The organism is Peribacillus sp. TE19612, assembly GCF_056279465.1.
In genome coordinates, this window is record NZ_JBWCCL010000008.1 from 227,528 (window position 1) to 275,561 (window position 48,034).

Below are 48,034 nucleotides of genomic sequence, written 5' to 3' on the forward strand. Positions count from 1 at the left end.
CCTACTTGTTCTATTCAATATAGTCCAGATCATCTAAGCTTGACAGTTAATAAGAAGAAAAGCAACTATTTTACGGAATTAATCATTTTTAGTAAACGACTCAGTTTGTTTTTATTGAGGCCCCGCCTGTACCGTAGGACGGAATTCTTCACATCAAGGACGAAAAAAGGGAACGAACGGCCGAAATGATCCTCGGAAGGTAGACCGATACGAAAAAACACCTCCGCTAGAAGGGAAGCTAGGGAGGTGTTTGATATATAGGTAAATCTGTTAATTCACACCGACAGCTGTAAAGGCATTTTTGACAGCCGTGACTTCTGCACTGCTTGAACCGTATAAATCAGAGGCCGATTGTATGACGGCCGCTCTGGCTTGTGAAAAAGTAGACGACGAAGTTAAATATGTTGTGTTTGCCCGATAAAAGATGGCTCCTAGTTTATCGATGCCGATTCCGGAAACACTCACGCCATGGTGGGTTCCGCCTGCAGAGATTAAATAAGCTGCCTTATTAATGATTCCGCTGTTCGTGTGGACTCCGCCATTATCACCCGTTCCTGTATAACGGTTCGAATAATGGTCAGGGTCCCCATTCAATGTTGGATTAGCCATCGAGCGGAGTGCATCACCGGAAATGTTAGGTGTGTAAATATCTTCCCCGACCAAATAATCGGCTTTGGCACTTTGATTCTTAAATTCTACGACAGTGCCAAAAATATCAGATATCGCTTCATTCAAAGCACCGGATTCATATTGATAGGTAAGGTTCGATTCCGAGGAAGTGACGGCATGCGTCAATTCATGCGCAACGACATCGAGCCCGCCGGACAATGGGATGAACGTCGTGCCATCTCCATCACCGTAAACCATTTGGGTGCCATCCCAGAAAGCATTATTGTATCTTGAGCCATAATGGACGGTTGATTTCAGGATGGTTCCATTACCATCATAGGAGTTCCGGCCAAATGTGGATTTGTAATAATCATAGGTTTTACCCGCATAATAATGGGCATCCACCGCAGCTTTATCGGCAGAAGCAGTAAAAGCATTTGTTGTGTTGGAAAAGAGTGTACCAGGCAATCTTGAACGGTTATTGGCGTTATACGTGTAGATGCCTTTACCGCGTGTATTGTCTTGTAAGTAGTATTGACCGTTGGATAAGGTAGTGTTCAGCGACACCGTATTGTTTAAGACGCCAGTGCCCGTTCCGACGGAGTTGGTCCCCGTCACTTCATCCAATGTATTATATTTATTCAGGATTTTACCCGTTTTGACTGAAATGAAATAATTATGATTTCCTGGTTCCGGACTTAAGAATTTCAAATTGACTTTATATACATAATCGGCCTTGCCTTCATTTGCGTATACATATAGGTCAGATTCAGGTGATTGTTCGTAGGCAGGTGTGAACCCCAGATCGGCTTCAGCTATTTTGATAGCTTCGGATTCACTGATGCCTTTTTTAGCCTTTTTCCCTAATTTCGTGTTTAGATTGGCTTCAACCGTACCGGACACGACGGTCAATACACCTTTAGCGTCAATCAATACAGCTTGTGTGGAATTCCATACTGGTACGCCTTTATAGGTTTGTTGCAATTTAAGGACGGTATTGCCCAGTTCATCCTTGCTTTCTTTCTCGATCGTGAAGGAGTCCTTCGCCTTTTGCTTTTCTAGCTTGTAAGACTTTTTGTTTTCATCAAAAAAGGTAAGGATGATATCTTCTGCCGTTTGCTTTGAGGGGTCCGTAAGCTTCCCAGACTTGTATTCTAGCGAATCCCTATGCTTATTGTACTTTTCAACACTTAACACATTTTTTGCCGCTAAAGCTTCTTGATGGGGAATAGCAGAAAATAATAGACCGATTGATAGTGCAGTTCCTAAAAATACCTTACCTTTCATAACACTCAACTCCTTCATGAGAATACCTCATTTTTACATCGTTTCATAATTATTATCAAATGGAGAAAACTCGCAAAAAATATGACATTTAAAGGAATAAAATGGAGAAAAATGGATTTTAATAGAAATATTCTTTGAATATATTCTTTTAGTAATATTTGGAATGTATTTAAATTAAACCATATGAATAAATGTGCAAAAAAACATGGCATAATGTGCAAAAAAACATGGCGTAAAGTGCAAAGAAATTTGTCTATTGAAGGCATTTTTTTTGATAATGTGTTGAATATTGCGCTTTGTAAATTTGGCATGAAAATTGCATATATTCAGAAAAGGAATTCGAATTGTAAATTAGGTCTATTTGAGAGTCTATGAAATAGGAAAATTTATTAAATGATTTCCCCATATATGAAAGCGCTTATATAGAAAGGGATGAAAAATTATGATACCAAAACAAGAAAATGACATCTTGCATCCTCCAAAGCAAGAAGAACAAGGGTTAAAGCGCGGTTTGAAATCCCGCCATTTAACGATGATTTCCATTGGCGGGGCTATTGGTACCGGGCTGTTCCTCAGCAGCGGGGCAGCCATTCATACAGCTGGGCCAGGCGGGGCATTACTTGCTTATGCCTTAGTTGGGGCAATGGTGTACTTTGTGATGACGAGCTTAGGGGAATTGGCAGCCTTTATGCCGACAAGCGGCTCTTTCAGTACCTATGGATCGAAATTCGTCGATCCGGCATTTGGTTTTGCCTTAGGATGGACGTATTGGTTCAATTGGTCGATGACGATAGCCGCAGAGTTGGCTGCCTCGACAATGATCATGAAATTCTGGTTTCCGAATAGTCCATCATTGTTATGGAGTTCATCATTCTTGGTGCTCATTTTCCTATTGAACTATTTATCCGTTAAAGGATATGGTGAAGGGGAATACTGGTTTTCCTTCATAAAAGTAACCGCCATCGTTATTTTTATTATCGTCGGGCTGCTAATGATCGTCGGCATTATGGGCGGCGAAGCGGTAGGCTTTAAAAACTTCACCGTCGATGACGCTCCTTTCCCGGGCGGGTTCATGGGTGTCTTCATCGTTTTCATAGCGGCTGGCTTTTCTTTTCAAGGTACCGAAATTGTCGGTGTGGCTGCCGGGGAAAGTGAAGATCCTGCACGGAATATACCGAAGGCCATTAAAAGTGTCTTCTGGAGGATCTTGCTCTTTTACGTATTGGCAATCTTCGTAATTGGACTGCTTATCCCTTATACGAACTCTAGTTTGCAAGGTGATAACGTCATGGTAAGCCCATTCACGCTCATTTTTGAAAAAGCTGGAGTGGCCTTTGCCGCTTCGCTTATGAATGCCGTCATTTTAACAGCGGTATTATCTGCTGGTAACTCTAGTCTTTATGCATCTACGCGCATGTTATATTCAATGGCAAAAGATGGGCAAGCACCGCGTATTTTTGCAAAACTTAATAAACGCGGCGTACCGGTTGCAGGCATGATTTTGACATGCTCCATCGGCATGCTGGCCTTTTTAGCCTCCATATTCGGCGATGGTAAAGTGTATATTTGGTTAATGAATGCCATTGGAATTACAGGATTCATCTTTTGGCTTGGCATTTCCATCAGCCATTACCGTTTTCGGAAAGCGTTCATCGCTCAAGGCCATTCATTGGAAAAGCTGCCATATAAGGCATTATGGTTCCCGATTGGACCGATCTTTGCCATTTTAATCGGCATGATCGTCATCCTATCCCAAAATATCCAAGCCTTTTTCTCAGACCATATCGACTGGGGCAGTGTTGTAGCTGCATACCTGGGAATCCCGCTTTTCCTTGGTCTATGGCTTGGCTATAAATTTGTAAGAAAAACTAAATTCGTTAAACTTGATGAAGTCGAATTTGACTTTGACAAAAAATATGAATGAACAAGCTTAAAGTAAAAGCAGCCGGACAATGCAGTTTTAAATTGTCCGGCTTTTACTTGTTTTCTATAGGCTCATTATAAAAAGCCAGGAAGCTGATTCCTGGCTTTTTATTTTTATTAAATGGAAATTTATACAAATGTTATTGGAGGTGTTATATGATAATCGTAAACTCGGCTTTATTGCATGTACAGAACGAATGGAGGGCTTTTACTATTTTCAAGGGAAAGGGAAGGTGCACGGCTGATGACCTTATTGACTCATTTAAAAGTATTGGACTTTTCAACGTTACTGCCAGGCCCATTTGCCACTTTGATGCTAGCGGATTTAGGAGCGGATGTTTTGAAGGTGGAGAGGCCGGGGACAAAGGATTCATGGGGTGTAAACCAATATCTTAACAGATCGAAGAAGTCGATCACATTGGATTTAAAGCAATCCGAGTCTATCGAATCCGTAAGAAACCTAGTGACGGAATACGATATTGTCATTGAACAATTCCGTCCAGGTGTCATGGAACGTCTGGGACTGGGGTATGAGGCATTAAAATCGATCAACCCGAAGCTGATTTACTGTTCCATCACGGGCTACGGCCAGACTGGCCCCTATAAAGACCGACCGGGACATGATATCAATTATATTTCGATTGCTGGCTTATCAGGATATTCCGGTACGAAAAAGGACGGCCCGGCAAAAAACGGAACCCAAATAGCAGATCTTGCCGGAGGCTCACTGCATGCTGTCATCGGAATATTATCTGCAGTCATTCACAGGGAAAGAACAGGATTCGGCCAAGCCATCGACATCAGCATGACCGACTGCAGTTTTGCCTTGAATGCCATATCCGCACCTCTGAATTTACAAAGGGGCCTTGAACTTGAACCAGAAAAACTGATGCTGAACGGAGGGTCCTTTTATGACTTTTACGAAACGAAAGATGGACGCTATTTTTCGGTAGGCAGCCTTGAGCCCCCTTTTCGAAAAGCATTATGTGAAGCGATTGGTGCACCCGAATTATATGAGCTGAGCATGGAAAGCGATGAAGAAAGCGGAATCAGGTTTAAAACGGCCGTCCGGCTGGCTTTCCTCGAAAGAGATTTTCATGAATGGCAGGAGATATTCGCTGAATTCGAGGCCTGCGCAGAACCAGTGCTGACCTTCACCGAAGCGGCCGAGCATCCCCAATTGAAGGGGAGGGGAATGATCGTCGAGGTACCTGACGGAAAAGGGAATGTCCAGAGGCAAATCGCCTGCCCGATCAAAACATCGGTTTTCACCCCTGAATATAAACATGCAGGCTTGGAGCCAGGACAAAACAACGCAGAAATCCTTCGCACCCCCAATCGCTAAATAAAAATGTAAAGGCTATCACTTTTCTGGGTTTTTTTGGAAGGTGATAGCCTGTTTTTTTTGAATGCCGGAAAAAGCAGGGGGAGGGTCGATATGATCGTTCGGTTCGAAGTGAAGCGGGAGGAGAACAATTATCCTCTTATCATTTGTGGAAAGCAACATATTCCCACTGTGAAAATTTACTAGTTATAACCAGTGTGGGCAGGGTATCAGAGTAGCATCCTGGTAAGGAAATCGCTGGTAAGGAGGGTTAGTTAAATATGTTTGGTCTCTCTGATATCATTAAATTTCTATTTTCCTTTTTTTTGATCATGCCGATCGTTACACTGATACATTTGAGTGGGCATATTTTCTTTGTTACGATCTTTGGGGGATCAGAAAAGAAGATCTTGATCGGGTGTGGAAATAAGCTTTTCGCCTTTCGGAACATAGAAGTGAGGAAATATTATTTTTGGAATGGGACTTGCGAGTTCAAGGGTTTGAAACATGATAATCGATTGACGAATACCCTGATCTATTTAGGGGGGGCTATCTTTAATTTGATCAGCATGCTGATCATATATAGCTTAGTGTATCAGAATATCCTGGACAGCTCGGTAATCTGGTATCAATTTATCTATTTTTCTTTTTATATTATGTTTTTCTCCCTGTTTCCGATGTATTTCTCGGACGGATCGCCTAGTGATGGGAAGGCTGCGGAATTAGCCTTGAGGAATAAGCTGGAAGATAGGGTGACGGATGATATATTCGTGAAGAAAATGGAGGATGAAGATGATAGCTGCAAGTAAAAAGGGAACGTGCAGATGGCCGTTCTTTTTTTTTTGCCTTTCCTTAGTACGCAATTACTGAAAAAAGGCATCTGTATACATCCCAAAAGGTTGTATCAGATGCCCGATGAATTAATGGTTAAAATGGATATTCGCGATAGTGTGTTTGAAGGGAAATCCATTTCGTAACAGTGAATTCTTCGACAATCCATGGGCTTCCGAATCTGCCTAAACCACTCATTTTGTTCCCGCCGAATGGTATGTTCGTTCCATCATTAACGGTTTGATCATTGATGTGTGTCATTCCGCTGTCGATTTGTAACCCTAAGCGTTCGCCCTTTTCCAGATCAGAAGTGAAGATAGCCGAACTTAAACCATAAATGGTGTCATTGGCGATATCAATGGCTTCTTCATCCGTTTCTGTTCGAATGATGGACACGACAGGAGAAAACATCTCTGTTTGTGCGATTTTATCCGAGTTCTGTACATCCCGGAAAATAGTTGGTGTCAGCACATTGCCAATGCGTTTTCCCTCAAGTGCAACATTGACCCCAGCAGCTTTAGTTTCCTCGATGATTTGTTGTACTTTTTCTAATTGACGCTCATTGACAAGTGGTCCAATGATTGTTTTAGGATCTAATTGGTCACCAAATGGAAGAGCTTTTGCACGTTCAACGAATTTTGCAGTAAAGTCTTCGTAAAGGTCTTTATGCACGATTATGCGGTTAATGCACATGCAAATCTGTCCTTGGTGAATGTACTTCCCGAAGATTGCAGCATCAACGGCTCGGTCCACATCTGCATCCGATAATACAATGAAAGGATTATTACCGCCGAGCTCCAGCGCAACTCGTTTTAGGTTTTTCCCTGCAATGGCCCCGATGTGCTGTCCAACAGGAGTAGAGCCTGTGAAGCTGATTAATTTAGGAATCGGGTTTGTCAGCATGCCATCACCGATTTCTTCCAGGTCAGTAAGGATCATATTAAAGACCCCTTTTGGAAGACCGGCATATTCAAATGCTGCAGCGATGATGATTCCTCCAGTAAATCCAACTTGAACGTCCGGTTTATGAACGACTGCATTTCCTAATGCAATGGCTGGTGCGATGGTTCTCATTGACAAGTTCATCGGAAAGTTAAACGGAGATATTGAAGAGATAACTCCTAGTGGCAGACGATGTATATGATTGACTTTATGCTCTATAGCTGACGGAACCTCATGCATTTGATATATTTCATCCACCATGTTAGTAGATTCTTCGACTATTTCCATAGTAAGCTGAAATTCAACGTTTGCTTTAATAAGCGATCCACCTGTTTCACGGGAAATGATTTCAACGATTTCATTCCGGTTTTCCTGTAGGAATTCACCAACTTTAAGCAGGACCTGACGACGTTTTTCGGCTGATGTTTTTGCCCAACCTTTTTGAGCATTCTTTGCTATTTCAAATGATTCTTCGAGCTGTTTTGATGTAGCCAAGCTCACATTTGAAATAACGGCATTATTGTATGGGTTTAAAATATTATATCTGCGTTGACTTAAGCCTTCCATCCATTCCCCATTGATGAAGCTTTTGTTTAGATCCTTGAATTTCTCCATTTTGAACACCCCTTTATGTTGTAAACAAATATATTTTACTGCTGTTTGTATCATATATAAAATATCTATATAATTAAGTTTATATACGATATACATATATATCAGAGGTGCCAATATGGATATTAGACAATTACGATATTTTCTCATTCTTGCAGAAGAAGGCCAGGTTTCCCGTGCAGCCAAAAAGTTGAATATGTCACAGCCGCCATTAAGCCAGCAGCTCCGCCTTATGGAAGAAGAATTAGGGACTACTTTACTTGAGCGAAAAAGGAACGGTAAAAGTATGGAGTTGACCGAAGCTGGGAGGGTACTTTACGAGAAGGCTAAGGATATGCTGCAATATTTCGAGGACTCCTTGCTCGAAGTGAAGGAAACGGGTGAGGGAATTAAAGGTACACTTTCAGTAGGTTCCGTACTTGCGTATATGTCTTATTTACCTGATAAAATTAATAGTTTCAAGAAAAAATATCCTTCCGTTTCCTTTAAAATATTCGCAGGAGATCCATATGAAATAAGTAATTATTTGGAGAATCAGGATATCGAACTTGCCATTGTTCATTTACCTGTCGAGATGAAGGGTCTTTCCAGTTTGAACTTAGGACAAGTGCCCAATGTTTTTGTTGTACCTGAGGATTGGGACAGCTTCACTTCGAGAGATAGGGTTCATTTAAAGGATATTGAAAACATCCCATTGCTTTTAGTGCATAGGGAAAAAGGACCGGGGATTTACGAGGAAATTATCGAGGAATTTAAAAAGCGGGAAATACAGCTAAATATTTTATGCGAATGCCATGATGTAAATGTTCTGCTCTCTCTGGTTGCAGCTGGAGTTGGGGCGAGTATTGTTCCGAAATCAGCTGTTTCACCCCATATTATAAAAGGAGTGAAAGTGCTGGATATTATCGATTCTTCAATTCAATCGAATATAGCCTTGGTTTTTAGACAAGATCGTTATCTTTCCAAAACGGCAAAACATTTTATTGAGTTGTTTTGAAGAAAAGCTAGGCCTTCCTAATGCCTAGCTTTTACTTTATATTTAAGGATGAATCATTCCCATACTTCTTTTGCTACATCAACGACGAATTTCAGTTTTTCCCATTGCTGTGCTTCGGTTAGCTTGTTGCCGTGATGTGTGGAGGCGAAGCCGCATTGGGGGCTTAAGCATAATTGTTCGAGCGGAACGAAGTGCGAGGCTTCTTTAATGCGTGCCTTAACAGCTTCCTTGTCCTCGATTTCCCCATTTTTTGAAGTGACGACACCCAGTACGACCCGTGCACCGCCATTTGGAATGTATTCTAATGGTTTGAAATCCCCAGAGCGTTGATCATCATATTCCAAGAAGAATCCATCCACTTTTTCTTTTGCCAATAAAGTTGGGGCGATACGGGCATAGCTTCCTTCAAACGCCCATGTCGACTGGTAGTTTCCGCGACATAGGTGGGTAGTGACGATAAGGTCTTCTGGTTTGCCTTCCAATGTGCCATTAATGACCCGAAGTGCAAGACCAATTAATTGTTCCCTCGTATATTTTCCATCCTTGAACTGGAAATCCGGAGCTGAAAGTCTGGCAATATATACATCATCCAATTGAAGATAACGCACACCTGCTTCATAAAAGGCTTTCAAAGCATGCTGATAGGCTTTGATGATATCATTTGCATAGTCTTCAATATCAGGGTAGACGTCTTCATTATGAATGCCTGCAGCAAATAATTGATTCGGACTGGGGATGGTTTGCTTGGCAACGGCACGTCCGTTCACGATTTTGTTCAATTCAATGAAATCACGAATGAAGGGATGTTCAGGGTTGAATGAAACCTTCCCGGTATTGCGAACATTATATCTCTCTGTTTCCACACCATCGAATGTGAGGCCTTTTTCAGTTACATATCCCTCGATGCCATTTAAATGTTCGAGAAAGTCAAAGTGCCACCATGTTCGTCTGAACTCACCGTCCGTAACGGCCTCTAAACCAACTTCAATTTGTTTATCGACGATCCGTTTGATTTCTTCGGTTTCAATTTCACGAAGCCGTTCAGCTGAAATGGTACCTTCCTTAAAGTCCTTTCTGGCAATATGTAATCGTTCCGGTCTTAATAAACTTCCGACGTGGTCCGCCCTGAATGGTGCTTTCGTTAATGTGATTGACATGTTGATTCCTTCTTTCCTTTTAAAAATAAAAAACCTCTTCTTAAAAATAAGAAGAGGTGTTGGCAACAAAGCTATATACTCTTCTTATCTTCAAGTTTTTACACTTCTGGAATTAGCACAGTACAAGATCAGTCTGTTGCTGAGGCATCAAAGGGCCAGTCCCTCCACCTCTCTGGATAAGAGTTGTCTATTAAATTAACTATGACTATACAGGTAGTTTTTATGAAGGTCAAGGGGTGGAGCTGGAATATTTCGAATATACCGGTTATTAATCCGGGCTGAAATGTTAACGGCATCAGGGAATCCGGCATATGCTTTGAGTGGGGAGGAATGCAAGGATGAGTCCATTCAAAAATGGCATACCGATTACGGTAACTGAAGACATGATAGAGAGAATCATAAAAATGAAATCATCTGGTCAGGATATTAAAGTCGAGATTACGCCAAGGCACATTGTGCTTTCCGGTACGATGGAAGTGAAAAAAATGATGTTTAAGAAAAACGTGGCTTTCCGGATTACATTAAAACCGGTTCATGTGGAAAAAAGAACGATTTCATTTGAATTAGTGGAAATGGAACCCATTGACAGGAATTTCATCAACCAAAGGATATTTAACAGACCGCCATTTTTTGAATATGAAAAAAGAGCAATCAAAATGAATGTTAATGCTTGGAGCATCGTGAGGAAAATTCCGATTGGCACAATTAAATCGTATGAACTCGCCGAAGGTGCATTGAAAATGAAACTTTCTATATGATTTAAGGGGATATTTTACATATATCCTTAGCCGTAACCTATAAAGGGTTTGCCAGGTATGATAGTGTTAAGATGTCATGGTTCATGAAAAAATGTGTTTGATAAATCAAGCTCTTTAAAATATACTAAATGACTTGAAGTTTTGAGTTTTTCTGGGAATGAGGAGGATAATGATGGATCAGAAGATTTTGCCTGCTTCAGCAAGCATGAAGGATTTCGAAAGATTTCTAGAAAGTTCCTATGAAATAGGTGTGTTTCTTGATTTGCATATCTCACAATTGAAAAATGTAAGTATGATGGCAAAGCAGCATAATAAGAAAATGATTTATCATGTCGATTTGATCCATGGCATAAGAAGTGATGAGTACGCGACGGAATTCATTTGTCAGGAATATAACCCCTATGGGCTGATTTCGACTAAATCAAGCGTTATATTGAAGGCGAAGCAAAAGGGGGTCATTGCCATCCAGCGAATCTTTTTAATAGACTCACATGCGCTTGAGAAAAGTTATAAGCTGGTGCAGAAAACAAAGCCGGATTATATCGAAGTATTGCCGGGCGCCATGCCATGGATGATAAAAGAAGTGAAGGAACGATTGCAGACACCGATTTTTGCAGGCGGCCTCATACGTACTTCGGATGAAGTCCTGAATGCCCTTGATGCCGGGGCGTCGTCAATCACCACTTCAAAAACTGAATTATGGGATATCGTCTAATAGGGAAAAATTGAAAAAAATTACAGAATAATAGATTAATTTTTCATAAAATATTGACAGCGTTTTCATAACCTAGTATATTTTACAGTACAAGTTAATATATGTGACGGAGACTAGGAGATTCACAACAGATCTATTCATAATTTTTTTATGAAGATGGTTCTGCTGTGGATCTCCTTTTATTTGTTGGCAAGGTTTAAAAAATTATCAGGGGAGGGGTTTTATCATGACTCCATTTTGGGGAGAAGTGTTAGGCACGATGATTTTAGTTTTATTCGGAGCAGGTATTGGGGCAGGTTCATCCTTAAAGAGTTCCTATGCAAAAGATGCCGGCTGGATCGTTATCACGATTGCATGGGGATTGGCTGTTACCATGGGTGTTTTTGCAGTGGGTTCCATAAGCGGGGCGCATTTAAACCCGGCGGTCACAGTAGGGTTTGCCATTATTGGAGAATTTCCATGGAGTGATGTGCCCGGTTACATCGTTGCCCAGATGATTGGCGCGATACTCGGCGCAACTCTAGTATTCCTGCACTATTTGCCACACTGGAAAGCTACGGATGATCCAGGGGCGAAGCTTGGTGTGTTCACGACTTCACCTGCAATCCCGCACACATTTTCAAATCTATTAAGTGAGATGATTGGAACTTTCATCCTTATTCTTGGTCTATTATTTATAGGGGCCAATGATTTTACAGAGGGTCTAAACCCATTCGCAGTCGGGTTATTGATTGTCGTGATCGGGATGTCACTTGGGGGAACGACAGGATACGCCATTAACCCGGCCCGCGACCTGGGGCCGCGCATCGCTCACTTTTTGCTGCCGATACCTGGTAAAGGCAATTCCAACTGGGGCTATTCATGGATTCCGGTCGTTGGACCGATTGTAGGGGGTTCACTTGGTGCCGTTTGTTATAAAGCATTCTTTATGGGGGAAATAACGGCAGGATTTTGGTCTGTTATGGGTGCAAGCCTGGTACTATTGATAGTAGCCTATGCTTTTGGTAAAAAACAGTCACATGAAATGGATAGCAGAAATATCGCTAGTTAATTAAAAGGAGGGGCATACACAATGGAAAAATACATTTTATCATTAGATCAAGGAACAACAAGTTCGAGGGCGATTTTATTTAATGAAAAGGGGGAAATCGTCCATTCCTCCCAAAAGGAATTTACACAGCATTTCCCTAAACCAGGCTGGGTCGAGCATAACGCCAATGAGATTTGGGGATCGATCCTGGCGGTGATCGCCGGTGTACTATCTGAATCCGGTGTAAAGCCAGAGCAAATTGCCGGTATCGGGATCACCAATCAGCGTGAAACGGCAGTCGTTTGGGATAAGGAAACAGGTACGCCTGTCTATAATGCGATTGTATGGCAGTCCAGGCAAACAAGTGGAATCTGTGATGAGTTGAAGGAAAAGGGACTTAATGATTTATTCCGGGATAAAACGGGATTGTTGATAGATGCCTATTTTTCCGGAACGAAAGTGAAATGGATCCTCGATAATGTGGAAGGGGCACGGCAAAAGGCAGATGAAGGCAAGCTGTTATTCGGTACCATCGATACTTGGCTGATCTGGAAGCTATCAGGAGGCAAGGCTCATGTAACGGACTATTCCAATGCATCCCGGACATTGATGTACAATATCCATGAACTGAAATGGGATGAAGAACTGCTTGAGATATTGACTGTACCAAAGTCGATGCTGCCGGAAGTGAGGCCTTCCTCTGAGGAATATGCACGTACGATCGAATATCATTTCTTCGGCCAATCGATTCCGATCGCCGGGGCAGCCGGTGATCAGCAGGCAGCATTATTCGGCCAAGCCTGCTTTAATGAAGGAATGGCTAAAAATACGTATGGAACAGGCTGTTTCATGCTCATGAATACAGGAACCAAGGCTGTCAGCTCCGAACACGGACTATTGACGACCCTTGCTTGGGGCTTGAATGGGAAGGTCGAATATGCACTTGAAGGCAGTATATTCGTAGCTGGCTCCGCCATCCAATGGCTCCGCGATGGCCTGCGGATGCTGCATGATGCCAAGGACAGCGAGGCCTATGCAAAACGGGTGGAAAGTACGGATGGAGTATATGTGGTACCGGCCTTTGTAGGACTTGGAACTCCATATTGGGACAGCGAAGTGCGGGGAGCCGTTTTTGGTTTGACGCGCGGCACATCAAAAGAACATTTCATTCGCGCCACACTTGAATCACTTGCGTATCAAACGAAGGATGTCCTTGATGCAATGGAGGCGGATTCAGGAATCGAGCTGCAAACATTAAGAGTGGATGGCGGGGCAGTCAAGAATGACTTCTTGATGCAATTCCAGGGCGACTTATTACGTGTGCCCGTCGAGAGGCCGACCATAAACGAAACTACAGCATTAGGTGCTGCATACTTAGCAGGCCTTGCTGTCGGGTATTGGAAGGATCAAGAAGAAATCTCCCGGCAATGGGCGGTAGACAAAACTTTTGAACCATCCATGGAAGAGCAAGAAAGTGAAAAATTATATGAAGGCTGGAAGAAAGCCGTACATGCCGCTATGGCGTTTAAATAAAAAACAACATGTATCCTTTCTCAAATGAGCTGGAGTATGCTATAATGAAATCAAGTTAATAACTCGGCCGGAGAACAGGAGAGACCATGAATGCGTTATCGTTAATTCGATAATGTGCATTTATGGTCTCTTTTTTTGTTTTTAACGGCAGATTAGGGATATTAATATCTATATAACTTATGCGAACAAATGAACCAATTGAATATAATGATCGAATTCACGAGTAAACCATGTGAATTCACGAGTAAATGTGGAGAATTCACGAGTAAATAGTGCGAATTCACGAGTAAAAGTGCAGAATTCACGAGTAAACGCAGAATTCATACAAAAAAACAATAGAATGCAATACTTAAAGGAGGAGTCAGGCATGAGGTTTTCAAATATATATCGGGAAGAAACGGTCGAAACTCTGAAGAAAGAGAAATTTGATGTGGTTGTCATTGGTGGGGGAATTACCGGTGCAGGGATCGCCCTGGATGCTACGACCCGTGGGATGAAAGTGGCTTTGGTTGAAATGCAGGATTTTGCTGCAGGTACTTCAAGCCGCTCGACAAAGCTTGTTCATGGCGGATTGCGGTATTTGAAGCAGTTTGAAATAAAAATGGTTGCCGAGGTTGGTAAAGAGCGAGAAATCGTATATGAGAATGGACCGCATGTGACCACGCCGGAATGGATGCTGTTACCGATGCATAAAGGAGGCACCTTCGGGAAATTCAGTACTTCGATTGGGCTTCGGGTCTATGATTTCCTTGCAGGGGTTAAGAAATCTGAACGCAGGAAAATGCTTTCGGCGGATGAAACACTAAAACGGGAGCCTCTCGTTAAGAAAGAGGGACTGAAGGGCGGAGGCTATTATGTTGAATATCGGACAGATGATGCACGTCTTACGATTGAAGTCATGAAGGCGGCTGTCGATAAAGGTGCAACACCGATAAATTATACAAAAGTAGATAAATTGTTATATGAAAACGGTAAGGTGAACGGAGTCCAAGTGGCCGATTTGCTTTCAGGTGATGCTTATGAAATATACGCAGACAAAGTTATTAATGCAGCAGGTCCGTGGGTGGATTCCATTCGTGAGAAGGACCAGTCAAAACAAGGGAAGACGTTGAAGTTATCCAAGGGTGTTCACGTGGTCATCGACCAATCGAAATTCCCGTTGAAGCAGGCCCTTTATTTTGATACGCCTGATGGACGGATGATTTTTGCCATCCCGAGAGCCGGTAAAGCTTATGTAGGGACTACGGATACTTTTTATGATGGTGATCCTGCAGTGCCGACCGTTACTTCCGAAGACCGTGCCTATTTATTAAAGTCCATACATTATATGTTTCCAGAAGTGAACATTACGGATGATGATATCGAATCCAGCTGGGCTGGGGTAAGGCCTTTGATTCTTGAAGAAGGGAAAGACCCTTCTGAGATATCAAGGAAAGATGAAATCTGGGAGTCCGAATCTGGCCTCATCACGATTGCGGGTGGGAAATTGACCGGTTATCGTAAAATGGCAAAAACGACGGTCGACCTTTTGGCAGGGAAGCTTGCCGAGCAGTCCAATAAAAAATACCCAGCCAGCAGCACGAAAGGAATGCCGATTTCCGGAGGGGATGTCGGGGGATCAAGCAACTTCTCCGATTATATCAAGCAACATGTTCAAATGGGAGTTGACTCAGGGCTCGCTGTAAAGGACTCCGAAGAGATATTGGCCATGTACGGGTCCAACGCACCTGTGTTATTCGATATCGCCAAAAACGAAGGAGACGGAGGAGCGAACAGCGGCCTTCCAAAGAAATTGTTCGTACAGCTGAAATACGCAGTGGATCATGAAATGGCCGCAACTCCAGTGGATTTCTTCTTCCGCAGGACGGGGACATTGTTATTCGATATCGATTTGGTCCAAACGCATAAACATGCAGTGATCGATTATATGGCAGGATATTTTGGATGGACGGAATCAACAAAAATGGAGAGAACCAATCAATTGGAACAGGAAATATTGGGTGCGATTAAAGTATCTTGACCATTATGCAAAAAACATGACGCCGGCGGAATCGCTGGCGTTTTTTTTGTATTCAGAGTGTGATTATCGGGGCATATGCAAGTGGAAAAATAAAAATGTTCATGTTAGTTTTCCTGACGCGAAAAACTATTGTTTAATCCATTAAGATGAAATATAATCGATGAAAGATAAGTTTGAATTTTCTAAATTTAATTTAAGGGGGAAATTGATTGTCTGATTTTATTACGGCTTTAAATGGGGTTTTATGGAGTACGCCAGTCATTTATATATTATTGGGAGTAGGTTTAGTATTTTCTATTTTAACCCGGTTTCTGCAAGTAAGGCATATTAAGGAAATGGTCATTTTGATGTTCCAAGGCAAAAGTTCGGAAGCTGGCGTTTCTTCATTCCAGGCCTTATCCATAGCCCTTTCGGGTCGGGTCGGTACAGGTAATATTGCAGGAGTGGCTACGGCTATCGCTTTTGGTGGCCCCGGTGCCGTTTTTTGGATGTGGGCAATCGCCTTCATAGGAGCGGCCAGTGCATTTGTGGAATCCACTTTAGCTCAAATTTATAAAGTCAAACAAGACGGTCAATATCGAGGGGGACCAGCCTATTATATTGAAAAAGGGATAGGGTGGAAGTGGTTTGCTGTCCTTTTTGCATTTGCAGCCCTTATAGCCATGGCCATCCTTATGCCAGGTGTTCAATCCAATTCGATTGCTGCCGGGGTGGAAAATGCATTCGGCATCAAACCGGTATTCACTGGTTTGGCCATCGTCCTTTTACTTGGCTTCATTATATTCGGCGGTGTAAAACGGATAGCTAATGCTGCAACCTTAATCGTGCCTTTCATGGCCCTGGGTTATATATTGCTATCTGTTGTCATCGTCCTAATGAATATCACAGAATTACCAGGAGTCATCTCTTTGATATTCAGAAGTGCCTTCGGGTTGGATTCTGCATTTGGGGGAATCATTGGCATGGCGATAGCTTGGGGAGTGAAACGCGGCGTTTATTCGAATGAGGCCGGCCAAGGGACAGGAGCTCATCCGGCAGCTGCGGCTGAAGTATCACATCCGGCAAAGCAGGGTCTTGTTCAAGCATTCTCGGTTTATATCGACACATTGTTCGTTTGTTCCGCTACGGCCTTCATGATTTTATTTACAGGCATGTATAATACACAAGCGGAAAATGGTTCATATATCGTCAATAATTTGGGAGATGTGACACCTGGTCCAGGGTATACACAAGCGGCAATCGATAGTGTAATCCCAGGTTTTGGTGCTGGATTTGTTGCAATCGCCCTTTTCTTCTTCGCCTTTACGACGATCATGGCCTACTATTATATCGCTGAAACCAATATCGCCTATTTAATGCGCAACCGGAATGGTAAATCGGCCATGTTCGCCTTGAAGCTGATCATCCTGGCGGCCAGTTTTTACGGATCCGTGCGTACGGCAGAGTTGGCTTGGGCATTAGGGGATGCGGGTTTAGGCATTATGGTATGGCTCAATGTCATTGCCATTTTAATTCTTGCTAAACCGGCGCTCATTACGTTAAAGGATTACGAAAAGCAAAAGAAGGCAGGAATCGATCCGGTTTTCAATCCAAAAGCTTTAGGCATAAAAAACGCCGATTTTTGGGAGCGTGAATACACCGGCGACAAGGAAAATGTTTCTTGAGGGGGAAAATGCTATTAAATTAATTTAATATAAGAAGATACATGAAAAACCAGCTCAAGTTATTTACGAGCTGGTTTTTCATGGTTTTGCGATAACTAGGGGCGATTATATGTTAGCTAAATTAGCTCAAGAAATTGTGAATATAACAGGTGAAGTAATCGGCAAAATGATGTGCTTATCACGGATAAAGACGGAATGGTGCTTGGTTCAAGCGATAAGTCGATTCTTATTGGGGGCACTCCGCAAAGTGGAAGAACCATTGAAACTCTGGGTCTAAGCAAACTATCGAAAGAGGAAATCATGGATTTCGTTCTCACTGGGACGCCTAAAGTTTCCGTATAAGGTGAGTCTAACCCTTTAGAAAGACAATGTATAAGGAGAGAAGAAACCGGCAGACCTCGCCGCGTTTCTTCTCTCCTTCGCTTTATTGAATCACCTGAACTCAAAAACGGGACGTTCTTTAAGATCTCTGCTTTATAAGCTGTAAGTCGATGTATAGTTGCATTCTCGAATGAAAGTCATCAAAATCGATTGAGGTGAGATCGGTTATTTGATTCAATCTATATTTCAATGTGTTGGTATGAATGTAAAGTTGTTCCGATGTCGGTTTGATCCGGCAATTGTTCAAGAGATATATTTCCAGTGTTTGAAGGAGTTTGGTTTGGCTTTCCAGGTCCTTCTTTTGAAGAATTTCTAAATCCGTATTGATATAATTCGTTTTAGTATGATGGTTGGAGATCATTTCGAGGTAACGGAAAATCCCAAGCTTGCTATATTGGAAGGGAAGCTGTTCGGGTTCACCGATGAATTTGGCTGCGTTGATCACTTCCAGGGCTTCGAGATAGGATTTTCTTAATTGAAGAATCGAAGAGTACTCATTTCCGATTCCCGGGAATACCTTTTTGTCAGTGAATTGGGAAAGAACGGTGTTCGTTAAATCATTGGCGCTATCGGTAAGCAGGTCTTTCCCTTTTCCATTGCTGCCAATAAGGACGATGATCTTCAATTGGTTTGTGAATACATGGGTAAAATGATTCAGCGCATTGGCGAACAGACTGACTGTATCCGCTAATTCATCGAAATGTTCCGCATCTGATTGAGCGATGGTAAAGACATTGACAAGGAAAGTTTCCGGAATGAGAAGACTCATATTGGCGGCTTCCCATTTTATTTGGTTTTCCGTTTGATAGACTTCGTCAATGACCTTTTGATAAAACTCATTTTTTTCTTCATCTTTTTTCATGTTTATCTGTTTTTTCTGATAAAGGAGCTTGCCGATATGATGGGAAACTTCGTGTAAAAATTCCAGATCGGAATCAGTCATCATTTCCGTTTCTTGGACCCAAATGAACCCGAAGACCTGTCCTTTATGAACGGCGCTCACAACGACCCTTTGATTTAACCCGATTTCCTCGATTTGTTTCACCCTAAAGGGATGCTCCACTGTTTTAAGCTGTTCGACAATGCCCTCATCCATGAATTTTTCCAGGATTGGAATCGGCCAATGCTTTGTGAAGATGGTTTGCCGATTGGCTTGGTCGAAGTGTTCGATATAATATGAACTATATGCCAGCAATAAAAATTGGTCATTTTCGATGACGACTGGTTTTTTTAAATAAGTGCTGACCATATCCGTTATATCGTTGATGTTTGTGAGTGTCAGGATTTTTTCTAATGACATATATGGCCCCCTGCAATTTTTTGAAGTATATGACAACTTAGTTTAATAATACTTTTAAACTAATGATGTGTATAGGGGCAAGAACAAAGAAGGAACGGTATATGAAAAAATACCGTTCCTTTTAGGGGTTTTATTTTTGTTTTAAAGTTTTTTCGAATTCTTCGAATTTCGCTTCTACTTCTTTTGATGGTTTCGCTGTTAGAAGACTGACCAGGATGATGGCAATCAAGCTTGCGCCAAAACCAGGAATCATTTCATAAAGCGTATCGGATAATCCTGCCATCGACCAGAAAATTACAGTAGCGGCACCAACGATCATCCCGGCTAAAGCGCCCCATCTTGTCATTCGTTTCCAGCAGAGGCTCAGTATGACCAATGGACCGAATGAAGATCCGAATCCAGCCCATGCATATCCGACAAGTCCAAGGATCGTGTCATTCTGTTCCCAAGAGAGAATGAGCGCTATGACGGATATGGCCAGTACGGAAAGTCTGCCCAGGAAAACAAGCTCTTTATCTGAAGCGGAACGACGGAAGAAAGTTTTGTACATATCCTCCGTTAAAGAGCTGGCCGTAACCAAAAGCTGCGAAGAAATCGTGCTCATGATGGCTGCCAGTATCGCTGAAATCAAGAAACCAGTGATAAGCGGGTGGAATAGTATTTCCCCTAACTCTATGAAAATCGTTTCAGGATCAGCTAACTTCAGGTCGTTCTGATGAAAATACGTGATACCGATGAATCCAGTCAGCATGGCACCGATACTGGAGAAAATCATCCAGCCCATCCCGATAGTACGGGCTTTCTTGATTTCTTTAATAGAACTGATCGCCATAAAGCGGACGATGATATGCGGCTGTCCGAAGTAACCCAGTCCCCAAGCAAATAATGAGATGATTCCTAAAAAGCTCGTCCCCGTGAAAATATTCAACAGAGCAGGATCAATGGAACGTGGCGTGTCGATCGCAGGACCGAAACCGCCAACATGGAAAAGGGTGACGATCGGTACAAGAACCAAGGCGACAACCATGATGATCCCTTGAACAAAGTCTGTCCAGCTTACTGCCAGGAATCCACCGAATAAAGTATAGGCAACGGTGACGCCTGTTAAGATCCATAGGCCTGTATGGTAATCAAGGCCAAATGTACTTTGGAATAAGACTCCGCCGGATACCATTCCGGAAGAAACGTAAAAGGTAAAGAATACGAGGATAACCAAAGCCGAAATGAGCCTTAAGATCTGTGAGCCCTCGCCAAAACGATTTTCCAGAAAAGCGGGAATCGTAATCGAGTTATTGGCGACTTCCGTATAGGTTCTCAATCTAGGTGCAACATACAGCCAGTTCATATAGGCTCCTAATGTGAGACCGATTACAATCCAGATTGAACTTAGTCCTGTTGCGAACATGGCACCAGGCATACCCATTAGAAGCCAACCGCTCATATCCGCGGCACCGGCGCTCAATGCAGTGACAGCAGGTCCAAGACCCCGGTCGCCCAGCATATAATCATTTAAATTGGAAGTCCTTTTGTATGCGAAGTAACCGATGAGAAGCATGCCAGCCATGTAAATGCTGATCGAAATTATTAATGCGTAATCCATAAAAGACTCCCTTCGTGATGAAATTTATAATTTTTTTGTTTTAAAAGAGGAAGCAACCTATTTGTCACTTCCTCCATTTAACTTCATTTTGGTTTCCGTATCCAGAATGGAGGATACGGAAACCATAGGGATTTCAAATCATCTTCCAAATTGCTCAATGGAACATTATCAGAATGTTTCGGATGTTGTTTTTGCTTGCATATGAAGCTGCAAGTAGTCCGGTCCGCCTGCCTTGGAATCAGTTCCTGACATGTTGAACCCGCCGAATGGCTGATAACCTACGATTGCACCAGTACAGCCGCGGTTGAAATACAAGTTCCCGACATGGAATTCTTCGCGTGCTTTTTCCATGTTAAGGCGATTTGTCGTAATGACAGCCCCAGTCAAACCATATTCAGTGTTATTGGCAATCTCAAGTGCTTCGTTAAAGTCCTTGGCTTTTGTGAAGGCAACGACTGGTCCGAAGATTTCTTCTTGCATCAAGCGGCCTTGCGGATCGACATCGGCAACGATTGTCGGTTGAACGAAGTAGCCTGTAGAGCTATCTCCTTCTCCTCCAGTCAGAATGCGTCCTTCTTCGTTCCCAATTTCAATATAGCTCATGATTTTGTCAAAAGCAGCTTGATCGATAACCGGTCCCATGAAATGATTTTCTACAGGATTACCAACTGTAAGTTGTTTTGTTAATTCAACAGCGCGAGCTAAAACTTGATCATATACATCTTCAACGATGACAGCACGGGAACAAGCAGAACATTTTTGTCCAGAGAAGCCAAATGCAGATTTCACGATCGATTGAGCAGCCAATTCAAGATCTGCCTCTTTGTCGACGACGATTGTATCTTTTCCGCCCATTTCAGCGATGACACGCTTCAGCCAAATTTGGCCTTCGTTCACTTCTGAAGCACGTTTGTAAATGCGCAGACCTACATCACGTGAACCTGTGAAGGAGATGAAACGTGTTTTAGGATGATCGACCAGGTAGTCGCCGACCTCTGCTCCGCTTCCTGGAACGAAATTCAATACACCTGCTGGAAGGCCTGCTTCAAGCATCACTTCAACGAATTTCGCAGCAACGATAGGAGTAGTAGAAGCTGGTTTCAACAGGATTGTGTTCCCGGTAACGATAGCGGCAACAGCTGTACCTGCCATGATCGCAAATGGGAAGTTCCAAGGAGAAATGATGATTCCTACTCCTAATGGAATGTAATCATAGCGGTTGAATTCTCCCGGACGGCTTTGAACAGGCACACCATCTTTAAGAGTAAGCATTTGACGAGCATAGAATTCAAGGAAATCGATTGCTTCCGCTGTATCAGCATCAGCCTCATTCCAAGGTTTTCCCGCTTCTTTCGTCAATAACGCAGAGAATTCATGCTTGCGTCTGCGAATGATGGCAGCCGCTTTGAACAAAACGTCAGCGCGGATTTCTGGCTTCACTTTTTTCCAGCTTTCAAAAGCGGTAACTGCTTCCTGCATGGCTTTTTCAGCAAGGTCCCTATTCGCTTTCGATACGCGGCCGATGACCTCTTGCTTATCTGCAGGGTTGTATGAAACGATTTTCTCATCAGTCGTCACTTGCTCTGCACCGATATAAAGAGGGTAGTCTTGCCCTAAGTAGCCCTCTACAGTTTGAAGTGCTTCCTGATATGCTTTTTTGTTTTCCTCGTTTGTAAAATCAACAAATGGTTCGTGTTTATATGAAATCATTGATAATCACACCTTTTAATAGATTTTTTGTAGCAATTAATAATGTTGAAAGTATATTTAGCTTCTGACCATCCCTTTGAAGGCAAAGGCAATATTGGATGGCCTTTCTGCAAGCCTTCTCATGAAATATCCATACCAATCCAGACCATATGGTACATAGACGCGCATTTTGTAACCTTGCTTGACCAATTCGTATTGAGTCTTGTTCCTCATGCCATAAAGCATTTGGAATTCGAATTGTGTATTTGGGATGTCATATTTCTTGGCCAGCTCTTTTGTATATTCGATGATTTTGTCATCATGTGAGGCAATGGCCGTATAATTTCCGTTAAGAAGACTTTGCTTAATCAACTTTTTATAGTTTTCGTCTACATCATTCTTCTCGGGAAAAGCCACCTCAGGAGATTCCTTATAGGCACCCTTTACGAGACGCAGGAATGGCTTATATTGGCCAAGGTCCTCCAAATCTTTCTCTGTGCGGAATAAATATGCTTGTAGAACAGTACTTATGCAGCTGTATTTTTCTTTGAACTGTCTAAAGATATCGATTGTTGCCTGACAGCGAACTTCATCTTCCATATCGATCGTGACCATGACTTTATGTTTTTCGGCGGTATCAAGAATTTTCGTCATATTCTCAATCACTAGTTTATGATCGATATCAAGTCCCAAAGAAGTCATCTTCAGAGAAACCTGTGAATCAAGTTTTTCCCTGCTGATCATTTCGATCGTTTCGATGCATTCTGCAGTCCGTTCCAGAGTCACTTCCTTGGAATCAACGAATTCCCCAAGATGGTCGACTGTAACCGACAAGCCGCTATTATTAAGTTGTTTAATGAATTTAATGGAACTTTGGAAATCTGTTCCCCCAATGATCTTTCCAGCAGCAAAATTTCCTCCGCTTTTTTTAGCAATATTATTAAGCAGGTTATTCTTAGATAAAAATAAGAAAAAGTCCCTTGTAATGGCTTCCATATAAAGCGCACCCCCTAAGAAGATGTATTTCTTAAATTAAGCTTAAGGTTTTTCGACAATATTCTCAATGTTCTCAAAAAACAATAATTCTGTTATTTCTTTGTCGGTTTTGGACAAATGAAAAGGTTTACATTCCTGCAGATGAAACGAAGGTTTATCTTTTGACTTAAAGAGAAACGCTAGAGATAAAGCCTTTATTAGTAAGTAGGGCTTCTATGAATGCGTTTAAAAGTGGAAACTCGACCATAATCATCCAATGCGTTATAATGAACCTTATTTAACAGAATCGGTCAATGTTCGAAAAAAAACGATAAATGAAGCTTTCAGACTTAAAATCGGTGAAAAACCGCAAAAATAAGTGCATCGGTAAGCCGGGGAGGATAATGAATGGATGCTGTACTTGAAGAACTTAGAGAAACATCGGGATTGATAGTAGGATTAATAATGGCCCTGGTAATTATGGGTCTGATCGGTTATGCCCTTACGAATGTACATGAATCCATCGTTTCACCTGTGGTTCAGTTCATAAAGAAAATGGTCGGTCGAAAATAGCTCAAGCGGAATACATAACCTTTTGTCCCTAATCGATAACGCCCTTGTTAAAGAAAATCCCTGCAGGGTTTGTCTAAAAGGGACAAAGAGCCCCAAATATATACATATCAGCCGAGAATGAAGAAAATCCCCCGCTCCTAATGGAAGTGGGGGATTTTAATTCAGGGGATGTCGTTGAATCTCATATGAACTTTTTCACCTGAAAAGCTGGGGCCGTTGGAATGAAGGTTATTACCGAAATGAAAGCTTGGATTTGGGAGCATGGATAGAAGAGTATGAACAAGAATTGAAAAATAATTTAGCCCCGCCCATAAGCCAGGGCCTTTTTGTTTACAAATTAAAGTAGTCATCTGCCTTTGCGCCTGCATCTATACTTCGAACCGTCTTCATGATTTTCTTTAAAACCCCGGCTGACGGCACATACTTGGGATCACTGCAAACTCTGCTTATCGTATTGCGTGAAATTCCTGACGCACTTACAAACTCCTCTTGTGTATATCCGTGTTTATCGATTAATTTACCGACCTTGCTTCGCGGTTTTCTCTTCCCGAATCTAAACATTTGATAACCTCCTAGAATGATTTACTAGCAGTCTCGTCCAGCTTTCACAAAAATATACACATAGTTTCGCAAATGTTTGGGATACAAAATTGAAAAGCGGTTCCCGGGTTGGTTGTATGATGAAGTTTCAATTAATTTGAATTTATTTCCATTTAAATTATAATACTAAATAGACAGCGAACACAGACTGAATAATGTAAGTGAATGGCTAATTCATATGTACCTTAGGAGGCAATCATGGGAAGAATAGTTCATTTCGAAATTCATGTGAATGACATGGAACGGGCAAAGACGTTTTATGGAGAGGTGTTCGGATGGTCATTTCAAGACTGGAGTGATTATGCAGGGATGCCTTACTTTGGAGCAGTGACTGGCAATGAGAATGAACATGGTATCGATGGTGCTTTGATGCAGCGTCCTAGTGCTCCGCCGGAAACACACCAAGCGTTAAATGCATTTGCGTGTACCATTGGCGTGGAAAATTACGATTTAACGGAAGCTAAAATTATCGAGAATGGCGGCAAGCTAGCAATGCCCAAATTTGCCCTGCCCGGAATGGCCTGGCAAGGATACTATATCGATCCCGAAGGCAATACTTTTGGAATTCATCAACCTGATGTGAATGCAAAATAGAGTGGATAATAGTGAATTGAAACATGGAATCACGAGACACGGAAGCGATGCTTGATATTGTACGCAATATCTGTCTTGCACTGCCGGAAGCTGATGAACATATTGATGGTTTCGGTCACAATACTTTTAAAATCAATGGAAAATCCTTCGTGATTTCTGGTGAAAGCGAGAAAGGATTCAGCTTGTCGTTCAAGTCAGATCGAGAAACTCAAGAATTATTGCTGCAGAAAGAGAAATATTTCAAAACCCCATATATAGGTCGTCACGGTTGGGTTTCCATTCAAAATCCGGATAGGGAAGACTGGGATGAATTGACCTATCTAATTCAAGAAGGCTATTTACGTGCGGCACCGAAGCGTATGGTAAAGACATGGAATGAGTTGAACAAAAAGTGAAGAAAGGCGGACGATCTGCCTTTCTTTATTTTTTACGTGTAAGAGGGACTCCGGAATTTGGAAAATATAAAGAGAGGGATTGTTGTCTCTCATCAGAAGAACGTTTAAAATTAATAGTAGATTATTATTTGTATCTTAAAATAAGCAGCTAACTTTAAAGATTGCGAGAATCAATCAAGATTTGGTTGAAGGAAAGGTGTTTGGTTGAAGTGAAAGTTGAATCTTTTTTTTCTGAGAACATTAAAGCGGCACTTAAGAATGATCCACCCGGTGCATGGATGCCAGATCTGCCAGATGGTTGTATTCGCTTGAGTTCAGGCTATCCTGATCCTGCTCTCGTTCCTGCTGAGGAGCTCAAGGTAGCTGTAGCCAGACTTCTTGATGAGGAGCAGGATTTGCCGCTCCATTATCTCGGAAGTCCGCGAATTCCAAGACTAAAGCAGCAAATCCAGAAAAGGTTGGCAGAGCGTGGAATTTGCGTTTTGGAAGAACAGCTTTTGATTACATCAGGAGCTTGCCAGGGGATTGATCTTATTGCCCGCGTTCTTCTTGATGATAAAGCGGTTGTAGCGGTAGAGTCTCCCACCTACATGGAGGCTTTGGAGATTTTTCAAAACTATACGAAACGGATTATTAGTATACCTATAGATGAACAGGGACTCCAAACATACCGATTAAAGGAAATGCTGGATGAAAGGAAACGCACAGGTCAAACCCTCCCGCGTTTTGTATATACAATCCCGACTTTTCAAAATCCAACTGGAACGACTATGACAATTGAGCGCCGGAAGCATTTATTGGAGCTTTCCATCGAGTATGATTTCCTCATTCTGGAGGATGATGCTTACGGGGAATTATCCTTCGATAAAAATCCGGTCCCAATAAAATCTATTGATAAATGCGGGCGAGTCCTCCAAGTCGGGTCATTATCCAAGGTTGTTGCGCCAGGAATGCGGATTGGATGGATAGCGGGAGAAAGTGAATTCATCAAGGCTTTTGAGTGGTTTAAAAAAGATTTAGACCATCCATTTGCTCAAAGTTCAATGGCTGTATACTTAGAAAACACCGATTTTGAGAAACGGCTCGACCTTCTAAAAGATACGTATCGTTCTAAATGCACTGCGTTAATCCATTCGATGGAACAATTCCTTCCAGAATCCGTTTCCTGGTATGTTCCAGATGGCGGTTACTTTGTATGGGTGAGAATTCCAGGAGTGGATACATCGCAGTTATTATCACAGGCTCTGGCTGAGGGTGTTTCATATGTTCCAGGGAAATACTTTTTCTTGGATCAAAACGATGGAACCGAGTTTCTCCGGCTCTCGTTCAGTTATGCCAATGAGAAAGAAATGATCGAGGGAATACGAAGACTAGGACAGCTTATCGCATCTAGTTTGTCCTGAAGGATTGTTAGTTTGTTAATCTATAAGTTATTTCGCTGTTTTTGTACGCCTACTTCCTTAAAGGGGGTAGGTTTTTTATTCTTTATATCTGAGTTAATAAGCAAAATATTTTCTTCCGACCATGAGAGAGGAAAAGGCTCATACATTACGTTTAAAAAATCATGAAAATTTTATCGCAGTGATTGAAGAAATATTAGGGGGCAGTGGTGGACAAATTGACAAAAAGAAAAAACCCTTGATATATCAAGGGTTTTCGGAAATGGAGCATAGCGGGATCGAACCGCTGACCTCTACGCTGCCAGCGTGGGGAATGAAATGTCCTATAGTTTTCTAGGGTGTACTGAAATACACTTATATCAACCTTTTAAGGAGATTATAAAGGTTTATATGAACTGTAGTTTCCGATAGCTTTCAGTAGTATGTGACCACCATGTGACCAGAGTGTGACCAATATTTTAGTGTTAAAAAATTAACTTTTTGTATAGGTATCATAGGATTGTGAGATGTGATGGTATGCCAAATAGTAATAAAAGTAATTGTTATTAATTGTTAATTGTATCCCTTAGGTTTATCAGAGGTCCAGCAAATCATTAATCAGGTTAATTAGGAGTGACCTATAAAATTAAAATACATTTTCATAAAAAAAGAAATCCAGTACGTTCGTTTATTAAAGCAAATTCTTTTTGCAAGGTTGAATTGATAATTCAACATGAAAGTGGACTTTGAATACGAAATACCTTTATTGCAGGAGATTGTGTATGGTTGTTATGTATTTTTCTTTAATAATGGTAACAATTCCCTTTGGTGCGATGGTAAAATAGATAGAGATACGTCGAGATAAAGGGGAAACCAGATGAAAATTAGGATATTGCTTTTTTGTTCTCTTCTTCTCTTCTTAATATTTACTTCGAGGAGTCCCGCTTATGCTCATCCTGGAGGTACAGATTCGAGTGGAGGCCATACATGCCGAACAAACTGTGAAGATTGGGGATTACAGTATGGAGAATATCACTACCATAATACCGAAAATAGTAATGAAGACATCTATAATGAAGATATTTATGATGAGGGTACCTATGATGAAGGCTATATAGAAGGATACGATTATGCCTATTCATATACTTCCGTTTGCGAGGAAGTATATGATTGGGAATGGGAAGGTTCTCAAGATTTTGGTAACGGGTATGACGATGGTATCAACGATGGACATTATAAGGGTCTCGAGGTCTGCTTTGAAAACAGTTATCAGGTCGGTTATGACATCGGTTATGACGATTATGAGAATGGAAATGACTACAGTGAAGAACCAGTCGAAGATCAGCAACAAATAGATATAACATCTTACGGAAAGGGATATTCAAAGGGGTATGCAGATGCCGAAGGTGAAATGGTAGACAAGGATTCCACAGAAACTGATCTAGAAGCATCAATTTCTGCTTCCTCAGAAGATGATTCAGGAGAAGAGACTGATGGTAAGCCTTATGCTGAAGAAGATTTTTCGTATGATGATGCCTATGATGAGGGAAATGAAGTTGCTAAAAAAGGATATATCTATGATGAAAATAACTTTAATCTCAAGGAAGACCAGCAAGACATCTACCGTAATGGATACCGTGCAGGGTGGATAGCAGGGGGAGGGGGAACCGTCTTTGAACAAGTGTGGTTTTACTTGGTAGAAAAATTCCCCTATATCACTTTTCCGGTATCATCGGGAGTAGTGTTCCTTTTGGCATGGATCATTAAGAGAAGAAACAATAAAGTTTTCGATCCTGGTATTTGGTGTAGGTCTGTTCCTTGGATACTGAGTGTCATCGGTATCTTGTTTATTGTGATGTGGATAAGGCCTCTTCTTAATAGCGAGACAGAACCAACGATTTCAGTATATGAGGAAGAAGGAAATCCCTATTCCTACACAACTGAGGATTATGACTGTTCAGAATTTGATAACCAGGAAGATGCACAGTTGTTTTATGAAGCCAATGGGGGACCAGATGAAGATCTTCATGATTTAGACCGGGATGGGGACGGTATGGCTTGTGAGTGGGATTAAAAAAAGATGATTAATAGATATTCCTACAATAGCATGAATAAGTCAATATTCACTGAAGTATCAGAGTGGAAGAGCTGGATAACCCAACTAACAGGTGCTTTACTTCAATAAGGAAGGTTGCTGAGGCAGCCTTTTTCTTATGGCATTAACGGGGCAGTTTAGTTGAACAAGAACAAAGGGGAAATCCCATGATTCTAAGCGTTGTAAGCAACTGTAGGAGCAATCCCCCGACGAGTCGCCACCGCACAATTTTATTGGAGCATAAGCGCCTTGAAAGGTTCACTAAAGTTCACTATTGACCCCATTTTCATCTTGTTTTCCAACTATCCCAATTGAAAAACTATAAACGAGGTGTACACCATTTGAAATACATCGAGATTCCAACCCCAAAAGCTATAATTATTCTGACAGAATCAGAAGTCTTGCAATTATTAAAGCAGGATACGGAGTTATTCAGGACCGCTATCAAGCGTGGGAAATCATTCAAACGAGCGGATACCCAAGGACAAAGGGAGCGGTCAAAATACGAAAAGGAAGACACTCATTAGGCGAGTGTCTTTTTATTATAAAAAAGGATGATAAAATGGTTGAAAAGGGGGAAAAAGGAGTTGGTTGGGGTGAGGTTGTCTGAACGTAATTCTTTATATAAAAATAGATATTGGTTTTTAAAATTTGGAGATGAAAAAAGTCATCTGGAAAGCATACAGAATGGTATTTTGAGGTTTGGTTCTGGTGCTTATTATAAAAAAATTGAAGAAGAACAAGGGAAAAAAGGTGTGGGAGATAAACATGACGGGGCAATGGTAGTTAGCAAAGCAGACATTGGATTTTATGATGAAATTACAGATGAACTTATTGCTAAAATTCCTGTTAGGGAAACAACTCTTAATATAAATCATATCTCGCAACTTGGTGTATTTTGTTTATATGCTTTGACTGGTGATGATTTAGAAGTTATAGGTGAGAATGAAAATTTTTATTTTGTAAGAACTGTTTTTGATGAAGAAGATAAAAATTTATTACAAGAAAACTTTGGAGAACATGTTTTGATAATAAATACTGATATCTTTTTAGATAGACTTGTTCAAAAAATTAACGGGGTCTGGGATGCTCATGGCCTTGTTAAATATGACGATTACTCAAAAAATAACAAGAAAAGATGGGACTCTTATAAAAAGGATGAAGTAAATATCTTGTTTTGGAAAGATGCGAGATACTTCAAACATCAAAAGGAGTATAGAGTTGTATTAAATACTCCCATAACTGAACCTACATGTTATGACATTGGAGATATACATGATATTACTAGCTATGGGACTAGTGAACAGTTATTTACTGATGGTTTTAATATAGCTATTGAGAAATAAATGTCTTGATTACTCAGGACACCCAACGGATAGAGAGCGTATAAAACCGTATATTCACTCGATATCCCAAGTGTAAACAAAACAGGAGCTGTATATAGCAACAGCATGGCAACAAAAGCGAATTGGTCAATAAAATCATTCGTGCCTATCTGATTGAATATGATTTGATGTGAGGAAGATTTGAAACGGGGGGGAAACAGCATGAGGATTGCTAGCATGATTCTAGCCATAGCGCTAACGGGGGTAACATTGGGTTCATTATTATTAAGCTATCAAGCGTATCAAGAGCAAATAAACGATGCTACAAAGGGACAAAAACAAGCACAAGCAGAGTTTGACCGAGAATATGAGGAAAATAAGCAACAGCTAGAATTAGAGTACCAAGAGGATTTAAGAGAGTATGAGGAAGCCAAGGCGCAAGCGGAAGCAAACGGCGAACTATTCCTAGAAACCATGCCGTTACAGCCTATCAATTGGGACAGCGGATCCGATAGTTATTGGAATGAGTTTGACCAAGCCAAAGAGGAAGCCGCCGCCGATTTAAAACACAGCGCCATTGTTCACGGGGGCATAATCCTATTTATTATCATTGCCGAAATTGGATTGCTTGCCGTGCTACCGAAACAGCGCAGAATTAAGTAAGCGGGGATAACCCCCGTTTTTTTCGCCCAATGTAAGATAACGCCAATTGACATACACCATATTAACAGAGATAGACAATAAACAAAGTGGTCGGGGAGAGGGTTTGAATGAAGGTAATAAAAGGATTATTAGCTGTTATATTACTATTGGCAATTATTAACGGGGGCATGTGGTTTTATTGGAAAGCGGTACACAAGACCGAGCAAGCCGAGTACGAGCGCTTAGTTACATACCTAGAAGATACCGAAATAGATATAGCCATGGTGAAAGAAAGACAAGGTGATTCCTTGATGGCTATTACGGAGTTAGAAGACGAAATGGACATAGAGGAAATGGAAGTACGGGATTTAAAAGCGCAAGCGGATGCGGCAACAAGTCAAGAGGAATACAACGAATTAATGGACGAATTATATATATTGTTTGGAGAAAATAAAAATTCGTTGGAAGAATACGACGAATTGCAGGAAGAAGACGACGAAAATTACGAAAAATTAAGAACATTACTTGAAGATTATAACAACGCCATAGATGAACACAACGACGTAATAAAAGTATTGAACAACGAATGGTATTTGCTACCGATTCCATTAGGGGGTAAAAACAGATGGTAAAATTATTCATTGCATTAGGGGCGGCTATGCTATTAAGTGGATGCGGCGATATTGAAGAAATCGACGACGGCATAAGTGAAAGCGATTGCGATATCAAGGGGAACGAAACAACTTATAACGGGGAATTGATTTACCACATGCCCGAAGACCAATTTTATGATGTGACGGACGCCGAGGAATATTTTTGCACGGAAGAAGAAGCAGAGGAAGCGGGATATAGAAGAAGTTTGCGCTAGAATTTGATTCATTAACACAATATCGGGTACATATGAATTTTTTTGAGGGCTTTTTTTAAGTGAGGCGCAACGCGAGGAGCTACCTAATATGCGAGAAATGTGTACATACTGCGGTAAGGTAAATCTAACTAATCAAAGGGGTAATGTAGTCATGGCTAAGAAAAAAGTTGAAGAAAGAGAACCTATTACTTGGGGGTACGCTCGTAAGTCTACCCATCACCAAGATTTTAAAATCCAGCTTGAAGAATTAAAAAAATTGGGGATTCCCGATAATCATATTTATAAAGACCAGGCGTTAGGTAAAGCAGGCGCAGAACGTGAGCAATTAGACATTCTTACTAAGAAAATAGTACGACCAGGGGACACTATCGTAGCGTATAAATTAGACCGTCTAGGACGTTCTACGGCCCAAGTATTAACGCTTTTCAATGAGATGCATGAAATGGGTGTTCATATCAAAACTCTTTCAGGTGCCATGAAAATAGATACTACCAGTCAAGACCCAGCACTAACAAATTTACAAGTTACTATGATGGCCCTTTTCGCAGACATGGAAAGGCAATTCATATTAGAGCGTACTAATGCTGGACGTGTAATGGCTATGAAGTCCGGTACGAAATTTGGTCCGAAGTCTAAGCATGACCAAGCTTATGAAGGAGCCATAGAGGACTTTATAAATGGGAAAGGGACCATACTGGAACTATTGGAGAAATGGAAACCGGACGGTGGTAGTTTAAGTGAGCAAACATTCTACCGGAAGAAACGTGCCTACATTGCTAAGTTACAGGCAAAGGATATGGGGGTAGCTGATAAATGATTTCTTCACTCCTAAACCTATACCTATCCCTGAATCAGAGTTAGCTAAGATAAATAATAGCCGTTTAGGAAGTATGAGACATAGTAAGGAAACAGATTGACCAAAAGTTCCCGCTATTTTATCAAGAAACAGAGCTTTCTGAGGAAGGCTTTTTTTCAGTCATTTGGAAGGCATTCGAAAGTTACGAAAAAGTGTTAAAAAGTTGAACTGGAGTAATAACGATAATTCCTTTTTTACCAGGTCATGCGCCCCAGTTCTTAAAAAAATCAACGTTTCAAAGGCCTAACCATATTTGGTTGAGGTTCTTTTTTTGTCCAAAAAATTCCTTTTGACCGTATTTTAACTCATTTGACCAGAAATTAAAGCGCAATGTAATTTCAAATTTAGCTGCTGTTTCTCCTTTGATGGTGTTTGTTAAATCGAAAGGCGGAAAAGAACACGCCTACTCAATAGGGAAATGAGCGGGTGGAGGCAGTTAAAAACTACTTCATATAGTAAAGCAGAATTTCCTTATGTGCAATTTGTGAAAGCAGTAAAGGCTTCACAAGCTGTAGATGAACAACGTGACCACCTTATTATACCTAAGAATCTTAAGAATGCTAGGACGATTGGAGAGCCTCTGCGTGACGATTAGAGCGCTGATATCCTAACCGGTGGGGAAGAAAGGAGAAGATAGATTTTGAAGCCGAAATAAAGCAGGAAAAAATTAATAAAAGCCACCTAATAAATCAATCCCTAATACGGAGGGTTTTTAAGTTATTGTCACAATTATCAGGATATGTTAAGTTGGAAATGAAACCAAATTATGGTTTCTATAAGGGGGGGAAGGTAATGGCGAAAAAGGTTGTTTACGGAAAAGGAATTGTTGCTTTTCACGATTACACTAAATTCATTGTGGAGCATCCTGAATATAAGGGAATGCCGGATGTTTATAAAGATGATGGAGGAATTCAATGGGAAGCTCCATCTAATAGGAGTTCGGGCAAGTTTAAGGACACTCATCATTTGAGAAGAGAGTGGTGGAGAAAAAAAGCCATTCAAAATGGTATTGATCCTGATACTCAAGCTGCATGGATTAGTAAGACAGCAAAAAGGATTCATCCAACTAATAAGAAGCCTTGTAAAAACTGTGGGCGTGTAATGGAAATTGGATATGTTTATCCCGGTAACACACTTTTAAACAGAATAAGAAAACTTAAATATTACAAAGAGTCCTTTTTATTAGATAACTTGGAGCATATCGATAATTTGGTTACTCGACTAGTTGAACAGTTTGGCGACCAAGTTTTTAAAGATCTACCAAAGTTGTTTAAAACAAAATCAATCGTCATACCTATTATTAATCCTACACTAGATGATTGGTTAAATTTCATTAATCAAAGTTATGTTCGAAGTGAACCTAGTCTTCTAAGTCCAGGCGCAATGTCAAATGCACCAGATCGATTAGATGGTTTTCATTCTTTTAATAGGTGTTGCAGACAAAAAGCAGACAAAGGTAGGAGCCAAGAGAATCTTCGCTCGTATTCCACTGATAGACGTGTTTTTGAATATTGGGTTGATGGTGATTGGGTGGCAGCTGATAGACTTGTTGGCTTAATCCGTTCAAGGGCATCGCTTCAGAATGAGAAATGTTTAAATGAAGAACATGATGGTCCTTGTTCAGCTGACCATATTGGTCCAATTTCTCTTGGTTTTGCTCATAGACCTGAATTCCAGTTCCTTTGTAAAAGCTGTAATAGCAGTAAAAATAACAGAATGTACTTCTCAGATGTCGAGCACTTAAAAAAAGTAGAAGCAACCAGAGAAGTTGTGACCTCATGGTATTCCAAGGCATTATGGGATGAACTAAAGAATCGAGTATCAAATGATGAGCATGCTTTACGTTTAAGTAAAATGTTAAGGGATAATCGTCACAATGCTATGTATGTACTTGATGCAATAGCAGGTTCAGGTCACTTTGTTTTCTTGGCAGGATTTTTAGGACTAAGCTATGCAGATGTGACAGTCTCCTTTACAGGGCTAAAGGTGAATAACCACATTACTACTATCAAGAGGATTAAACGAAAACCTAGGACTACCAAATTTGTTTTAAAGCAAAAAGCCCGTCGATTTAGGATAGCGATAACAGCTTTAAATGAATACATGAGGAAAGAAAATAGGAATGCATTCTTGGTGAATAATGAAGAATTGGATTCCAAATTAAAAGAAATACTTGAGCTTTTAAAACATACTCCAGAGGGTATCCGTAAGATAGACCAAGAAATTGCCGAAAAAATAAGCCTTCAAGAGAAGGCTTCAGAAGAACAACTTAAAAAGATAATAAATAATATTTCAATTTCAATAATGGAACCAAAAATATTTACTTCAGCAAGGGAAAATCTGTATGAATATATGGAACTTGTTGCTGATGTCCTTAGTAAAATGTGGGAAAATGACCGTTATGTGCGAGAAGTTATTCAAATAGAAAAGGATGAAACTATCCCAGTTTAATACTAAGACTGTTTAATTCTTTAATATAACTACTCGTAGTAATTTCTCCACGCATTAGTTTTTGATAACTATTAGCCGGCTCACTTATATAACCCTTGTCTGACCCATCCTCACCCGGTTTTACAGGCGGAAGGTCGGATAGGGCTTCTTCTACTGTTATAGAGGGGTGTAAGGTACTAAATAAGTCTGCTGAAGTACCAAAGCGAGTAACTGGCTCAGGGTATTCGAAATTTTTATCTTCTAAGCAGTTACCTACTAATATTACTCGATTGCGTCTTTGGGGAACTCCATACTCTTCTGCTTTTACTTTCCAAACAGATAGTTTTTTACTCGAAGAATTGAGTTCATTTGTTACCATTTGAAAAACTTGTCCCTTTTCCATGCTTAGAAGACCTGTGACATTCTCGAAAACAAATCCGTCTGGTTTAATTGCGTCAAGAACAGCTTTATATTGTTCAAAAAGCCAGTTCCTTTCATCGGACATACTTCTTTTGTTCCCTGCAGTTGAAAACCCCTGGCATGGTGGTCCACCGATTACCAACAAGGGCAACTCAGGATTTTCGATTTTTGCTTTTTTAGCGGTTTCTATTATTTGATTTAAGACATTTTCTTCACGAATATCTCCACAAACAGTATTTTCATGGATATTTGAGCTGTAAGTCATCAACGCTTGCTTGTCAATATCATTAGCAATAATGGGTTTCCATCCCGCCCAAACAAATCCCAATGCTAATCCGCCCGCACCAGAGAACAAATCTACAAATTGCCCTTTGAAAGGAAAAGACATCGCAATTTGATACGCTAGTACTGGGGGAACTGCATTCCCAATTTGGTTGTTAATAGCAGTATTACTCCCATGAAAAATAAAACTGTCAGGAAAAGACTGAAGACGAGCGGCTTCTCTTTGTGAAACTGTCCTATGTTGACCGCCCTCATAATTATAATGAATATGGCATCCATTACCTGGTCTTGTAAAGTATGTGTTTATTGTATATGAAGGGGCATTGGGGTGAAGTCTACCATAATAAGTAGAACGACTCCCTTTTCCCTCGGCATAACTCTTCCGTATTTGTTCAATTCTTTTGGAAGGAACATTTTCAGGAATGTCCTTCCAGTTCCCGCCGGGAGGAACTGAATGAACTATCATCATGTCTAATTCACTTAATTTAGCGGCATAGTGGTTTGGTATCAATTTACACCCTCCTAGACGTTCCACAAAGATGGTGAAAGCAATCTTTGCTTTTCATCCTTATCCACTTTTCCAAATGAAGAGAGGATAAGGCTAAAATCTTGTTGTGATAATCCATATAACTTTGCAACAAATACTTCAAGTAAATCTTCGTACTCTTGTTGGTTTGTTTCTAGAGTCTTATCAACAAGATTAGACAGTTCACAAACAATCAAGTCATCTATTAATTCTGGTACTCTAACTTTTCGAACTGCGCCTAATGATACGTGAGCCGTTGCAAGATGCATTCTAGCTTGGGCCTCAAATACAAAAGAATTTATTATACCCAACAAGGCTTTTAATTTTTTTATGTTATTATCTCTGAAATAAAGGACATGCAGGGAATTACCTGAAACAGTACCAGGGGGGATTATAGTGGCATGTACTCGTCTCTTTTGACTTGGTCTTGCAACATCACGCCAAGCTATTCTATAGTAGTCGGCACTTTTCGGAATAGGTGGACCTTCCTTTTTTACATATAAAGTTGGTTCCTCCGCAATTCCAAATCTTTTTATCATTCTTCCTTTGATAAATAAATAAGAGCCTTCTTCACTAAGATATGACTTGTAACCTGTTTCGTCCAGCTCTCTTCCTGCCCACATCCCCAGATCCGTGTTGTTTTCCAAATCATTGAATCTTGAATAGTTATTAAATTTGTTAAACAAATTTAATAAGGAAAGTCCAAATTGCATAGGTAAAATATACCCATTTTTCTTTATCTGTTCCCAATCGCTATCCTTAAGTTGTTCGGTACTCCTTGCACATTCTTTATTAAAGGTATTTAGCTTTGGACAATCTTTACTGAATGTGCCCGGTGAAGCAACCAAGGTAATACATGGTTGATCAACATTATCAAAGAGTCTGGCTTCAGCTACATAATAAGAGATTTCTAAAACTCGATTATTTTCAAAGAGCCAAGTACGAAGAGTCTCAGACATTTGGTCGGCAATTAAGGATGCGGGTGAAATTACTCCGCATACTCCACCTTCTCGAGTAAGCTCAAAAGCAACATCTACACCACACCTTGCAAGGTTCACCCCCCAACCAGCATACTTTTTAGAAGGAATAGAGCGAGGGTAAAACCTCTCCAAGTAGATATTCATATCCCTTAAGTTATTTACATAGGTTTCAGCTTCATTTGTGCTTAAATTCTTTAGTTCCCTTTTATCTGGTTTTAGAACTTCCCAAGGAGGATTGGTCATGCATATATCATATTTTTTCGTATGATTTGGAGATAAAATAAAGGAATCACCTGAGATAATATTTACATTAACTATTTGGTTTAGCGTTTTAGCTTTATTGATTACATTTTGTTCTGCCATTAATAACGAATCATGGTCGCAATCCCACAGGTCAATATTCCATACAACTTGTTTATTTATTTTATCAGCCGCTGCCTCTAATAACCAACATATAAGTCTGCCATCACCGCAAAAGGGTTCGATAACATCAATAGTTGAAAATTCCTCAATAGACAGTGATTCGATAATTGCATTAGACAAATTACGGCCGATAATTTCATGGGTATAAAATTTTCCAGTTGTTCTAACTAAAAGATCCTTTTGATTAAGTTCTTTTTTATCTTTAGTATTGTAATTTGAATAAACTTCTTTTAAATGGCTATATGTCGGATTGGATGTTGCTAAGTCCTTTGAATATAAAGTGTTTGTTAATTTTGGCATCGTTTCTTACCTTTCTATTGCCTATTCTCAATTAGTAGAATAAATAAGTATAGCATGGATTTAATTTTACCATATACTCACCTTTTAATATAAGTTTGTATTGTTCTTCAGTAAGTAAGAAGATGATAACCCTGAAAATGAATCATGTGGTCAAGTTTAATCGACCACATTTTGACCACCAAGCATATATTACGGTTCTTAATTTTATTTCCTTTTTTATAAATAATTCTGAATAAACCCACCTACGACAAGGATTGTTTTATTTCGTGTTTTTTCATATTATATGCGCACATGAAAGAACGTAAAAAATATGGTCTTAAAGGTGCACGTCGTGCTCCTCAGTTCTCAAAACGTTAATATCAACGTTTCAAGGCTCTCAACCATTTTGGTGGGGGTCTTTTTTATTATTTAGAAAACCTCTTTTTACTCACAAAACGTTAAGTACCCAGCATTCTTTTTTGTTTAGCTCGTCTTTTCTGTTGTCTTGCAAGAACAGCACATCTACTTTCTTGTTCAAATTGTAATTTAGGACAGAATTTTTGTCTTTTATCAGTCATAATAAAGGGTTTGCGGCATAGTTCACATCTTCTAAACTCTCCGCCTTCAAGTGCATCTAATAACTGCCAGTAGGCCACTTCTATCAATGAATTAAATGTATATCCGGAAGAGATAAAAGACTTTTCTCCTTTTGTTTTGATGATAGCCTCTCTAGAAATACCTATGATATTTTTGTTGATTAAATCTAAACAAATTCTTTTAGCGATTTCTTCTGAATTTTTTTGATTAATGTCTCCGAATATCAAATTCAAAGAGGTTGTAATTCCTTGGAAAGCTACTTCTAGAGATATTTGTTTGGTAGGATATTGATCGCTATCAGTTAATAATGTTTTTAAATAATCCCTTGTTGCCACGCTATCTTCATCTTTTATATAGTTTGAAAGTTCTGTTAAAGTATGGATGCTTTTTATATGCCCCCACATCCATTCAAGTGGATCACCCTTTACTTTTGTATAAGGGTTAAACTTCTTGTAACCAAATAAACCATACTTACTGACAAACTTTATTAATGACTTTTCATCATTGGGGTGTAACTTAGCGATTTCGCTTGGGATTTCTCTATGACCCATTGGTGAGTATATCTTTTTAATGTTACCTAATCCAATAAGACAGCCATCCTCCACTATGTAATTTTCATTCACAATCCATTGCTTTTTAAAGCCAGAGTGCATACTATCCTGATCTTCTATGCTGTACAATGTTTCACCCCTAGGTAATTTATTGTCACGGTAAAATGGAGTCTAATTATCGTGATATGTGTGAATTATAGATTCTAGACCTAGGTCAAGTCAAGGAGGTGAAGTTATGCTAAGGATAACATTTGAAAGAACGAGGCAAGGTTTAACAAAAGCACAACTATCAAGAAACGCAGGATTGGATCAATCAACTATAAGCAAAATTGAGAATGGGCGTGTAAATCCATATGAGTCAGAGTTAGAAAAAATATCACAGGCCTTAGGAGTATCAATTGATGAACTGATGAAGGAGATTTCTTATGAATAATGGTCACCTATTATTAACAAAAATTAAAGGGATAGTAAGAATTATAAGGGTATCTATATTGGCAGGTTTTCTACACTCAAGAAGGTGTGGTTTTCCCAGCCTAAAATCAGGTGAAAGAACACTAGTACCAAGGAATGCCCTTTTTAATTGGTTAAATCAAGAGGGGAGATAAGTGGAGGATAAGAATTTTACTAAAGTGGGAAATAAAATTCTTGAAGAGATACCAAAAAGAAAATTTAATGGTACACAACTAAAAATAATTATGATTATATGGCGATTTACATTTGGTTTTCAACGTGAGGTGCACCACTTTTCCTTAACGTTTTTAGCTAATGCTTTGGGCATTGATAAAAGTCAAATCAAAAAAGAATTGACACCGCTCTTTAATCAAGAGGTATTAATCGAAACTCAAAAAGCTACTTTTAATATACCGAGAAAAGTTAAATTTAATAATGACTTTACTCATTGGGGCATAGCGTACAATGGACAAAATCATTCACAGGGGATTAATAAGCCTACTGTGAATAGTGTTGTGGATACTACAGTAGTGGAAAACCTCAACTCCACTGTTGATGAATTGGTACACACCACAGGAGATGAATTAGTACACCAAGAAATAAATTATTTAAATAAAAATAAAATAAATGTAAATAAAGAACAGACTTTTGATGACGAGATAATATTTTAAGTAAGGATAGTGATATTTTATGGAAAAAGCCAATTTCAACCGTACTGAGCCTATAAGAGTTGCTAATAGTATTATATCTTCAATGCCGGAAGATGGCTTAGGTAGAGCGGTGGAGGCTAACTATAAAGACTTTTTTTGCAAGGAATGCAAGGAAGAAAACATTGTTGGAGTTACCTTTCGAAGGGAAAAAACTAATATTTGGGAAGATGAATACCATCATTTGTGTAGAAATTGTGTTGATACGGAGTTAACTGGTCTGGAAAGTAGTATAGAAAAGAAGAAGTTAGGTAACTTAATGGATAATTATGGGTTTATTGAAAAAAATTTAATGCAAGCCGGTATTATGAATTTTGAAGTTGGGAAGGATACTCTACTTCAAGAAGTGGTTAGCAATACCAAAACATATATAAAAGATTTTATTATGGGTAAGTGTGAAATAGATAATTTCGTATTACATGGAGGAACAGGGACAGGCAAGTCTCATATTGCAACAGCGATAGCTAGAAACATAAAAGAAAAAGGTTTTTCAGTAGGCTTTTGTAAGGTGAAGGATTTATTTAACATGATTTATAGTACGTATGGCTATCAAAGTAGGAAAACAGAACAACAAATATTTAATGATGTGCAAATGCCTGATTTATTTATTATCGATGATATTAATCAGGACCATTCACATAAATCTATTTTTTATAAAGATAAAATGTTAGATATTCTAAACGCCAGACAAGGAAAACCAACTATATATACTACATGTGAGAATCAGCTGAATCTGCAAAGACTGATTGGTGATCAGGCATATAGTCGAATGAATTATAAGTCATTATTTATACCAACAGGAACAAAAGATTATCGAAGAAAGATGCTTCATTAACCCTTAATTATTTTCAGTTTTTGTATATAAAGAATGCGCTCCAACCCTTGTTTAATAACGATTTGGGAGGGTGGTAAAAAAATGACTGTTAATATAGGAACTATAAGGCTTAAAAGTCCACAAGATGTAAGAAGAATGTTGGCTAGAGTTATCAACGAGTTATTAAAAGAGGAACCCGCTAGTATTGACAGAGCAAGAGTAATTGCCACTTTGTCTAATAGTATCATTAAAGCTATGGAAGTAGGAGAGCTTGACGAACGCATGAAGGAAATTGAGAAGCGGTTGTTAGGAGTGGACACGTCATGAGACTACGCAATAGAATCCTGAAAATAGAAAACATGTTGCCGGATACACAACAGGATAGTGAAATGGCCGAACTAGAACTAGTTAGTGATTGGTTAATCCAAAATAGCGAAGAATTTATGGAGTGTGTAAGGCAGCTATTCCGCTTACGGTGCAAAGCAGAGCTACAAATAGGCGATGTAGACCGACGGCAAGAACCGTACAAGGAACAGTACACCATCTACCATAACCGTATCAATGAACTAATAGAACAGCACAAAGGATATATGAGTAATTACGAGGCCGAAGTACGAATTGGAAAGTGTACAGTTTAGAGCTTTGCTACCTTTTCCTAAAAGGATTCAGATGCTTTGGTCTTACGAAATCATTTAAAGGTTCATGTATTCGAGGGAATTGATAAATTACGGAGAAGTTGGAATAAATGGTGTATGGTTTATGCGAATTTTATAATTTAATGAAAGAAGGACTAAGTGAAATGAAAATTGAATTAAATGAAAAACGTTTGAAATTAAAGTGTATTTTAATACAAAAGAACAAAGATTTGATTCAATTATATGAACAAACATTACATTATTATGATGGAGAAGATAATGAAGTCCGATATCTTTTAGAAGAAATTTGGTCAAAAATCGTTTTTAAGGATAGGCTCTTTCTGACACTGGATGGTGAATTACCCTTTGATTAAAAAAGCATCTAGATGCAGGAGGAGTGTCATTATGAAGGATTTAAAACAATACCCTGATGTATTGAGTGTAAATGAAATACAAGAAATTTTGGGCATTGGCAGGAGACAGGCTTATGACTTGGTGTCTTCAAGACAATTTCATTCAGTCAGAGTCGGTAAAAGGATTAAAATTCTAAAAATTGTGTTTATGCAATGGCTCTATGGTGCGAACGGGACAGACACCAATTATAAAAATATGGAAATGTAAATAAAAGGGTTGTTTAAACACTATTGTCCGTATATATTTGAGTTGGCATAACTGTCACATCTCAAATAAGTAATTTTATATATGAGATGTGCTGTTTCTAAAGCACTCTCTTCCAAAAAGTGCTCATTCCGCTTAGCGGTTTAAGCACTTTTTATTTTTAATATGAGGAGAGTTTTATATGAGAGGATCAGTAAAGAAAGACGGGAAAAGTTGGTACTATGTTGTTGACGTGGGGATTAACGGTAAACGTAAGCAAAAAAAACAGAGAAATTTTAAAACTAAAAAGGAAGCAGAGAAGGCATTAGCTGAGATCAACTATGAATTAAATAAAGGTTCTTACATTGAACCATCAAATATTCTATATAAAGAATACGTAGATCAATGGTTTTTAACTAAGCAAAATAGTATAGGTATACAAACAGCTAAAGTTTATAAATACTACCTTCAAGGTAGAATTATACCTGCATTAGGAAATTACTCTATTTCTAAGCTCACTACGATTCAGCTTCAATCTTTCATCAATAGCTTGAGTGAAGAGGGATTAAGTAGTGCTACAGTAAAAAAGATATACGAGGTGATCAGAAATTCACTGGAACATGCGGTGGACTTTGAATTAATTTCTAAAAATCCTACATTAAAAATTAAATTGCCAAAGGCTAATAAGAAAGAGATGAATGTATGGGATGAAGAGGAAGTAAATAGATTTCTAAAAGTAGCAAAAGAGGATCCTGTTTATATTGTATTTTACCTTGCATTAACAACTGGTATGCGACAAGGTGAACTACTTGGATTGCGTTGGAAGGATCTTAACTTGGAAAAAGGATTGTTAAATATTAAACAGACTCTTAGTCATGACGGTAAGACATTTTTAAGCGGTGCTAAAACCAAGTCTAGTCTACGGACAATAAATTTATCCTTGTCGTCTATAAAGATCCTTATAACTCGTAAATTAACTGTTTCGAAAGAAAAGCTAAGCCTAGGCCCTATTTATCAAGACTTTGATTTAGTTGCTTGTACTCAGCATGGTACACCGCTTAATCCTGCAAATATTAGAAGGACTTTTAAAAGGATGATCAAAATGGCTGATGTTCCTGAAATCCGCTTTCATGATTTAAGACATACGCATGCTACCTTGCTTCTTTCCAATGGTGTTCATGTCAAAGTCATCTCAGAAAGATTAGGACACAGTAACATAAAAGTTACACTTGATACCTATTCACACGTTCTTCCATCAATGCAAGAAGAAGTGGCTCGTAAATTAGATGAAATTATTAAATAATTACGTGTGTGACCAGATTGTGACCAGACGGACATTTTTGAAGTAAATATTTGGGGCACAGTGGTATATAAAAAGAAAAAACCCTTGCTACACAAGGGTTTTCGAGTATGGAGCATAGCGGGATCGAACCGCTGACCTCTACGCTGCCAGCGTAGCGCTCTCCCAGCTGAGCTAATGCCCCGAATTGAGGTACAATAATTATTTTATCGGATTTTGGTGAAAAGTCAATATAAAATATGAGATTTTTGCAAAAATGATAAAAAAACCGTTTGAGTGTAGTCAAACGGATCAGACTATAGACGCGATGAATCACGTAAACCTACAGATTTTTTGTTTATACGATTGGGATGTAAAAGACCTGCCGCAAAAGATTTCATGTTAATCCATCTCTGGGTTTATTTTTTCAATTATCACGTGCTTCATCAGATTCCAGTATTTTAAGCTTATATTTTTTTACTTATCGGAATTATATCCGTGATGGTGTATGTTTTAACATCAACACGGGCAATGGAGGGATCACGGTTTAATACATAAGCCTGATCCCCATCCTGGCTAAAGACGATTGCTTGCCTTGGTTCTTTGAACCCCCCGATTGTTTTAACTATGCGGTGATCAGCGACATTTATCACGTCAATCGTATGATCAGCTTTGTTGCTTGCGAAAAGGAGTTTATCATCAGGCGATAGAGCAGCGCCATATGGCTCGCTTCCCACCAATTACGGAAATGCTGTTGCGTCCGCTGTTGGCGGCATATAATGTTCTTCCATCAGCGGTAATCGAGATTCCGCGTATACTGGAGAACCCAGTTATTTCACGAATGATTTTTTTGGTGGTGGCATCAACGATAGACACTTTATCTCCTTGAAAGTTCGTGACAAAGATATATTTTCCGTCCGAAGAGACTTTGATGCCCTGCCTTGGTTGGGCGAAACCGGTAATGACGTCAATCGGTTTTCGTTTTTCCAGATCCACGACCGTGACTGAATTGTGTGCTTGATTGTTCATATACAATGTCTTGCCATCCGGGCTGACAGCAGTCCCAAATGCACCCGGACCAACGACAACTTCATCTTTCAAGGTGAAATTTTTTAAGCTGTAAAAACGAATCGTACCGAGCGTACTGTCAGAGACGACAAACTCTGAGCCGCCATCAATAAACACGATGTTTCTCGGTGAACCGAAGCCGTCGATCTTTTTACGCAACTTGCCTTTGGTAAGATCATAGACCAGGATGGATTGTTCACGGCTATCCGAGACAATCGCTATTTGTTCATCCGGACTTACGTCAAGGGAATTGTTGGTGATGTGGGTGTCAAAGCCTGTCGCCAACTCTGGGCTTTTACTTTTAATAGAAGAAGCACCTATTACATTTGGTAGGAAAAACACAAATAGTAAGGGTGTAATCCATATACTTTTTACCTTCATTTTTTTAACATCACTCACCTCGGGAAATTATTTTCTTGATAATTGTTTATATCCCTGTCAATATCATGCTGGTTGTCCTGACCACCTTCCTTTAAAATGTTTAATCAAGCCGGAGTTCTTCCTTTCACTATATATAAACGTATAGAGCAGGATATCGGTTTGGTCATTTTGCAAATTTATAATAAATGTATAGAGTGGACCCCTTAGATGAATAATGGATTAGGCCGCAGTGAAGTCACGTAACACTAGACTTCCTCACTGACAGGTGGATGATAGTAAATGTCCATATATAGGTGTTAGATTCTGATGCTGGAGATAAAAACTGAGGATTGTGGAAGTTTCGATTGGTTTATGCAGGCAAGACTTAGCCGTTAATTGATGCCTAAATGGACTTGCCAAGGGGTCAAAAATGGTTTAGCAGAGTGGACTCGTATAGGTATGGAGGAAAGTTAAGGAGAATTTCAAAAGGGGTTCGGAATGTTTAATTCCCAACCCCTTTTATCTAGTGAACCGTTTGAGTGCAGTCAAACGGCCTTTTTATTATACATTTTCGATTTCCACCCGTGCAATTTCCTTAAGATTGGAGACGGTGTAATACACTTCCGATGTTCTGACTTTGTGATCGACCAGAACTTTAAGGGTCAAAAGGTGGTTGTCATTTGCCACATCTTTGATTCTGAGATTTTTGATGAATATTTTTTCGTCTTTGATTTTTTTCAGTACGATTGCAATGTCATCTTTATTTTGTACGACCAGCTGCAGAAAGATTTCTTTTTGCCGTAACTTCATCGGTCCGAGCCAGGTGACGATTGCGGGCACCAATTCCACACTAATGATCAATAAGATGACGCCGGCTATGGCCTCGAGAAAAAAACCAGCTCCAACGGCAATCCCGATTCCCGCCGCTCCCCAGATGATGGCGGCTGTCGTTAAACCGGATATGCTGTTGTTGTCACGCCGGAGAATGACGCCAGCACCTATAAAACCGACGCCGGAAACGATCTGGGCCGCAAGACGCAAGGGATCCATTGTGATATTAACGTCGTCGCTACCCGGGAATTTATAAGCGGATTCCATGGAAACGATCGTTAATAAACAGCTGACGATTGAAATGACCAGGCTTGTTTTTAATCCAACGGGTTTTCGTTTCATTTCTCGCTCTAGGCCGATAATTAGTCCAAGGAGAGCTGAAATCCCCAATTTGATAAGGATTTGCAGTTCCGATTGAGGGTCGAATGTCCATTCCATTTTGTTTCACCACTTCCGAATTATTATCGAAGAATAAAATCATCTGTTGCCATATACCCGTTTTTCAAAAAAAACTACCCTAATAATTTTAACATAGTAGAATAGAGTTCTATGTAACGTAATTCCGTTGAAAGGAGGAATCTAAGTGCAAATGCCAAAAGTGAATCCCTATGTAGCGTTGGCGATCGGTGTGGCATCCGTATCTTTTTCGGCCATCCTTGTTAAACTGGCGACCGCTCCATCGGGTGTTATCGCCTTTTACCGTTTATTATTTACCGTCCTTCTTATGTTGCCGGTTTTCATGGTGAAATACCGTCATGAACTTAAATTCATTGAAAAAAAGGATTGGCTGTATTCGATTGCGGCAGGAGTGTTTTTGGCTTTTCATTTTATTTTATGGTTTGAATCGCTTAATTACACATCGGTCGCAAGTTCAACTGTCCTCGTAACCCTCCAGCCTTTATTCGCTTTTGCCGGAGCCTACCTGTTTTTTAAAGAAAGATTTTCAATGAAGGCAATATTGAGCGGCATCATTGCGATAGCAGGCAGCCTTGTCATTAGCTGGGGTGATTTGAGAATCAGCGGCATGGCGCTTTGGGGAGATATTCTTTCGCTTATCGCATGTGCGCTCGTAACCGGATATTTACTGTTTGGTCAAAATGTCCGAAAACGCGTCTCTTCTATAACTTATACATTTGTCGTGTATGCAATCAGCTCCGTCGCCTTGTTTTTCTATGTGATCTTCAAGGGAGAGGCATTGGCGCCTTATCCTGCTTCCGATTGGATCTATTTCGTTTTGCTTGCCATTTTCCCGACTTTATTAGGACATTCTTTATTCAATTGGTCACTAAAATGGTTAAGCACATCGACGCTTTCGATGGGAATATTGCTTGAACCGGTGGGAGCGACAATTCTGGCTTATTTCATATTAGATGAACCGATACTCTGGACGCAGGTCCTTGGAGGTACCATCATATTGGGTGGTTTGATGATGTTCTTAAAGGATGAAAAGAAAAGCAAGGAACATAAAGAGGCGCAAGTCTCCGTATAAAAGCAGTAAGTCTCCCGACTTACTGCTTTTATCTAATATGGGTGAAACAAATAGGTGATCCGTGTGAAAATCAAAGCGAAAGTAAAGCTGAATAGAAACGTCGTACCATTCACCTTGCCTTTTTCTCTGCTGAACTTGATGGCTTCATAAAAAGCGGTACTGAATAAGTAAAGGGCCATACTGTAAGAAATGAGTAATCCGATTAATGGCAGATTCATTGCTTCACCTCATGGAAAAAAGATATCTATATATGACTATTTGTGTTTCTTTGGAAATATGCTTCGTTTATTCATAAAACATGGGCATGGCCCGGATGTCAGGGGGAGGGGTGTGATAAAGAATATATAGAAGGAAATAGGTGAAAATGTTTTTTTGAAAAAGTTTTAAAAAACGTATTGCAAACATTTTTAGTACATGGTATATTATTTCTTGTCGCTAAGACAGCAACTTAAACAGCTAACAAGTTGTTAAAAAGAATTTTTAAAAAAGTTGTTGACGAAACATGACGGAATGTGTTACATTATAGAAGTCGCTTCTGAGAGAAACGACATCGAAATTGCTCTTTGAAAACTGAACAAAACAAAGCGCCAACGTTAAATTTTAAGTGAGCACACACTATCAAAAAAAGCAAATGAGCAAGTC

The 48,034-nt window shown here is 39.9% G+C and carries 46 protein-coding genes, 1 tRNA gene, 1 pseudogene and 1 riboswitch; of the genes and pseudogenes, 32 read left to right on the forward strand and 16 right to left on the reverse strand.

What is annotated here, in order from left to right:
- Positions 1 to 270: 270 nt before the first annotated feature.
- A complete protein-coding gene (locus tag ACZ9AO_RS16095; protein WP_251540265.1) occupies positions 271 to 1,896 on the reverse strand; it encodes a M4 family metallopeptidase in 1,626 nt (541 codons plus the stop codon).
- Positions 1,897 to 2,338: 442 nt separating this feature from the next.
- Between ACZ9AO_RS16095 and ACZ9AO_RS16100 the strand changes: the two genes are divergently transcribed.
- From ACZ9AO_RS16100 to ACZ9AO_RS16110, 3 genes are all read left to right on the forward strand, one after another.
- Entirely contained in the window at positions 2,339 to 3,820 is a 1,482-nt protein-coding gene (locus ACZ9AO_RS16100; RefSeq protein WP_048683255.1) for an amino acid permease, read from the forward strand.
- 243 nt (positions 3,821 to 4,063) lie between these two features.
- Positions 4,064 to 5,164, forward strand: a complete 1,101-nt coding sequence (locus ACZ9AO_RS16105) for a CaiB/BaiF CoA transferase family protein (RefSeq protein WP_476109439.1) — start codon at positions 4,064 to 4,066, stop codon at positions 5,162 to 5,164.
- A gap of 260 nt (positions 5,165 to 5,424) precedes the next feature.
- Entirely contained in the window at positions 5,425 to 5,952 is a 528-nt protein-coding gene (locus ACZ9AO_RS16110; protein WP_054398946.1) for a hypothetical protein, read from the forward strand.
- Positions 5,953 to 6,070: 118 nt separating this feature from the next.
- Here the strand turns inward: ACZ9AO_RS16110 and ACZ9AO_RS16115 are convergent, their stop codons facing one another.
- Positions 6,071 to 7,531, reverse strand: a complete 1,461-nt coding sequence (locus ACZ9AO_RS16115) for an aldehyde dehydrogenase family protein (protein WP_251540260.1) — start codon at positions 7,529 to 7,531, stop codon at positions 6,071 to 6,073.
- A gap of 115 nt (positions 7,532 to 7,646) precedes the next feature.
- Here ACZ9AO_RS16115 and ACZ9AO_RS16120 point away from each other — a divergent pair, with 115 nt between their 5' ends.
- Positions 7,647 to 8,525 carry a LysR family transcriptional regulator gene (locus tag ACZ9AO_RS16120; RefSeq protein ID WP_476109440.1) on the forward strand — a complete coding sequence of 293 codons (879 nt, stop codon included), beginning with the start codon at positions 7,647 to 7,649 and terminating at the stop codon, positions 8,523 to 8,525.
- A gap of 53 nt (positions 8,526 to 8,578) precedes the next feature.
- Here the strand turns inward: ACZ9AO_RS16120 and ACZ9AO_RS16125 are convergent, their stop codons facing one another.
- The gene (locus ACZ9AO_RS16125) at positions 8,579 to 9,682 is read right to left on the reverse strand and encodes a 5-methyltetrahydropteroyltriglutamate--homocysteine S-methyltransferase (protein ID WP_251540256.1); all 1,104 of its coding nucleotides are present in this window, start codon (positions 9,680 to 9,682) and stop codon (positions 8,579 to 8,581) included.
- An 81-nt stretch (positions 9,683 to 9,763) separates the two neighbouring features.
- Positions 9,764 to 9,865, reverse strand: a riboswitch (SAM riboswitch).
- A 155-nt stretch (positions 9,866 to 10,020) separates the two neighbouring features.
- Here ACZ9AO_RS16125 and ACZ9AO_RS16130 point away from each other — a divergent pair.
- The 7 genes from ACZ9AO_RS16130 to ACZ9AO_RS16160 all read left to right on the forward strand — a co-directional run bounded on the left by ACZ9AO_RS16130 (position 10,021) and on the right by ACZ9AO_RS16160 (position 17,679).
- Entirely contained in the window at positions 10,021 to 10,440 is a 420-nt protein-coding gene (locus ACZ9AO_RS16130; RefSeq protein WP_251540254.1) for a hypothetical protein, read from the forward strand.
- A 172-nt stretch (positions 10,441 to 10,612) separates the two neighbouring features.
- Positions 10,613 to 11,155, forward strand: a complete 543-nt coding sequence (locus ACZ9AO_RS16135; RefSeq protein WP_048683275.1) for a glycerol-3-phosphate responsive antiterminator — start codon at positions 10,613 to 10,615, stop codon at positions 11,153 to 11,155.
- Between the two features lie 226 nt (positions 11,156 to 11,381).
- Positions 11,382 to 12,206 (forward strand): MIP/aquaporin family protein, encoded by an 825-nt coding sequence (locus tag ACZ9AO_RS16140; RefSeq protein ID WP_476109441.1) that lies wholly within the window; start codon positions 11,382 to 11,384, stop codon positions 12,204 to 12,206.
- A gap of 21 nt (positions 12,207 to 12,227) precedes the next feature.
- Positions 12,228 to 13,718, forward strand: a complete 1,491-nt coding sequence (glpK, locus tag ACZ9AO_RS16145) for a glycerol kinase GlpK (RefSeq protein ID WP_063595905.1) — start codon at positions 12,228 to 12,230, stop codon at positions 13,716 to 13,718.
- Positions 13,719 to 14,085: 367 nt separating this feature from the next.
- A complete protein-coding gene (locus tag ACZ9AO_RS16150; RefSeq protein WP_476109442.1) occupies positions 14,086 to 15,738 on the forward strand; it encodes a glycerol-3-phosphate dehydrogenase/oxidase in 1,653 nt (550 codons plus the stop codon).
- Positions 15,739 to 15,947: 209 nt separating this feature from the next.
- Positions 15,948 to 17,402, forward strand: a complete 1,455-nt coding sequence (locus ACZ9AO_RS16155) for an alanine/glycine:cation symporter family protein (RefSeq protein WP_476109443.1) — start codon at positions 15,948 to 15,950, stop codon at positions 17,400 to 17,402.
- A 109-nt stretch (positions 17,403 to 17,511) separates the two neighbouring features.
- On the forward strand, positions 17,512 to 17,679 hold the full coding sequence (locus tag ACZ9AO_RS16160; protein WP_251540250.1) for a hypothetical protein: 168 nt from the start codon (positions 17,512 to 17,514) through the stop codon (positions 17,677 to 17,679).
- 183 nt (positions 17,680 to 17,862) lie between these two features.
- On the opposite strand, the gene ACZ9AO_RS16165 is transcribed toward ACZ9AO_RS16160, so the two are convergent.
- From ACZ9AO_RS16165 to ACZ9AO_RS16180, 4 genes are all read right to left on the reverse strand, one after another.
- Entirely contained in the window at positions 17,863 to 19,083 is a 1,221-nt protein-coding gene (locus ACZ9AO_RS16165; protein WP_054398957.1) for a PucR family transcriptional regulator, read from the reverse strand.
- Positions 19,084 to 19,213: 130 nt separating this feature from the next.
- Positions 19,214 to 20,683 (reverse strand): sodium/proline symporter PutP, encoded by a 1,470-nt coding sequence (gene putP, locus ACZ9AO_RS16170; RefSeq protein ID WP_367234863.1) that lies wholly within the window; start codon positions 20,681 to 20,683, stop codon positions 19,214 to 19,216.
- Positions 20,684 to 20,851: 168 nt separating this feature from the next.
- Entirely contained in the window at positions 20,852 to 22,393 is a 1,542-nt protein-coding gene (gene pruA / locus ACZ9AO_RS16175) for an L-glutamate gamma-semialdehyde dehydrogenase (RefSeq protein ID WP_034310468.1), read from the reverse strand.
- Positions 22,394 to 22,450: 57 nt separating this feature from the next.
- Positions 22,451 to 23,368, reverse strand: a complete 918-nt coding sequence (locus ACZ9AO_RS16180; RefSeq protein WP_034310470.1) for a proline dehydrogenase family protein — start codon at positions 23,366 to 23,368, stop codon at positions 22,451 to 22,453.
- A gap of 387 nt (positions 23,369 to 23,755) precedes the next feature.
- Here ACZ9AO_RS16180 and ACZ9AO_RS16185 point away from each other — a divergent pair, with 387 nt between their 5' ends.
- Positions 23,756 to 23,920 (forward strand): hypothetical protein, encoded by a 165-nt coding sequence (locus tag ACZ9AO_RS16185; protein WP_153246116.1) that lies wholly within the window; start codon positions 23,756 to 23,758, stop codon positions 23,918 to 23,920.
- 330 nt (positions 23,921 to 24,250) lie between these two features.
- Here ACZ9AO_RS16185 and ACZ9AO_RS16190 read toward each other — a convergent pair whose 3' ends face one another.
- Positions 24,251 to 24,481, reverse strand: coding sequence for a helix-turn-helix domain-containing protein (locus tag ACZ9AO_RS16190; protein WP_476109444.1), 231 nt, complete (start codon positions 24,479 to 24,481; stop codon positions 24,251 to 24,253).
- Between the two features lie 237 nt (positions 24,482 to 24,718).
- Here ACZ9AO_RS16190 and ACZ9AO_RS16195 point away from each other — a divergent pair, with 237 nt between their 5' ends.
- From ACZ9AO_RS16195 to ACZ9AO_RS16245, 11 genes are all read left to right on the forward strand, one after another.
- Positions 24,719 to 25,114 (forward strand): VOC family protein, encoded by a 396-nt coding sequence (locus tag ACZ9AO_RS16195; protein WP_251540249.1) that lies wholly within the window; start codon positions 24,719 to 24,721, stop codon positions 25,112 to 25,114.
- Between the two features lie 23 nt (positions 25,115 to 25,137).
- Positions 25,138 to 25,509 carry an MmcQ/YjbR family DNA-binding protein gene (locus tag ACZ9AO_RS16200; RefSeq protein WP_476109445.1) on the forward strand — a complete coding sequence of 124 codons (372 nt, stop codon included), beginning with the start codon at positions 25,138 to 25,140 and terminating at the stop codon, positions 25,507 to 25,509.
- 209 nt (positions 25,510 to 25,718) lie between these two features.
- A complete protein-coding gene (locus ACZ9AO_RS16205) occupies positions 25,719 to 26,912 on the forward strand; it encodes an aminotransferase-like domain-containing protein (RefSeq protein WP_251540246.1) in 1,194 nt (397 codons plus the stop codon).
- A gap of 853 nt (positions 26,913 to 27,765) precedes the next feature.
- Positions 27,766 to 28,962, forward strand: a complete 1,197-nt coding sequence (locus ACZ9AO_RS16210; RefSeq protein ID WP_476109446.1) for a YHYH domain-containing protein — start codon at positions 27,766 to 27,768, stop codon at positions 28,960 to 28,962.
- Positions 28,963 to 29,324: 362 nt separating this feature from the next.
- Positions 29,325 to 29,510: a hypothetical protein gene (locus tag ACZ9AO_RS16215; RefSeq protein ID WP_476109447.1), complete on the forward strand. Its 186-nt coding sequence runs from the start codon at positions 29,325 to 29,327 to the stop codon at positions 29,508 to 29,510.
- Positions 29,511 to 29,585: 75 nt separating this feature from the next.
- Positions 29,586 to 30,329 carry a hypothetical protein gene (locus tag ACZ9AO_RS16220; protein WP_476109448.1) on the forward strand — a complete coding sequence of 248 codons (744 nt, stop codon included), beginning with the start codon at positions 29,586 to 29,588 and terminating at the stop codon, positions 30,327 to 30,329.
- Between the two features lie 201 nt (positions 30,330 to 30,530).
- Positions 30,531 to 30,971: a hypothetical protein gene (locus tag ACZ9AO_RS16225; protein WP_476109449.1), complete on the forward strand. Its 441-nt coding sequence runs from the start codon at positions 30,531 to 30,533 to the stop codon at positions 30,969 to 30,971.
- Between the two features lie 107 nt (positions 30,972 to 31,078).
- Positions 31,079 to 31,582 (forward strand): hypothetical protein, encoded by a 504-nt coding sequence (locus ACZ9AO_RS16230; RefSeq protein ID WP_476109450.1) that lies wholly within the window; start codon positions 31,079 to 31,081, stop codon positions 31,580 to 31,582.
- Positions 31,576 to 31,818, forward strand: a complete 243-nt coding sequence (locus tag ACZ9AO_RS16235) for a sunset domain-containing protein (RefSeq protein ID WP_476109451.1) — start codon at positions 31,576 to 31,578, stop codon at positions 31,816 to 31,818. The genes ACZ9AO_RS16230 and ACZ9AO_RS16235 overlap by 7 nt, the downstream gene beginning before the upstream one ends.
- Before the next feature lie 151 nt (positions 31,819 to 31,969).
- A complete protein-coding gene (locus tag ACZ9AO_RS16240) occupies positions 31,970 to 32,635 on the forward strand; it encodes a recombinase family protein (RefSeq protein WP_476109452.1) in 666 nt (221 codons plus the stop codon).
- Between the two features lie 831 nt (positions 32,636 to 33,466).
- Entirely contained in the window at positions 33,467 to 35,125 is a 1,659-nt protein-coding gene (locus ACZ9AO_RS16245) for an Alw26I/Eco31I/Esp3I family type II restriction endonuclease (RefSeq protein ID WP_476109453.1), read from the forward strand.
- Here the strand turns inward: ACZ9AO_RS16245 and ACZ9AO_RS16250 are convergent.
- Together ACZ9AO_RS16250 and ACZ9AO_RS16255 are read right to left on the reverse strand one after the other, a co-directional pair.
- Positions 35,112 to 36,317 carry a DNA cytosine methyltransferase gene (locus ACZ9AO_RS16250; protein ID WP_476109454.1) on the reverse strand — a complete coding sequence of 402 codons (1,206 nt, stop codon included), beginning with the start codon at positions 36,315 to 36,317 and terminating at the stop codon, positions 35,112 to 35,114. The genes ACZ9AO_RS16245 and ACZ9AO_RS16250 overlap by 14 nt on opposite strands.
- An 11-nt stretch (positions 36,318 to 36,328) precedes the next feature.
- Positions 36,329 to 38,035 carry an Alw26I/Eco31I/Esp3I family type II restriction adenine-specific DNA-methyltransferase gene (locus tag ACZ9AO_RS16255; protein ID WP_476109455.1) on the reverse strand — a complete coding sequence of 569 codons (1,707 nt, stop codon included), beginning with the start codon at positions 38,033 to 38,035 and terminating at the stop codon, positions 36,329 to 36,331.
- Between the two features lie 285 nt (positions 38,036 to 38,320).
- Here ACZ9AO_RS16255 and rpsI point away from each other — a divergent pair.
- Positions 38,321 to 38,392, forward strand: a pseudogene (gene rpsI / locus ACZ9AO_RS16260) (30S ribosomal protein S9); the annotation flags it as partial.
- A gap of 80 nt (positions 38,393 to 38,472) precedes the next feature.
- Here the strand turns inward: rpsI and ACZ9AO_RS16265 are convergent.
- Entirely contained in the window at positions 38,473 to 39,291 is an 819-nt protein-coding gene (locus tag ACZ9AO_RS16265; RefSeq protein WP_476109456.1) for a DUF6076 domain-containing protein, read from the reverse strand.
- A gap of 106 nt (positions 39,292 to 39,397) precedes the next feature.
- Here ACZ9AO_RS16265 and ACZ9AO_RS16270 point away from each other — a divergent pair, with 106 nt between their 5' ends.
- The 7 genes from ACZ9AO_RS16270 (at position 39,398) to ACZ9AO_RS16300 (ending at position 43,668) form a co-directional block, all read left to right on the forward strand.
- A complete protein-coding gene (locus tag ACZ9AO_RS16270; protein WP_476109457.1) occupies positions 39,398 to 39,595 on the forward strand; it encodes a helix-turn-helix domain-containing protein in 198 nt (65 codons plus the stop codon).
- Positions 39,596 to 39,767: 172 nt separating this feature from the next.
- The gene (locus ACZ9AO_RS16275; protein ID WP_476109458.1) at positions 39,768 to 40,283 is read left to right on the forward strand and encodes a replication protein; all 516 of its coding nucleotides are present in this window, start codon (positions 39,768 to 39,770) and stop codon (positions 40,281 to 40,283) included.
- A 19-nt stretch (positions 40,284 to 40,302) separates the two neighbouring features.
- Positions 40,303 to 41,154, forward strand: a complete 852-nt coding sequence (locus ACZ9AO_RS16280; protein ID WP_476109459.1) for an ATP-binding protein — start codon at positions 40,303 to 40,305, stop codon at positions 41,152 to 41,154.
- Positions 41,155 to 41,235: 81 nt separating this feature from the next.
- On the forward strand, positions 41,236 to 41,460 hold the full coding sequence (locus tag ACZ9AO_RS16285) for a hypothetical protein (protein ID WP_476109460.1): 225 nt from the start codon (positions 41,236 to 41,238) through the stop codon (positions 41,458 to 41,460).
- A gap of 472 nt (positions 41,461 to 41,932) precedes the next feature.
- On the forward strand, positions 41,933 to 42,142 hold the full coding sequence (locus ACZ9AO_RS16290; RefSeq protein ID WP_476109461.1) for a hypothetical protein: 210 nt from the start codon (positions 41,933 to 41,935) through the stop codon (positions 42,140 to 42,142).
- A 31-nt stretch (positions 42,143 to 42,173) separates the two neighbouring features.
- A complete protein-coding gene (locus tag ACZ9AO_RS16295) occupies positions 42,174 to 42,389 on the forward strand; it encodes a helix-turn-helix domain-containing protein (RefSeq protein ID WP_476109462.1) in 216 nt (71 codons plus the stop codon).
- Between the two features lie 178 nt (positions 42,390 to 42,567).
- Positions 42,568 to 43,668 (forward strand): site-specific integrase, encoded by a 1,101-nt coding sequence (locus ACZ9AO_RS16300; protein WP_476109463.1) that lies wholly within the window; start codon positions 42,568 to 42,570, stop codon positions 43,666 to 43,668.
- Positions 43,669 to 43,776: 108 nt separating this feature from the next.
- On the opposite strand, the gene ACZ9AO_RS16305 is transcribed toward ACZ9AO_RS16300, so the two are convergent.
- From ACZ9AO_RS16305 to ACZ9AO_RS16320, 4 genes are all read right to left on the reverse strand, one after another.
- A tRNA-Ala gene (locus ACZ9AO_RS16305) sits at positions 43,777 to 43,849 on the reverse strand.
- 262 nt (positions 43,850 to 44,111) lie between these two features.
- Entirely contained in the window at positions 44,112 to 44,384 is a 273-nt protein-coding gene (locus ACZ9AO_RS16310; RefSeq protein ID WP_476109464.1) for a YncE family protein, read from the reverse strand.
- Positions 44,344 to 45,093: a YncE family protein gene (locus tag ACZ9AO_RS16315; RefSeq protein WP_476109465.1), complete on the reverse strand. Its 750-nt coding sequence runs from the start codon at positions 45,091 to 45,093 to the stop codon at positions 44,344 to 44,346. The genes ACZ9AO_RS16310 and ACZ9AO_RS16315 overlap by 41 nt, the downstream gene beginning before the upstream one ends.
- 540 nt (positions 45,094 to 45,633) lie before the next feature.
- A complete protein-coding gene (locus ACZ9AO_RS16320) occupies positions 45,634 to 46,341 on the reverse strand; it encodes an MgtC/SapB family protein (protein WP_053536658.1) in 708 nt (235 codons plus the stop codon).
- Positions 46,342 to 46,492: 151 nt separating this feature from the next.
- Here ACZ9AO_RS16320 and ACZ9AO_RS16325 point away from each other — a divergent pair, with 151 nt between their 5' ends.
- Positions 46,493 to 47,392: a DMT family transporter gene (locus ACZ9AO_RS16325; RefSeq protein WP_406593175.1), complete on the forward strand. Its 900-nt coding sequence runs from the start codon at positions 46,493 to 46,495 to the stop codon at positions 47,390 to 47,392.
- Positions 47,393 to 47,424: 32 nt separating this feature from the next.
- On the opposite strand, the gene ACZ9AO_RS16330 is transcribed toward ACZ9AO_RS16325, so the two are convergent.
- On the reverse strand, positions 47,425 to 47,610 hold the full coding sequence (locus ACZ9AO_RS16330) for a hypothetical protein (protein WP_034310479.1): 186 nt from the start codon (positions 47,608 to 47,610) through the stop codon (positions 47,425 to 47,427).
- Positions 47,611 to 48,034 lie beyond the last annotated feature (424 nt).

Coding starts and splice junctions, on each gene's coding strand:
- ACZ9AO_RS16095 (WP_251540265.1), bottom strand. CDS start 1,896: ATGAAAGGTAAGGTATTTTTAGGAACTGCACTATCAATCGGTCTATTA.
- ACZ9AO_RS16100 (WP_048683255.1), top strand. CDS start 2,339: ATGATACCAAAACAAGAAAATGACATCTTGCATCCTCCAAAGCAAGAA.
- ACZ9AO_RS16105 (WP_476109439.1), top strand. CDS start 4,064: ATGACCTTATTGACTCATTTAAAAGTATTGGACTTTTCAACGTTACTG.
- ACZ9AO_RS16110 (WP_054398946.1), top strand. CDS start 5,425: ATGTTTGGTCTCTCTGATATCATTAAATTTCTATTTTCCTTTTTTTTG.
- ACZ9AO_RS16115 (WP_251540260.1), bottom strand. CDS start 7,531: ATGGAGAAATTCAAGGATCTAAACAAAAGCTTCATCAATGGGGAATGG.
- ACZ9AO_RS16120 (WP_476109440.1), top strand. CDS start 7,647: ATGGATATTAGACAATTACGATATTTTCTCATTCTTGCAGAAGAAGGC.
- ACZ9AO_RS16125 (WP_251540256.1), bottom strand. CDS start 9,682: ATGTCAATCACATTAACGAAAGCACCATTCAGGGCGGACCACGTCGGA.
- ACZ9AO_RS16130 (WP_251540254.1), top strand. CDS start 10,021: ATGAGTCCATTCAAAAATGGCATACCGATTACGGTAACTGAAGACATG.
- ACZ9AO_RS16135 (WP_048683275.1), top strand. CDS start 10,613: ATGGATCAGAAGATTTTGCCTGCTTCAGCAAGCATGAAGGATTTCGAA.
- ACZ9AO_RS16140 (WP_476109441.1), top strand. CDS start 11,382: ATGACTCCATTTTGGGGAGAAGTGTTAGGCACGATGATTTTAGTTTTA.
- glpK (WP_063595905.1), top strand. CDS start 12,228: ATGGAAAAATACATTTTATCATTAGATCAAGGAACAACAAGTTCGAGG.
- ACZ9AO_RS16150 (WP_476109442.1), top strand. CDS start 14,086: ATGAGGTTTTCAAATATATATCGGGAAGAAACGGTCGAAACTCTGAAG.
- ACZ9AO_RS16160 (WP_251540250.1), top strand. CDS start 17,512: ATGTTAGCTAAATTAGCTCAAGAAATTGTGAATATAACAGGTGAAGTA.
- ACZ9AO_RS16165 (WP_054398957.1), bottom strand. CDS start 19,083: ATGTCATTAGAAAAAATCCTGACACTCACAAACATCAACGATATAACG.
- putP (WP_367234863.1), bottom strand. CDS start 20,683: ATGGATTACGCATTAATAATTTCGATCAGCATTTACATGGCTGGCATG.
- pruA (WP_034310468.1), bottom strand. CDS start 22,393: ATGATTTCATATAAACACGAACCATTTGTTGATTTTACAAACGAGGAA.
- ACZ9AO_RS16180 (WP_034310470.1), bottom strand. CDS start 23,368: ATGGAAGCCATTACAAGGGACTTTTTCTTATTTTTATCTAAGAATAAC.
- ACZ9AO_RS16185 (WP_153246116.1), top strand. CDS start 23,756: ATGGATGCTGTACTTGAAGAACTTAGAGAAACATCGGGATTGATAGTA.
- ACZ9AO_RS16190 (WP_476109444.1), bottom strand. CDS start 24,481: ATGTTTAGATTCGGGAAGAGAAAACCGCGAAGCAAGGTCGGTAAATTA.
- ACZ9AO_RS16195 (WP_251540249.1), top strand. CDS start 24,719: ATGGGAAGAATAGTTCATTTCGAAATTCATGTGAATGACATGGAACGG.
- ACZ9AO_RS16200 (WP_476109445.1), top strand. CDS start 25,138: ATGGAATCACGAGACACGGAAGCGATGCTTGATATTGTACGCAATATC.
- ACZ9AO_RS16210 (WP_476109446.1), top strand. CDS start 27,766: ATGAAAATTAGGATATTGCTTTTTTGTTCTCTTCTTCTCTTCTTAATA.
- ACZ9AO_RS16225 (WP_476109449.1), top strand. CDS start 30,531: ATGAGGATTGCTAGCATGATTCTAGCCATAGCGCTAACGGGGGTAACA.
- ACZ9AO_RS16230 (WP_476109450.1), top strand. CDS start 31,079: ATGAAGGTAATAAAAGGATTATTAGCTGTTATATTACTATTGGCAATT.
- ACZ9AO_RS16235 (WP_476109451.1), top strand. CDS start 31,576: ATGGTAAAATTATTCATTGCATTAGGGGCGGCTATGCTATTAAGTGGA.
- ACZ9AO_RS16240 (WP_476109452.1), top strand. CDS start 31,970: ATGGCTAAGAAAAAAGTTGAAGAAAGAGAACCTATTACTTGGGGGTAC.
- ACZ9AO_RS16245 (WP_476109453.1), top strand. CDS start 33,467: ATGGCGAAAAAGGTTGTTTACGGAAAAGGAATTGTTGCTTTTCACGAT.
- ACZ9AO_RS16255 (WP_476109455.1), bottom strand. CDS start 38,035: ATGCCAAAATTAACAAACACTTTATATTCAAAGGACTTAGCAACATCC.
- ACZ9AO_RS16270 (WP_476109457.1), top strand. CDS start 39,398: ATGCTAAGGATAACATTTGAAAGAACGAGGCAAGGTTTAACAAAAGCA.
- ACZ9AO_RS16280 (WP_476109459.1), top strand. CDS start 40,303: ATGGAAAAAGCCAATTTCAACCGTACTGAGCCTATAAGAGTTGCTAAT.
- ACZ9AO_RS16285 (WP_476109460.1), top strand. CDS start 41,236: ATGACTGTTAATATAGGAACTATAAGGCTTAAAAGTCCACAAGATGTA.
- ACZ9AO_RS16290 (WP_476109461.1), top strand. CDS start 41,933: ATGAAAATTGAATTAAATGAAAAACGTTTGAAATTAAAGTGTATTTTA.
- ACZ9AO_RS16295 (WP_476109462.1), top strand. CDS start 42,174: ATGAAGGATTTAAAACAATACCCTGATGTATTGAGTGTAAATGAAATA.
- ACZ9AO_RS16300 (WP_476109463.1), top strand. CDS start 42,568: ATGAGAGGATCAGTAAAGAAAGACGGGAAAAGTTGGTACTATGTTGTT.
- ACZ9AO_RS16315 (WP_476109465.1), bottom strand. CDS start 45,093: ATGAAGGTAAAAAGTATATGGATTACACCCTTACTATTTGTGTTTTTC.
- ACZ9AO_RS16320 (WP_053536658.1), bottom strand. CDS start 46,341: ATGGAATGGACATTCGACCCTCAATCGGAACTGCAAATCCTTATCAAA.
- ACZ9AO_RS16325 (WP_406593175.1), top strand. CDS start 46,493: ATGCCAAAAGTGAATCCCTATGTAGCGTTGGCGATCGGTGTGGCATCC.
- ACZ9AO_RS16330 (WP_034310479.1), bottom strand. CDS start 47,610: ATGAATCTGCCATTAATCGGATTACTCATTTCTTACAGTATGGCCCTT.